Below are 56,349 nucleotides of genomic sequence, written 5' to 3' on the forward strand. Positions count from 1 at the left end.
TCGGCATCGCCGCCGACAGCGTCGACCTGGGCCGGCTGGACGCGCGGCCGCTGTTCGCCGACCGGCTCGTGGTGGCGGTGCCGCGCGGGCACCCGCTCGACGGGTCGGCCGAGGTCGCGTTCGCCGACTGCGTGGCACACCCGTTCGCCGGCACCGTCGAGGTCGACTCGATGGCCGAGATGCTGCTCAGCCACTCGCACGCGCTCGGCGCGCGACCGCACTACCGCGCCCGGCTGCCGGACGCTGCCGCCGTCCGGGCCGCGGTCGCGGCGGGGGTGGGGATCGCCGTCGAGTCCGCCGCCGCGCCGCATCCCGACCCCGCCCGGATCACCCGCATCCCGCTCTCGGACCCCTGGGCGACGCGCACCGCGATGCTGGTCACCCGCCCCGGCCACCGGCCCAGCGAGCCGACGACGCGCCTGATCACGCACCTGCTCGCACACGCACGCGCGTAGGTTGGCTGAGGTGTGGCGCTCGGAACGGCTGGCGGCGGCGGTCGCCCGCATCGAGGCGGAGCTCGACTCGGCGTGGGCGGAGCTGCGCGCCGAGCTGCCCGGCACCGACGCCGAGCTGGCCGACCTCGTCCTGCAGGACACGAGCGAGCACCCGTGGCGGCTGGTCGACGCGGCGCTCGCCCGCTCGACGTGCACCGCGTGCGGTGGGCAACTGGGTGCCGGTCCGCGCGGCTGCGCGCCGTGCGACCTGGCCGACGGGTTCCGCTTCGCCGCCGTCGAGGTCGACCGGCCGGGGGTCCCGCGCGGCAACGAGCACGCGATCCGGGTCTCGTCCGCGGTGGCGCGCACCCGCGACCGCTACACGCCGCGCGCCCGCGTGGGCTACGAGCTGCTGCTGCCCGACCTGGTCGACGGCGCCCTGCCGACGACGCCCGAGGCGCAGGCGGTCAAGGCGCTGATCAACAGGCTGACCCCGGAGCAGTGCGACCAGGTGCGGACGATCGACGAGGTGAAGCGGCTGGCGTCCCCATGAGCGGGCCATGGGTCCCGCTCGACGTGCTGCGCCACCGCACGACGGCGAAGTGGCGCGCCCACCCGCCGGACGTGCTGCCGCTGTTCGTCGCCGAGATGGACACGTGGCTCGCCGAGCCGGTGGTCCGCGCCGTCACGGACGCGCTGGCGCTCGGCGACTGCGGCTACCCGAACGGCAGCGCGTACGCGGAGGCGCTGGCCGGGTTCGCGGCGAAGCGGTGGGGCTGGACGCCGTCCGTCGAGCACATGCGCGTCGTGCCGGACGTGATGGCGGGGCTCGCCGAGTCGCTGCGCGCCGTCACCGGGCCCGGTGACCCGATCGTCGTGAACGATCCGGTGTACCCGCCGTTCTACGAGATGGTCCGGCACCTCGGGCGCACCGTCGTCGAGGTGCCGCTGACGCCGGAGCACCGCCTCGACCTCGACGCGCTCGTGGCCGCGTTCGCCGAACTGGACGGCCGGGTCGCGTTCCTGCTGTGCAACCCGCAGAACCCCACCGGCACCGTGCACACCCGTGCCGAGCTGGCCGCGGTGGCGGAGCTCGCCGCCGCCCACGGCGTGCGCGTGGTGGCCGACGAGGTCCACGCCCCGCTGGTCACCGGCTCGTACACGCCCTACCTCACCGTCACGGGTGCCGGGATCGCGCTGCACTCCGCGTCGAAGGGCTGGAACCTGGCGGGGTTGAAGGCGGCGCTCGCGGTCGCCGGCGTCGACGCGACCGATGAGCTGGCCGCCCTGCCCAGCGCGGTGCTCGCCGGCGCGAGCCACATCGCCGTGCTGGCGCACGTCGCCGCACTGACCGACGGCGTCGGCTGGCTCGATGACCTGATGGTCGCGCTGGAGCGCAACCGCGCGCTGCTCGCCGAGCTGGTCGCCGCGCACCTGCCCGGGGTGGTGTACCGGCCGGCGCCGGCCACCTACCTGGCCTGGCTGGACTGCCGGGCCGCCGGTCTGCCCGACGACCCGGCCGCCATGTTCCTCGACCGTGCCCGGGTGGCGCTGGTGCCCGGGCCGGCGTTCGGCACGCGCGGCGTGGGCCACGCCCGGCTCAACCTGGCGACGTCGCCGGAGATCCTCACGGAGGCGGTGCACCGCATGGCCGCAGCCCTCGCCTGATCGACGTCACACAGCGCTGGGCCCGTTCACACACGTCCGAACGTGTGTGAACGGGCCCGACGGTGTGTGAGGTCAGCTCAGCAGGGGGTCGCGGGGGAGGCCGAGGATCCGCTCGGCCACCTGGTTCCGCGCGATCTCCGACGTGCCGCCGGCGATCGTGATGCAGCGCGCCCACAGGTAGCTCTGGCTGACGATCAGGTTCTGCCCGGTCACCGCGGCCGCGCCGGCCAGGCTCATGCCCAGCCGCGTGATCCGCTGGGCGTGCTCGCTGGAGAACAGCTTCGACAGGTTGCCCTCCGGCCCCGGCTCGATCCCGCCGACCGCGCGGGCGGCCTGGCGGAGCAGCAGCAACCGCATGGTCAGCTCGTCGGCGATCAACTTTCCCGCCTCCTGACGCGCGCCCGCGTCGTCGGCGGCCAGGGGGAGCAGGTCCTTCGCCCGGAACGGCAGCTGGGTCGACCCGCCGCCGATCGACACCCGCTCGTTGCCCAGCGTGGCCCGTGCGATCCGCCAGCCCTGCCCGATCTCGCCGACGACGTCGGCGTCGGGCACGAACACGTCGTCGAAGAAGACCTCGTTGAACGTGGAGTCGCCGGTGAGCTGCCGCAGCGGCCGCACGGTGACGCCGTCGGCCGTCATGTCGATCGCCATCATCGTGATGCCCGAGTGCTTCGAGCCGGACGAGTCGGTGCGGATCGTCGCGAAGCCCCACTGGCACTCGTGGGCGCGGGTGGTCCACACCTTCTGCCCGGTGACGCGCCAGCCGCCGTCGACCTTCACGCCGCGGGTGGAGATCGCGGCCGCGTCGGAGCCGGCGCCCGGCTCGGAGAACAGCTGGCACCACTGCAGCTCGCCGCGCAGCGTGCGCTCCACCCAGCGCTCGCGCTGCTCGTCGCTGCCGTACTGGTTGATCGTGAGGATGTTCCAGCCGGTGATGCCCAGGTTCGGCGGCGTGATCCGCGCCGCGGCCAGCTCCTGCTCGATGACGAGCTGCTCGGTCGCCGACGCGCCGCGGCCCCACGGCGGCGGCCAGTGCGGCACCAGGTACCCGGACTCGACGAACGCGTCGCGCTGCGCCTGCTGGTCCTTGCCGGCCAGACCCTCGATGAACGCGCGCACCTCCGCGCGGTGGGTCTCGGCCTCCGCCGGCAGGTCCAGGTCGGGCCCGCGCTTCGCCCCGGACTCGACGAGCCGCGCGACGTCCAGGGCGGCATCGCCGGTGCGTCGCACCCACGCCTCCAGCGTGAGCGCACGGCGCAGGAAGAGGTGCGCGTCGTGCTCCCAGGTGAAGCCGATGCCGCCGTGCAGCTGGATGCTCTGCTCGGCGTTGCGGACCGCGGCCGGCACCGCCTCGACGGCCGCGATCGCGGCGGCCAGCTCGGCGCCCGGGTCGTCCTGCGGCGCCCGCGCAGCGTCCCAGGCCGCGGCGGTGGCCAGCTCGGCGTCGAGCAGCATGTTCGCGGCGTGGTGCTTCACCGCCTGGAACGTGCCGATGGTGCGGCCGAACTGGGTGCGCTCCTTCGCGTACGCGACGGCCAGGTCGAGGCAGGCGGACGCGATGCCCGCGGCCTCCGCAGCACCGAGGACACGGGCGAGCCGACGCGCATGCGCCGCCGCACCGGTCAGGCGGGCGAGCGCGGCGTCGACGGGTGCGCTGACCCGCGCGCTGCGCCGGGTCGGATCGAGCCCGTCCGGCACCGTGCGCTCGACCGCGGTGTCATCGCTGCCGGCGTCGAACACCAGCACGTCCTCGCCGACGACGAGCAGCACGAGGTCGGCGAGCCCGCCGCCGAGCACCAGCTCGTCGGTGACGGTGCCGTCGGCCTCGGTCCCGCGCAGGCCGACCCCGGCCACCCGGGAGCCGTCGACGAGGCCGGGCAGCAGCTCGCGGCGCTGCTCGTCGGTGCCGGCCGCGGTGACGATCGCCGAGGCGAGCACGGTCGGCAGGAACGGCCCGGGCGCGACGACCCGGCCCAGCTCGTCGAGCACGACGGCGAGCTCGGGCAACCCGGCGCCCTCGCCGCCGAACTCCTCCGGCACGGCCAGCCCGAGCCAGCCCAGCCCCGCGAGCTTCCCCCAGTCGGCGGGCCGCGTCTCGGCCGGGAGCTCGCCGCTCGCCGACGGCAGCAACGCCCGCGCCGCAGCCAGCTTCCCGTCGAGGAAGGAGCGGGCGACCTCGCCCAGCTCGCGGTGGTCGTCGGTGATCGCGATCGGCATCTATTCGCCCTTCCAGACCGGCGCGCGCTTCTCCGCGAACGCGGTGGCTCCCTCGCGGGCATCGGCCGACGTCATGACCGGGCCCACGATCTCCCCCTGGCGCTTCCAGCGTTCGGCCGCCGGCCAGTCGGGGGACTCCTGCACGATCTTCTTCGTCGCGGCGACGGCGAGCGGGCCGCTCTGCGCGACCAGCCGGGCCAGCTCCAGCGCGGCGTCCAGGGCGCCGCCCGGCTCGGTGATGCGGTTGAGCAGGCCCCAACCGTGCGCCTGCTCGGCGGTGAAGAACTCGCCGGTCAGCGCGTACTCCATGGCGATGTTGCGGGGGATGCGCTCGGGCAGGCGGAACAGCCCGCCGGCCGCGGCCACCAGTGAGCGCTTCGCCTCCGGCAGCCCGAACTTCGCCTCCCGGGAGGCGACGATCATGTCGCAGGCCAGCGCGATCTCGCAGCCGCCTGCCAGCGCGTAGCCCTCGACGGCGGCGATGATCGGTTTCTCCGGGCCGCGCGTGGTGATCCCGGCCAGCCCGCGGTCGCCGATCACGGGCGTCTCGCCGCGGAGGAACGCCTTGAGGTCCATCCCCGAGCTGAACGTGCCGCCGGCACCGGTGAGCACGCCGACGGTGATCGCGCGATCGCCGTCGAGCTCGTCCAGCGCATCGGCCAGACCCTGCGCGAGCGCACCGTTGACGGCGTTGCGCGCCTCCGGCCGGTTGAGCGTGATCACCAGGACCCCGCCCTCGCGGGTGGTCAGGACCTCGTCGGCCATGGGGCGCACCTCCGCACGGTGTGATGCCGCTCGCTTCCCTGCAAGCGGCATCTGCAGCCTATCCTGAAACAGGCAGCGCTGACTGCTATTGATCCGGACGAGGGAGTTCGCATGCGGGGCGCAGTGATCGTGGAGGCCGTCCGTACGCCGGTCGGCAAGCGCAACGGCGGCCTGTCGGGGGTGCACCCGGCCGACCTGTCGGCGCACGTCCTCACCGCACTGGCCGCCCGGTCGGGCATCGACCCGGCCGTCGTCGACGACGTGATCTGGGGCTGCGTCAGCCAGGTCGGCGAGCAGACGTTCGACATCGCCCGCACCGCCGTGCTCACCGCAGGCTGGCCCGAGACCGTCACCGGCGTGACCATCGACCGCCAGTGCGGCTCCAGCCAGCAGTCCATCGCCTTCGCCGCGGCAGGCCTGATCGCGGGGCAGTACGACGTGGTGGTGGCAGGCGGCGTCGAGTCGATGTCGCGGGTGCCGATGGGCTCGTCGGTCGGTGAGGGCGGCAACCCGATGCCCGACAGCTTCCGCGCGAAGTACGGCCGCCCCAACCAGGGCGTCGGCGCCGAGATGGTCGCCGAGCGCTGGGGCTTCACCCGCACGCAGCTCGACGAGTACTCCGTCGCCTCGCAGGAGAAGGCGGCCGCCGCGCGCGCCGAGGGCCGCTTCGCCGCGCAGATCGCGCCGGTCACGCTGCCCGACGGCACCGTCGTCGAGCACGACGAGGGCATCCGGCCGTCCACCGTCGAGGGGCTGGCCAAGCTCAAGACCGTCTTCAAGGAGGACGGGGTCATCCACGCCGGCAACTCGTCGCAGATCAGCGACGGTTCCGCCGCCCTGCTCATGACCACCTCGGAGAAGGCTGCGCAGCTCGGCCTCACCCCGATCGCCCGCGTGCACACCACGGTGCTCGCCGGCGCCGACCCCGTCATCATGCTGACGGCGCCGATCCCGGCCACGCAGAAGGTGCTGGCGAAGAGCGGACTCTCCCTCGACGAGATCGGCGCGTTCGAGGTCAACGAGGCCTTCGCGCCCGTCCCGCTGGCGTGGCTCGCCGACATCGGCGCCGACCCGAAGGCCCTCAACCCCAACGGCGGCGCCATCGCGCTGGGCCACCCGCTTGGCGGCTCCGGCGCCCGCATCGCCACCACGCTCCTGCACCACATGCGCGACAACGGCATCCGCTACGGGCTGCAGACCATGTGCGAGGGCGGTGGCCAGGCCAACGCCACCATCTTCGAGCTGCTCTAGTACGACAGCGGAACTTCGTGATCGTGCAGCGGGCGACCTACCACTCACGCACACGCTGATGTGCTCACGCACACGTCCCAACATGTGCGTGAGCACCCGAAGGTATGCGTGAGCGGCGGGGTCCTGCGCCGCCGGCACCCGCGCTACTGCACCCAGCTCGCACTGATCACGATCGGCTGTCGTACTAAGCCGGGACGCGCGCGCCCTCCAGCACGCGCATGAACGCGCGCGACCACTCGGGCAGGTCCGGCCAGCCACGGCACGAGACCATCGCGCCGTCGACGACGTCGGGTGCGTCGACGAACGTGGCGCCGGCCTGCTCGACATCGGTCTTCAGCGGCGGGAAGGCCGCGGTGGTGCGGCCGCGCAGCAGGCCGAGGGCGGCCGGCACCTGCGGTCCGTGGCAGATCGTGCCCACCGGGAGGTCGTGCGCGAAGAAGTGCCGCACGATGCGGGCGACATCGGGGTCGGTGCGGATGTACTCCGGCGCCCGGCCACCGGGGATGACCAGCGCGTCGAACTCGGCGGGCTGCACGTCGGCGAACGCGAGGTCGACGGGCAGCAGGTGCCCGGGCTTCTCGGTGTAGGCGTCGCAGTCCGGTTCGAAGTCGTGGACCACGAGCTTCACCGCCCGCGTCGTAGGAGCGGCGACGACGGCGTCGTGGCCACCTTCCCGCAGGCGGAAGACGGGATACATGGAGTCCAGCTCCTCCGCCGCGTCCCCCGCCAAGATCAGCACCCGAGCCATCGCCCACCCCTCCGCGCACCTGGATCGACCCGATCCGACAGTACGCAGAACGCAGCCGCTGTGGCCAGCATCACCCGGCCACAGCGGCTGCAGGGGTTGGTCAGTTGCCTCCGCCGCCGAACGGTCCGCCCTGTCCGAACGGGTTGCCGGTGCCGCCGGGGAGCTGGCCCCCGTTGGCCGTGGTGGCGGCGCGGTCGGGCTGGCTGCCCAACGTCACGGTGACGGTCTTGGTCTGCCCACCACTGGTGACGGTGAGCGGGACCTGCGCACCCGGCGCGTAGGAGCCGATGCGGGCGACGAGGTCGGTGAAGTCCTCGACCTTCGTGTCGCCGACCTTCGTGACCACGTCGCCGGCGACGATCCCGGCCGCGGCGGCCGGCGAGCCGGGCTGGACGACGTCGAGCCGGGCGCCGGGGCTCGCCACGGCCGGCGACGCGGGCGCGGTGTTGCCCTGCACACCGAGCAGCGGCTTGGTCGCGGTGCCGCTCTGCATGATCTCGTCGGCGACGCGCTTGGCCTGGTCGACGGGGATCGCGAAGCCCAGACCGGTGGAGTTGTCGCCGGCGATCGCGGAGTTGATGCCGATGACCTGGCCGTCGAGGTTGACCAGCGGGCCGCCGGAGTTGCCGTGGTTGATCGGCGCGTCGGTCTGCAGCCCGTTGTAGACGACGCTCGGTCCGCCGTTCTCGCCCTGCGTGGCGACGGTGCGGTTGAACGCGCTGATGATGCCCGTGGTGACGGTGCCGGTGAGACCTTGCGGCGACCCGATCGCCACCACCGGCTGGCCGACCTGCAGCGAGCTGGACTGGCCGAGCGTGGCCGGGGTGAGGTTCTGCGCATCAGCGATCTTGATGACGGCCAGGTCGTAGCTGGGCGAGGTTCCCACGACCTTCGCCTGGTGCTCGCTGCCGTCCGCGAGGGTGACCACGATCTGCCCGGTCGACCCGGCGACCACGTGGTTGTTGGTGAGCACGTTGCCGTCGGGGGTGAGGATGACGCCGCTGCCCTCGCCGACGCCCTGCGCCAGCCGCACCTGGATGTCGACGGTGCTCGGCATGGCCTTCGCCGCCGCGGCGCCGACCGAGCCGGGCACCAGGTTCGCCGAGTTCGACGAGGCGGGCTGCTGCGTGAGGCCGACCGCGGAGCCGTGGTTGCCGACCAGCGCGTAGGCGCCGCCGAACCCGGCCGCCCCGCCGACGACGCCGGCGAGCACGGCCGCGGTGATCACCGTGCCGAGGCCGCGCTTGCGCGGCGGCTGCTGGTGCTGCGCCTGGCCGGGGTCCTGCCCGAACGGCGGCGGGAGCTGCGCGGTGGGGTAGCCGGCGCCGTGCCCGTTCGACGGCGGACCGGCGGGGGACCAGGCCGGGCCGGCGGCGGGGGGAGCCGCCGGCCCGGGGTTCTGGGGCGGGGCCCACGGGGAGCCCTGCGTCGGAGACCCGGAGTGGGTCTGGTGCTGCTGCGCGCCGACCATCGCGTGCTGCGTGGTGGAGCGTTCGGAACCGACCTCGGAAACGTTACGGGAGCCGTCGGCCGGGATGCCTGCGCCCCGGTCGGCCTCCCTCTGCTCGTCGCTCATGCCACCTACGGTCCGCCGGTTGTCTGGGAAGGAGCTGAGGAGGTGCTGGGAATCAGCTGCCATTCGCAGGATCGGTCTACCCCGACGCCGCAGACTCTATGCGGTGCTCCGATCACGGAGTGCGGAGAGGGCCTTGCGCACGTCCCCGCCGGCGTCGCGCAGCGCGTCCGCCGCAGCCTCCTCGGAGGCGCCGCTGATCGTGACGATCATGCGCTGGGCGCGGCGGCGCAGCTTCTCGTTGGTCGCGAGCACGTCGACCATCCACGGCCCGTAGGTGCGTCCGATGCGGACCATCGCAGCGGTGGAGAGCGCGTTCAACGCGATCTTCTGGCTGGTCCCGGCGGTGAGCCGGGTGGAGCCGGCGATCACCTCCGGCCCGGTCAGCAGCTCGACGGCGACGTCGGCGCGGGCCGCGGCAGCGCTCCCCGGGTTGTTGACGATCGCGATCGTGGCTGCTCCTGCGGCGCGCGCGGCGTCCAGCGCGCCCAGCACGTACGGCGTGCGGCCCGACGCCGTGATTCCCACGATCGTGTCGTCCGGTCCGGGAGTTTCGGCGCGCAGGTCGGCGGCGCCGGCGACGTCGTCGTCCTCGGCGCCCTCCACCGCGCGTCCCGCCGCCTGCGGACCGCCGGCGAGGATCGCGGTGACGAGCCCCGGCGGCACCCCGAACGTCGGGACGCACTCGGCGGCGTCCAGCGCGGCGAGCCGGCCCGGCGTGCCGGCGCCCACGTAGAGCACCCGGCCGCCGGCGCGCAGTCCGCGCTCCACGACCTCGACGGCCGCCGCGAGTTGCGCCGACGCGGCGGCGAGCACGGCGGGCACCCGCGCCTCCGCCTCGAGCAGCACGTCGACGATCGCCGCTGGCGGGCGGTCGTTCAGGTGCTCCAGCCCGGGCCGGGCCCCTTCGGTCCCCAGCCGGTCGAGCTCGTTCACACTTCCTCCTTCGACGTCAAGCACCGCGCAGCGGCCTCGGCGTGCACCCGACCGGACCCCCACAAGCGCACCACGGGCGGTTCCGGCGACCAGCGGGGGTCCGGCACCCCCGGCACGACGACGACGGCGTCCGGGCGCCGTGCCCGCATCGCCGCCAGCTCGGGCGATGGCCGCTCGGCCACCACGACCAGCCCGTGGCCGTCGGCGCGCGCCCCGAGAGTGGCCGCGAGCCAGTTCCGCCCGGGGCCGGCGGCCATCCCGGCCCCGGACGTGAGGTCGAGGACGTGTGGCCCCCCACCGACCCGCACGTCCCCGACCACGTCCAGCACCCGTCGCGCCACGGCGGCGCCGACGGTCACCGCGCCGGGATCGGCCCCGGCCCGGCCCACCGGCAGCTCCGCCACGCGGTCGCCGGCCTCCTCGACCCGCCGCCGGTCCAGCGTGCCGTCGACGAGCGCCGCGAGCACCGCGTCGCGCACCTCGCGATAGCCCGCCTCGTCGTCGTACGGGTCGGGGAAGGCGGGGTTGCCCGTGCAGAGCAGGTCCACCCCGGCGGCCAGCGCGGCCACCCCGCCCGGCCCGCGCCCGACGCCGCGGGCGATCGCGTGCATGTCCAGCGCGTCGCTGACGATCACACCGGTGAAGCCCAGCTCGCGGCGCAGCAGGTCCAGCACGGCCGGGCTCATCGTGGCCGGCTGCCCGTCCAGCGCCGGGAAGCGGACGTGCGCCGTGAGCACGGCCGCCACTCCCGCCTCGACGGCCGCCGCGAACGGCGGCAGGTCGCGTTCCTGCAGCGTGGCGAGGTCGTCGGCGACGGTGGGCAGGCCGACGTGCGAGTCGACGGTCGTCGAGCCGTGGCCGGGCCAGTGCTTCGCGCACGCCGCCGCGCCGGCTGCCTGCACCCCGCGCACGAACGCGGCCGTGTGCCGCGCGACCAGCGCGGGCTCGTCCCCGAACGCGCGCACGCCGATCACCGGGTTGTCCGGGGCGTTCACGTCGGCGACGGGCGCGAGCACCAGCCCGACGCCGGCGGCCCGGGCCCGCGCGCCGATCCCGGCGCCCACCGCCTCCGTGACGGCGATGTCGTCGAGCCGGCCCAGCGCCGCCGCCGACGGGAACGGCGACCCGGTGGCGTGGTCGAGCCGGGTGACCGAGCCGCCCTCCTCGTCGGAGGCCACGAGCAGGCCGCGGTCGGCGAGCGCCCCGGTGGCCGGCACGTTCGGCGCGAACACGCACACGCCGGCCAGCCCGCGGTCGGCGGCGCGAGCCAGCCAGTCCGGCACCTGGGCGCCGGAGAAGCCGGGCAGCAGCACCCGCTCGGCGAGCCGCACCAGCGCGGGGTCGGTCATCCCTTCACGGCCCCGGCCACGAGCCCGTCGGTGAGCCGCTTCTGCGCGAACACGAAGAACACCAGCACCGGGATCGTGATCACCGTGGACGCGGCCATCACCGAGCCCCAGTCGGTGAGGTGCTGGCCGAAGAAGTTCCGCAGACCCACGGCGACGGTGTAGTTGCGGTCGTCGGTCATGAACGTCAGCGCGAACACGAACTCGTTCCAGGCCGTGATGAAGGAGAACACGCTCGTCGCCACCAGACCGGGCGCCACCAGCGGGAACAGCACCGACCAGAACATCCGCCACCACGAGCAGCCGTCGAGGTAGGCGGCCTCCTCCAGCTCGGCCGGCACGGCCGCGACGAACCCGCGCAGCGTCCAGATCGCGAACGGCAGCGAGAACGCCAGGTAGACCACGATCAGCCCGACCAGGCTGTTGAGCAGCCCCAGCCCCTTGGCCTGGATGAACAGCGGGATCACCAGCGCCTCGAGCGGCACCATCTGCACGATCAGCACCACCACCAGCACCGAGGTGCGGAGGCGGAACCGGAACCGCGCCACCGCCACCGCGGCCAGCAGCGCGAGCAGCCCGCTGACCAGCACGGTGCCCGCCGCCACGACCACCGAGTTGACGAGGTAGCGGCCGAACTCGCCGTCGCGGAACAGGCCGACGAAGTTGCCGAACGTGAACTGCTCCGGCCACACCGAGCGCGAGCCCGAGTTCGCCCGCCCGTTCACCGCGGTGGAGACCATCATCCACACCGGCAGCAGCGTGAAGGCCAGCACCGCGACGACGCCGACGCCCTTGCCGAAGGACCGCACCGTCACAGCTCCTCCTCCTTGAACAGCAGCCGGAGGTAGGCCAGCGTGATCACCAGCAGCAGCACCGTCAGCAGCACGGCGACCGTGGCACCGGTGCCGAACTTGTTCTGCGCGAACGACTCCGTGTACGACCAGGTGCCGAGGTTGAGCACCCCGCGGTTCACCCCGTTGCCGCCCGGCATCAGGTAGATCTGCGTGAACACCTTGAAGTCCCAGATCGTCGACAGCACCGTGACCACGGCGAACACCGGACGCAGCATCGGGAACGTGACCGAGCGGAAGCGCCGCCACGCGCTCGCGCCGTCCATGATCGCGGCCTCGGTGAGCTCCTTCGGCACCGTCATCAGGCCGGCGAGCACGGTCAGCGCCACGAAGGGGAAGCCGTGGTGCACCACGTTCGCCGCGGCGATGGCGTAGAACGCGATCCGGTCGGCGAACGGGTTGGCCGTCGACGCGTCGAGGAGGCCGAGCCAGTCCAGGAACTGCAGCGCCGGCCCGTCGGGCGGGGTGAACAGGAAGATCCACACGTAGGTGCCGGTGACGGCCGGCACCGCCCACGCGACCATGATCGCGGTGGTGACCAGGCCGCGGACCAGCGGTGACAGCCGCGCCAGCAGCATCGCCACCAGCGTCCCGACGAGGACGGTGAGCGCGACCGCGACGACCGCGAACACCACGGTGTTGGGCAGCACCACCCGCCACAGGTCGGCGTTGCCGAGGATCGAGACGTAGTTGTCGACGCCGTTCCAGCGGGTGGTGCCGCGGTTCAGCTCGCGCAGCCCGTAGTTCTGGAACGACAGCAGCGCGACCTGCACCATCGGCCACAGCAGCAGCGCCGCCAGCACGGCGAGCGCGGGAGCGAGCAGCAGCCACGGCCGCCACGCCCGCCGGCTGGACGCCCGAACGGGTCGGGACGGGGGTTCGCCCTCGTCCCGACCCGTGCGGGTCTTCTCGGCGGTAACCGTCACGAGCCGCTGAAGAGCTGGTTCATCTCGGTGGCGGCGTCGGCGGCGGCCTGGTCGACCGACTTCTCGCCGGACAGGATCGACCGCATCATCGTCGCGACGGTCTTCTTGCCCTGGATCTTGCCGAACGCCGGCGTGACCGGCACGGCCCGGCCGGCGTCGACCGCCTGCTTCGCGAACGGTGCGACCAGCGGGTCCGTCGACGACGCCGACTGCTGCAGCAACGCCGTGGTGCCGGGGAAGTAGCCCGACTCCTTGCCCCACTTCGCGGCCAGGTCACCGGTGGCCATCATCTTGACCAGCTCCCAGGCGAGGTCCTGGTTCTTGCTCTTCTCGAACACCGAGAGCAGCGAGCCGCCCAGCACCGACGGGGCGAGCCCGCCGTCCTTGCCCGGCAGCGGGAAGGCGCCGATCTTGTCCTTCAGGTCCGGCGCGGCCTCGACGATCGCCTTCGGCGTCCAGTTGCCGGCGATGATCATCGCGGCCTGGCCCTTGCTGAACGCGTCCTTGAGGTCCGTCTCGCGCCAGGTCGCGGCCGCGGGCGTCGAGAAGCCGTTCTTGAGCGCGAGGTCGGCGTAGAACTGGATGCCGGCCTTGGACTGCGGCGAGTCGATCGCCGAGGTCCACTTGCCGCCCGCCTGGGTGGCGAGCTGGCCGCCGGCGCCCCACACGAACGGGTAGACGGCGAACTCGTTGTCGCCCGCGATCGGGAACGGCAGCATGCCCGGCTTCGCGGCCTTGATCTTCTGGCCGGCGGCGACGACCTGGTCCCACGTGGTGGGCACCTGGATGCCGAGCTCGGCGAACACGTCCTTGCGGTAGACCACCGAGCGCACGCCCGCGTACCAGGGCAGGCCGTAGAGCTTGCCGTCGAGCACGCCCGCTTCCTTCAACCCGCTGACCAGCCCGTCCGACAGACCGGCGGCGGCGACCTTGTCGGTGACGTCGAGCAGCGCGCCCGCGTCGCCGTAGTCCGCGACGTAGGTGGTGCCCAGCTCGGCGGCGTCCGGGGTGGTGCCGCCGCCGATGGCGTTGTTGAACTTCGTCTGCGCGTCGCTCCACGGCACCTGCTGCACGTCGAGGTCGGCGCCGGTCTGCTTCTTGAACGCCGCCTTGAGGTCGGCGATGTAGCCGTCGGCGTTGGGGTTGGTGCCCTTCATGATCCAAAGGCTCAGCGTGCGGCCGTTGCCGTCGGTGCCACCGCCCCCTGCGGGCGCGCCGCCACCGCCACCGCCGCACGCGGTGACGAGGAGCGCCGTGGCCGCCACCGTGGCCACGCCGAGCCGGCGCAGCCCCCTTGATCCCGCCCACAGCCGCATACGGTTCCCCTTCCAGGCAGACCAGGATTTGAGACCAGAGGTCTAGTCCGCGGCACTGTAGCCCGGGTCACGTCAGGTTGGGAAGATGTCCACCATGATCCGGTAGCGGTCACCCCGGTAGACCGAGCGCACGAACTCCGCCACCCGCCCGCCCTCGACGCGGCAGGTGCGCTCGAAGCAGAACGCGGGCGAGCCGACCGGCACACCCAGCGCGGCCGCGTCGTCGGCGCTGGTGAGCGCCGCCTCCGCCGTCTGCGTGCCGGACGCGATCCGGTGCCCGAAGCGCTGGTCGAGCAGTTCGTAGTACGAGCGGTTCTCCAGGTCCTCGCCCGTGAGACCGGGCACCAGGTCGCCGGGGACGTGCAGGTCCTCCACGGCCATCGGCTCGTCGTCGGCGAGGCGCAGGCGCCGCACGTGCAGCACGGGCGCGCCCGGCGGGATCTCCAGCAGCGCGGCGAGCATGACGCCGGCCGGGTGGCGGACCGACGAGAGCGTGCGGCTGCCCGGGCGCAGGCCGCGCGCGCGCATGTCGGCGGAGAACGAGTTCGCCGCGAGCCGGTGCGCGACCTTGGGTGCGGCGACGAACGTGCCGGCGCCCTGGCGGCGGACCAGCACCGACTCCGCGACGAGCGCGTCCACGGCCCGGCGCAGCGTCATGCGCGCGACGCCGAGCTCGCGGGCGAGGTCGCGCTCCGCGGGGAGCGGCTCGCCGGGAGCCATCGCCGCGACCATCTCGTCGAGCCGGCTGCGCAGCCTGCGCTGCTTGTCCGTCTCGGTTGCCGGGACACTCATGGGCCATTGGTATACCAGGTTGCGCCAGATGCAGTCGTCAGGGTTACCCTGACATCGTGGACGAATGGACGGATCTCGCCCTGTCGGTCGACGTCACCTCCGCCGGTCAGGCCGTCCTCATGGCGGCCTTGGCGGAGGCGGAACGGCAGGCCGACGCCCTGCTCGGCCGGTGGCCGGCACCGGGCAGCATCGAGTGGCACGCCGAGGAGGGCACCGACATCCCGCTCCGCCGCGAACGCGCGTGGCAACTGCTGCAGCTCCGCATCGGCCTGGCCGCGGGGCTGGACGTGTTCCCGACGGTGCTCGGCCTGCGCCGGCACGGCGCGACCTGGGAGGAGATCGCCGCAGCCGCCGGCGTGACCAGGCAGAGCGCGCACGAGCGGTGGGCCGGGCGCGTTGCGGATCTGATGGGGCTGGGGCACGCGTAGGGGTGGCGGCGATGGGTGGCTGGGGGTGCGTGGCTGGGGGTGCGTGGCTGGGGGTGCGTGGCTGGGGGTGCGTGGCTGGGGGTGCGTGGCTGGGGGTGCGTGGCTGGCTGGCTCGGCTCGGCGCCGCATGTTCGGTGATCAAGGGCAAACTGTTGCTGTTCGATCTTGGTCGGCGACAATCTGCCCTTGATCACCGCAACCTGGTGGCGGCTGGGCCAAGGCCTCGCGCAGCAAGGCCCGATCCTCCGGCCCCCGCTGGACGACCAGGTCCTGCGTGGCGCGGTGTCGATCATGGGCAGAACGTCGTCTGTCGATCTTGGGTAGCGACGTTTTGCCCATGATCAACGGGGCGGGCCGCTCGGCGTCCCGGCCCTGACGCCCTGGCGCCGCTGGGCGGTGATCAAGGGCAGAGTGTCGCTGTTCGATCTTGGTCGGCGACATTTTGCCCTTGATCACCGCAACCTGGTGGCGGTCGCCGGGTCCGGGCCCCGCGGCGCGACTGCCGGCCCGGCCCGGCTCCTCCGGCCGCCGGCGATCGCTGCGCTCGAACGTTGCGAGGGTGGTCCGGTCCCGCGCGGTGTGGGGTCGATCATGGGCAAACCGTCGTCTGTCGATCTTGGACAGCAACGTTCTGCCCATGATCAACGCGGCTGGCCGGCCGGCTCGGCTCCCGGGATGGCCCGGCCTCGCCCCGGCACCGCTTGTTCGGTGATCAAGGGCGAACTGCTGCTGTTCGATCTTGGTCGGCGACAGTTTGCCCTTGATCACCGCAAGCGGGGCGGTCGCTGAACGCCCAGGCCCCCGCGGCCGTCGCCGCAACTGAGACCCCGGGCGAACCGGGTCCCTCCTCCGCCGCAGCCGGCCGGTTCAGCCCACCAGCTCCATGATCGTCGCGTTGGCCGTGCCACCACCCTCGCACATGGTCTGCAGGCCGTAGCGGATGCCGTTCTCGCGCATGTGGTGGAGCAGGCGGGTCAGGAGGATGGTGCCGCTCGCGCCCAACGGGTGGCCGACGGCGATGGCGCCGCCGAGCGGGTTGAGCCGGTCCTCGTCGGCGCCCAGCTCGGCCTGCCACGCGAGCGGGACGGGCGCGAACGCCTCGTTGACCTCGAACGCGCCGATGTCGCCGATGGCCAGGCCGGAGCGCTTGAGCACCTTCTGCGTCGCCGGGATCGGGCCGGTGAGCATGGACAGCGGGTCGGCGCCGCTGACCGCGCCGGAGTGGTACCGCGCGATCGGGGTGAGGCCCAGCTCCTTCGCCCGCTCCGGCGTGGTGACGAGCACGGCGGACGCCCCGTCGGAGATCTGCGACGCGTTGCCGGCGTGGATCACCCCGTCCTCGGTGAAGGACGGCTTGAGCGCGGCGAGGGTGTCGGGGGTGGTGCCGCGGCGCAGTCCCTCGTCGACGGCGAACCCGGGCGCCTGCGGCACGGTCACCAGCTGCCCGTCGAAAGCGCCGCGGTCGATCGCGGCCGCGGCCAGCTCGTGCGAACGGGCGGCGTACTCGTCGAGCCGCCGCCGCGAGAAGCCCCACTGCCGGGCGATCCGTTCGGCGCCGATCCCCTGGTTGAAGTCGCCGTTCGGGAACTCACCACTGGTGAGGTCGGCTGCGTAGCGCTCCCGGACGAGCGGTCCGAAGAGCGAGCCGATGTCGCGCCCGGAGCCCAGCGGCACTCGCGTCATCGTCTCCACGCCGCCCGCCACGACCAGGTCGTACTGGCCGGCCATGACCATCCCGGCAGCGAAGTCGAACGCCGACTGGCTCGACCCGCAGGCCCGGTTGATCGTCACGCCCGGCACCGTCTCCGGCCAGCCCGCGGCGAGCACGGCGTAGCGCCCGATCTGTGCGGCCTGGTCGCCGACCTGGTTCACGCAGCCCCAGATCACGTCGTCGACGAGGGCGGGGTCGATGCCGGTGCGCTCGGCGAGCGCGGTGAGCACGGCCGCGGACAGGTCCACCGGATGGACCTCGGCCAGCGACCCGCGACGCTTGCCGATCGGGGTGCGCACGGCTTCCACGACGACGGCTTCCGGCATCTGACCTCCTTGGTCGACGAATACCAGTCAAGCCTGCCTGTTTTGTGAGCAGATGGCCATCCCGTCGTGTGACGGACGTGATGCAGCCGATACTGGACCGATCACGTAGACTGGGTGGAGCGAAGGGGAGTAGCTCCCAACGTCGCGGTCGACATGCTGGGCCTGCATCGGGCCCCGGCCGCGCGGCCTGCGCCACAGGCGAGCGAGACCTTCGATCCGGCAGGCGTCGGATCGAAGTCGTCCCCGACCTCGATCCGGTCCGTGATCGAGGGAAGGCGCATGACAGCGTTCGGGATCGCGTTGGCGGTCAGTTTCGGGGTCGTGTTCCTCGCGGAGCTCGGCGACAAGTCCCAGCTCATGGCGCTCACGTTCGCGGCGCGCTACCGGGCGCTCCCCGTGCTCGCCGGCATAACCATCGCGACGGCCGTCGTGCACCTGATCTCCGTGGCCGTCGGGCACGGGTTGGGCGCCGCGCTCCCCACCGACTGGATCTCCCTGGTCGCCGCACTCGCGTTCCTCGGCTTCGGCGCCTGGACGCTGCGCGGCGACGCCCTCTCCGCGGACGAGCAGGCCAAGGCCGGCCGGGCCCGCGGATCGGCCGTCGTCGCCGCCTCCGGCGCGTTCTTCCTCGCCGAGCTGGGCGACAAGACGATGCTGGCCACCATCACCCTCGCCACCCAGCACGGCTGGCTCGGCGTGTGGCTCGGCTCGACCCTCGGCATGGTCGCCGCCGACGCGCTCGCGATCGTCGCCGGCCGCCGGCTCGGCCGCCACCTGCCGGAGGAAGCGGTGCGCCGCGGGTCCGCCGCGCTGTTCGTGGTCTTCGGGCTGTGGCTCGGCGCCGAGGCCGCCGCCGGGTTCGCCGACACGACGGTCGGCGCGATCGTCGACGCGGCCCTCGACCACCACGTCGCCGGCTGGATCGCGCTCGGCATCGTGGTCGGCGCGGCCCTGCTCGTCGGGTTCGGCCGGCTCATGCTGCGGCAGCTCGGCACGGGGGAGACGCACCGCGGCGCCCCGGCGACGGTGCTGGTCCGCGTGTTGTTCACCCTGGCCGGAGTGCTCGGGTTCGCCGCGCCGCTGCTCGTGGCCGTCGACGTGCTCCAGCCCATCGCGCTCTTCGCGGAGCCCGGGATCGCCGTCGTCGGGGCCGGCCTCGCGCTGCTCGGCGTCGCGCTCCTGCTGGCCACGCAGCTCGAGCTGGTGTCGGTCCGCTCGCGCGGGCTCCCGCCGGCCACGCGGGGGCTGCACGGGCGGATCCGCCACCCCGGGCTGACCGGGCTGGTCGTCGCCACCGCCGGCACGCTCGTCATGGTGCCGACGATCGTCGCGGTGCTCGCCGCCGTCCTCGTCGTGGTGGCCGTGCAGGTGCAGGTCCGCGCGGTGCGCGAGCCGCGGCTGGCCCGGCTCTACGGCCCCTCCTACGACGAGTACGTGGCGCGCACGGGCCGGTTCCTCCCGCGAGTGGTCGGCGAGGACACGCCTCCCGGGATGCCGGACCGGGTACACCAGCGCGTGGGGTGAACCCGGGAGGAGGCGTCCATGGAGCCCGTCGAGAAGGCGCGGAAGGTGCGTGACGAGGCGATCGGGAAGGCGAAGCAGGTCGCCGGCGAGCTGGTGGGCGACGAGGAGCTGGAGTCCGAAGGCCGGACGGAGCAGAACCAGGCAGGGGCGCCGGAGTCCGAGGAGGCCGCGCAGGACGCGTAGTCCCGCGCAGCCTCCCACGGCTCAGCTGTACCAGGTGGGCTCCGGGAGCTCACCGGTCAGCAGGTGGACGCCCACCTCCCGCCGCTTGTACGCGACGGGGTCGTGCAGCGTGTGCGTGCGGACGTTGCGCCAGAACCGGTCGAAGCCCAGCTCCGCTGTCGTCGAGCGGGCGCCCGTGCCCTCCAGGATCCGGCTGGTGATCTCCAGCGCGACGTCGGTGGCCCGTGCCTTCACCGCCGCGACGCGCACCTCGTGCTCGCCGCGCTGCTGCTCGGTGACGTCGTCGGCCGCGCGGTGGATGGCGACGGCCTCGTCCGCGACCTGGTCGGCCAGCGCCTCGACGGCCCACAGCTTGCTGGCGAGGTCGCCGTACAGATCGATCACGTACGGCTCGTCGACGGCCCGCTCGTATCCGCCGTGCAGCCATGAGCGGCTCTGCGTGCGCGTGTACTCGGCGGTCGTCTCCAGGGCGCCGCGCGCGATGCCCAGGTAGAAGTTGACGAACACGAGCTGGATCGTCGGCACGTTGAGCGTGTTGTAGACCCGCGGCTGGAACGTCTTGTCGACGAACCCGGCCGCCTGCTCCCACGGCACCGCCACCTCGGCGATCGTCACGCTGCCGCTCTCGGTGAGCCGCTGGCCGATGTTGTCCCAGTCGTCGTGGAACGTGATGCCCGGCTGGGCGCTCGGCACGATCGCGAAGACGTGCGTGTCGGTCCCTTCCAGCACGCCTTCCAGCACGGTCACGTCGGAGACCTTGCTGCCCGTCGAGAAGCTCTTGCGGCCGTTGAAGACGAGGTGGTCGCCCTCGTCGCGGATGACGACGTCGCTGTCGCGCGGGTTGACCGCCCCGCCGAAGAACCACTGGTTGCGGGTGGCCTCGGTCTCGACAGCGACGATCTGCTCGGGCGTGCCGACCAGCCGGGCCGCCCAGAACCACAGGTAGTGGTAGCCGAGCAGCTGGCCGATCGAGCCGTCCGCCGCGGCCACCGCGCGGATCACGCGGTAGGCGGTGGGCCATTCCTGCCCACCCCCGCCGTGCTCGACGGGCCCGAGCAGGGTGGCCAGCCCGGACGCCTTGAGCAGGGCGACCTCGGCGGTCGGGGTGGCGGCAGCCTTGTCACGAGCGGCCGCGTCGGTGGAGAGGATCGCGGCCACCTCGTGGGCGCGGGCGATCCACTCGGCGCTGGACGTGGGTCGCGTCCAGTCGGCGGTGATGGTGTCAGGGGTGATGTCGATCGTGGTCATGTCTCTCCTCCGGATCGGTGTGGGCGGGGACGTGCGCGCAACAGGTGCACGACCCGATCCGGAGGAGGTCGACGTGGAGCCGTCTGGTGAGGGCCACGACGATCAGCGGAGCTCAGCGCGTTCCGGCCCCCACGGGTTGCTTCTCGTCGAGCTCCGCCTCCTTCTCGCGGATGATCGGCAGGACGTGCCGGCCGAAGTACTCGATCTCCTCCTGGAAGTGCAGGAAACCCAGGAGCAGCAGGTTCGCGCCGCGCCGCTTGTACTCGATCGCACGGTCGGCGATCTGCTCCGGCGTGCCGATCAGCTGGGTGCGGAAGCCGTCGTTGTACTGGACGAGGTCCTCGAACGTGGAGTCCGCCCACATGCCGCGCTTGTCGCCGGTGGACGCGCCGGCCTGCTGGACGGCGTCGTGGAAGCCCTGCACGGCCGGCTTGTTGGCCTTGGCGATGATCTCGCGCAGCGTGTCGCGGGCCTCCTTCTCGGAGTCGCGGGCGATCAGGAAGCCGTTGAGCCCGAACTTCGGCGGGGTGGCGCGGCCGGCGTCCTTCGCGTGCCCGAGCACCTCGCGGACCTGCTCGGTGAACCCGTCGTAGTCCTTGCCGTTGGAGAAGTACCAGTCGGCGTAGTGGCCGCCGTTGTACCGAGCGGCGGTGGAGTTCCCGCCCTGGAAGATCTCCGGGTGCGGGCGGTCGGGCACGTCGACGGGCTTGGGCTTCAGGTCGAAGTCGTGCAGGCGGTAGAAGTCGCCGCTGAAATTCGCGTGGTCGGACGTCCAGATCTCGCGCAACACCTGGATGAACTCGGCGGAGCGGCGGTAGCGCTCGTCGTGCTCGAGCCACGGCTCGCCGAGCGCGGTGAACTCCTGCTTGAACCAGCCGGAGACGACGTTGACGGCGACCCGTCCCTTCGACAGGTGGTCGGCCGTCGCCACCCACTTGGCGAGCACGCCCGGCTGCCACAGCCCCGGGTGCACGGCGGCGATGACCTTCAGCCTCTCGGTGGCCAGCAGCAGCGCGAGCGAGAAGCTCGTGGACTCGTGCTGGTGGTCGGCGCCGTAGGACGCCATGTAGCGCACCTGGGAGAGGGCGTAGCTGAAGCCGTTGTTCTCCGCTGTCTGCGCCAGCTTCTTGTTGTAGTCGTAGCCCCAGTCGGTGCGCTGCTCGATCGTGCTGGTGACCAGGCCACCGCTCACGTTGGGCACCCAGTAGGCGAATTCGAGCGGAGCGGGACGTGTTTCATCGGACATGGTGGTGCCTTCCCGGAATTGCTCGCGAAATGTACGGACTATTGTCTGTGCGGTCTTGACCTGCGGGAACGCAGGGACTCAGCGACAACCCGCGGAATTCACGCGCAACAGGTCGACATGACGTCGACGCGTCAGATCAGGCGCGATCACGCATTCACCGTCGCGGATCGCCACGGCAGGTGTCAACCGCGCGGGATGGATCGGCGGTCCGTTCGCGTTGCACGTCACATGACGAGCACGATCCCGGACCTGGCCCGGGAGTGGTACGCGTGGCACGAGCGGCGGGAGCAGGAGCTGGCTGCGCCGCACGGCTGGTTGAGCGTCGTCGCGCTGCACCGACTCACCGAGCGGCCCACCCGCTTCCCCGGCGTTCCCGGGCTCTGGAGCGCCACCACCGACGGGGTGGAGCTCACCGCGCACGCCGCGGAAGGACTGCTGGTGCCGACGGTGCGCGAGGCACGGCTGATCGACGCCACCGTGCACCTGCACCCGCTGGACGGGCGTCCGGGCACGATGGTCTCGGTGGATCGCCGGATCGTGGAGGTGCTGCGCCGCGGGGCCCTGCACTTCCTGCGGGTCCGCGACCCGCAGGCCCCCGCCCGCGCGGCGTTCGCCGGGGTGCCGGCCTTCCCCGTCGACGAGCGCTGGGTCGTCCCCGCCCGCTTCGAGCCGTACCCGCAGCCGCGCGTGACGACCGTCGGGGCGGTTGTCGAGGGACTCACGCACGAGCGCACGGCCGTCGGGGTGGTGCACCTGCGGATCGCGGGTGCGGAGCACGGCCTGGTCGCGTTCGCCGGGGGCGAGGACGAGCTGGTGCTGCACTTCCGCGACCGCACCTCCGGCACCAGCACGTACGGCGGCGGGCGCGAGGTCACCGTCGCTCGGTCGGCGACGACGGTCGACCTCAACCGCGCGGTCAACCTGCCCTGCGCGTTCACGGCCGGTGCGACCTGCCCGCTCCCGCCGCCGGGCAACGTGCTCGACGTCGCCGTGGAGGCGGGGGAGCAGCTGCCGGGCTGAAGGACGCGGCCGCGGGCCCGGCAGCGGGTCTGGTGGCGGTGATCAAGGCCAAAAGGTTGCTGGCGAAGATCGACTGACCACCTTTTGCCCTTGATCAGCGACGCTCGCGCCGGTTGGCCGACGCGGCACGGACATCGGCGCCCGGACGGCGCGGGGCCCGTCGATCATGGGCAGAACGTCGCTGCCGAAGATCGACGAGCCGCGTTTTGCCCATGATCAACACCCTGTCATGGCCGCGCGGGGCGGCCGCGGCTGAGTCGGGGCCTCAGCCCCAGGCGCCGCCCGACATCGCCGCGGTGCGCTCGCGGAAGCCCGCGGTGCCCTCCACGATGTCGCGCTGCAGCTGGCCCTTCGTGCGGCCGGTGGCGTTGACGGTGGGGCCGATCGCGCGGGCGATCTCGCGCAGGACGGGCACCGTGAACCGGGCGTCGAGCCCGTCCAGGTAGGCCGCGACCTCGACCGAGCTGGTGCAGGCGTTGATGCGCTCGACGACCGCGGAGATGTCGATGCCGAGCGGCCGGCGGGTCGGTTCTCGCCGGGCGGCGCGATGCGCGCGGGGATCCGGGGCCGGCACGCTCTCGACGGCCGGCTCGCGGTGTTCGACGTTCTCGGCCGGCCGGTAGACCAGCCGGCCGCGCCCGGCGGCCAGGTCCTCGAGCTCCTGCTGCGAGAGGGACGCGACCAGCGCGGCGGCGCGCGCCAGCGCGTGTTCCAGCGCGGACGCGCCCACGGGCACGGCCGGGCCAGGCACCATGGCGGGGACCAAGGGTGCACTCATGGGGTGGCTCCTTCGCTCCGCTCCGGGGGGTTGAGCGGGTCGGTGGAGGGACTTATGCGGCGATGCCGTGCAACCCGTCGAGTCGGCCGGACAGCTCGGACACCATCTCGCGCAGCTCGCGCGTGGCTGCCCGGCCGGTGCCGGCGAGGATGACGGGTACGCCGTGCTCGGGCGCGGGCCCGTACACGGCCTTCGAGTCGCGCATCGTGGTCTCGAACGTCGGCACCTGACGGGCCTCGATCCGGCTGATCACGCTGCGCTGGGCCTCGATGGGGGCGCCGTCGTGGCTCTGGACCATCGTGAAGATCACGGCGGCCGGGGGCCGGTCGATCGGCTCTGCACCGGTGGCGTTGAACTCCTCGGTGAACTCGCGGATCTTCAGCCCCAGCGAGTCGATGCCGTTGGTGGACAGGTAGTCCGGCTTCGTGGGGATGAGGAGCATGGTCGCTGCGGCGACGGCGTTCTTCGCGACGAGCCCGAAGTTGGGCGCGCAGTCGATGAGCACCGTGTCGTAGTCGGCCAGGTCCTTGTGCGCGAGTCCGGCACGCAGCCGGCCGTGCAGCTGCGCGAACTTGGACGGGTCGGCCAGCAGGTCCGCCGCCAGCCGCGTCTCGACGTCGGCGATGTCGCGGTGGGCCGCGATCAGGTCGAGCTGACCCGAGCTGCGGGCCAGCTTGTCGTGGACGCGAGGCGGGGAGCTGATCAGTTCGAGCGGGCTCTCCATCTCCTGCGGAGTGCCGATGTTGTCGAACCAGTGCTTGATGGTCCGGTGGGGGAGCAGCTCGTTCGTCCACTGCGTCTGCGTGAAGAACGAGACCGACAGGCTGCCTTGTGAATCGAGATCGACCAGCAAGACCTTCTGACCTCGGGCGGCCAGCCCGGCGCCGAGGTTGGCGGTGAGCGTGGTCTTGCCCACGCCACCCTTGTGATTGATGATCGCGACGACCTGCACCGTGGTTTCCTCCTGCGTTCGCCGGGGCGAACGATGCCATACCGCCGAGTGGAGTCATCGCTGAGGGGGACTACTCCAAGTGAGTGAGTGCAGCCTCACGTTCGGCCCAGTGAATGCGCAGGTCGCAGACGATCTTCTTCTACCTGCGACGACGCGTTTCCCGGTTCTCGAGCGGCCCTGGCGAGGCCCCCGTTGCGGCCGGTGGGGCACCCGAACGGGGGTGCCCCGCCGACCGCGGACGTGGAGCGATTCTCGTGACGCAGCGTGATCGCCGTTTCCCGGTCGGGTACCCGCTCTCCGGAGCTCGTCAGGCGTCGCGCCGTCGGGCGAGCGCGATCGCCGCGACGAGGACGGCGACGGCCACCCCCGCGGCGTAGCCCAGCCCGAGCCACGGCTCGAGCATGAGGCGTTCGGTGAAGGGTGATCGGCTCGGGTCCGGCTCGACGATCCCGACCTCGAGGAAACGGCCGAGGTCGGAGATCGGCAACCACGGCGCGATGTACTGCCCGACGCCCGGAAGCGACTGCAGCACCGACTCGGCCACAAGCATCCAGCCCAGCAGCGCCGCGATCGCGCCTGCGCCGTGGCGGAGCAGGACGCCGACCGCGACCGCGAGCACGGCCAGCACCGCGTCCACGAGGCCGATGCCGGCGACCGTCCGCCACGGACCGGCTCCGACCAGGGCCAGGTCGGCCGTCGGCGCGAGCAGGCACGCGGCGCCCCACGCCGCGAAGGCCCCCACCAGCCCGGCGACGCCCGCGACGACCCCGACCGCGACGGCCTTCGCCACCAGCGGCCGGACCCGGTCCGGCGCGGCGAGGAACGTCGTCCGCATCGTCCCGCTGCGGTGCTCGCCCGTGGCCGCGAGCGCTGCCGCCACCAGCAGCGGGATCGCCGCCACCAGGCCGATCCTGCTCAGCGCCGGCCACGCAGAGCCCCACTCGGGCACGTAGCTCGCCGCGACGACGGCCGCGAGGCCGGCGTGCAGGACCACCGCGACCGCCGCGCACCACCACACCGAGCGCGTCGAGAGGAGCTTGATGCGCTCGGCCGCGAGCAGGCGGCCGAACCGCGGACCGGACGCCGGTACGGCCGACGCGACGTCCGGCTCGACCTCCACCACCGCCGTCACGACGCCACCTCCTTGGCCACGAACTGCGCCGTGCCGCCCGTCAGCTCCATGAACGCCTCCTCCAACGACGGCTGCCGCGCCGTCAGCTCGTGCAGCACCAGCTGGTGCTGCGCCGCGATCTCGCCCACCGCTGCGGGCGCCACGCCCGGTACCTCCACGGCCTGCTCGCCGGGCAGCTCCCGCACCGTCAGGCCCGCGGCCCGCACGGCCGCGCTGAGCGCCGCGGGGTCGGCCGCCTGCACCCGCACGGATCCGGCCGAGCCACCCAGCACGTCCGCCGTCGAGCCCTGCGCCACCACGCGCCCGCTCCCGAGCACGACGAGCTCGGTGGCCGTCTGCGCCATCTCCGCGAGCAGGTGACTGGACACCAGCACCGTGCGCCCCTGGGCGGCGAGCCGCTGCAGGAGCCCGCGCATCCAGGCGATGCCGGCCGGGTCCAGGCCGTTCACCGGCTCGTCGAGCACCAGCACCTCGGGATCGCCGAGCAGCGCGCCGGCCAGCCCGAGCCGCTGGCGCATGCCCAGCGAGAACGTTCTGACCGGTTTGCGCGCCACCGCGGTGAGGCCGACCAGGTCCAGCACCTCCTCCGGTCGGCCCTTCGGCAGCCCGGCGGCCGCGGCCACCCAGCGCAGGTGCGACCGGGCCGAGCGGTTCTGATGCACCCAGCCCGCGTCCAGCAGCGCCCCGACGACGCGCATCGGGTCCCGCAGCTGGGTGTAGGCCCGGCCGCCGATGCGGGCGGTGCCGGCGGTCGGCCCGTCCAGACCGAGGATCATGCGCATCGTCGTGGACTTGCCCGACCCGTTGGGGCCGAGGAAACCGGTCACGGCGCCGGACCGGATGGTCGCGGTGACGTCGTCGACGGCGAGCGTTCTGCCGAAGCGCTTGGTCAGCCCCGCGAGTTCGATGGTGGTCACTTCGTCACCTCCTGGGTGGTCGAGCAGCGGGTGCCCGGGGCGGGCAGGGTGAGATCGACGAGGTAGGCGACCGCGACGGAGTCGACGCAGGACCAGCCCTCGAAGACCGCGCCGTGCTGCGTGCCCTCGACGGTCAGCAGCCGCGCCTGCAGCGCGTCCGCGAGCGCGACGCCCGCGGTGTACGGGGTGGCCGGGTCCCCGGTCGTGGAGACGACCAGCACGGTCGGCAGGCCGGCCGCGTGCGGGACGTGCCGGTTGCTCGTCGGCGGTGCCGGCCACAGCTCGCAGGGCCCCAACGCGCCCACGACGGGCGTGCCCGGATCGGCGAACGGCGCCGCCGCACGGGCCCGCGCGGCGAGGTCCGCCGCCGCGGCGCGGTCGGTGTCCCGGTCGTCGTCGGCGCAGCGGACGATCGTCAGCACGTCCGTCGGGAGCTCGTAGTACTGGTCGGCGATGGCGAGCAGCCGCGCACCGGAGCCGGTGCGCAGCTCGGCCAGCCCGGCGGTGAGGGCCGGCCAGCGCGACGGGGCGTAGAGCGACGCGATCACCGCCGTGATCGTGTCGCCGTAGGAGAGCGTGCGACCGTCCCCGGCGGGGACGGGTGCGTGCAGCAGCGGCCGCGACAGGGCCTGGAACGCTGCCGTCGCCGCCGCCGGATCGGTGCCGAGCGGGCAGGTGGCGGCCTTGGCGCAGTCCGCCGCGTACACCTCGAACGCGTGCTGGAACCCGGCCTGCTGGTCCACCGCTTCCGCGTCGCTGTCCTGCGCCGGGTCCACCGCCCCGTCGAGGATCATGGCGCGCACGTTGCCGGGGAACAGCTCGGCGTAGGTCGAGCCCAGGAACGTGCCGTAGGAATAGCCCAGGTAGGTCAGCTTGCGGTCGCCCAGCGCGGCGCGCAGCACGTCGAGGTCCCTGGCGACGTCGCGGGTCCCCGAGTTCGCCAGCACGTCCACGCCGCCGGAGCGCTGGACGCACTTGGCGACGAAGTCCCGCACCTCCTGCTCCGCCGCCTCGACGCCCTCGGCGGACCTGTCGGTCTCGGCGCGGTCGGCCCGTTCCTCCTCGCGCGTGCGGCAGCCCAGCTTGGGGGTGCTCGCCCCGATGCCGCGCGGGTCGAACCCGACGACGTCGAACGGGCCGTCACCCAGCCCGCGGCTCATGGCGGCCGCCGCCTGCGTGCCCGAACCCCCCGGGCCGCCGGGGTTCAGCACCAGCGACCCGATCCGGCGCGGGTCGTCGGTCCGGTGGCGCAGGACGGCGATCTGCGCGGTGCGCCCGCCGGGCGCCGCGTAGTCGAGCGGGACCTCCAGCCGCGCGCACTGCAGCGACCCGTCGGCGTAGAGGGGCGCATCCTCGGGCGTCGGGGCGAACGAGTCGCACGGGCCCCAGGCGAGCTGCTGGGCGTAGAAGCGTTCGAGGCCGGGCGGTACCGGCGCGGGAGATGTCGGTGGCGCCGCCGCTCCGCAGGCGGCGACGGCGACGGCGCCGGTGGCGGCACAGAGTGCCGCGACCGCCCGCCGCGTCGATGCTCTGGTCATGATCGTGTTCCCCTCCCGGCGCCCCACGGCACCAGTGGTCAGAGGGTCGCGACGGGCCCGGACGCCCGGACATCGCCGCGAAGTGACAGTTGCCTTACCCGGAGGTCAGGCCGTTACTTCGACCCCTCCGTCTGCGCCGAGCACCGCGTGCCCTCTGCCGGCAGCTCGAGGGTGACGAGGTACTGGGAGCCGATGGCGTTGATGCAGGCCGAGCCCTTGAGGAAGGCCGCGTGCTGGACGCCCTCGTAGGTGAGCAACCGGGCGTCGAGCTCGTCCGCGAGCGCGACCCCGGCGGCGTACGGGGTGGCCGGGTCGACCGTCGTCGAGATGACCAGCACGGTCGGCAGTCCGTCGACGTCCGGGACGTGCCGCTCACCCGACGGCGGGGCCGGCCACAGGTCGCACAACCCGAGTGCGGCGACACCGGGCGGCGTGCCGGGATCGGCGAAGGGGTGTGCCTTCAGCATCCGCTCGTCGCGCGCGGCCACCGCGGCCCGGTCGGTGAACCGGTCGTTGTCCGCGCAGTTGACGGCGAGCATCGCCTCCTGGTCGGGCACCTGACCGGCGATCGCGCGCAGGCGCTCGCCCGTGCCCGCCTTCAGCTCGGTCAGCCCTGCAGTGAGCGCGGGCCAGCCCGACGGGTCGTAGAGCGAGCCCGTCGCCGCGGTGACGGCGCTCTCGTAGGACAACGTGTGACCCGGCCCGGCCGGGACGGGCTTCGTGAGCAACGGCCTGGTCAGCTTCTGGAACACGGCGGTGGCGTCGGCCGGGTCCGTCCCGAGCGGGCAGCTGGCGGCCTTGGCGCAGTCCGCCGCGTACGCGTCGAACGCCGCCTGCTGGCCCGCGGCCTGGGCCACGTCCTGGTCCGCGGTGGACTGGGCGGGGTCGATGGCGCCGTCGAGGACCATGGCGCGCACCTTCGTGGGGAACATCTCGGCGTACGTCGAGCCGATGCTCGTGCCGTACGAGAAGCCGAGGTAGGTGAGTTGGCGGTCGCCCAGTACGGCCCGCAGCACGTCGAGGTCGCGGGCGACGTCGCGGGTGCCGGCGTTGGCGAGGACGTCGACCCCGCCGGAGCGCTGGGCGCACAGCTCCCCGAACGCGCGCTCCTGCTCCTCGATCTGCGCCACGGTGGTGGCCTTCGCCGCGGCCGCGCCCCCGGTGGAGCCGGCGAGCGCGGCCTCCTCGGCGGCGGTCAGGCAGTCCAGCTTGGGGGTGCTCGCCCCGACGCCGCGCGGATCGAAGCCGACGACGTCGAAGGGGAAGTGGGCGAGCACGGTGCTCAGACCGGCCGCGAGCTCGACGCCCGACCCGCCCGGCCCGCCCGGGTTCACCACCAGCGACCCGATCCGCGCGGGGTTGTCGGTGACGTGGCGCAGGACCGCGACCTGGGCGGTGCGGCCGTTGGGTGCCCGGTAGTCGAGCGGCACCTCCAGGCGCGCGCACTGCAGCGCCGGGTTCGCGTACAGCTTCTGCTCGTCGGGGTTCGTGGCGAGACCGTCACAGCCACCCCAGGCGAGCGTCTGGCTGTAGTAGCGGTCGAGGCCCGGCGGCGACAGCCCGATGGCGGCCGGCGCACCGACCGCCATGGGGGCACAGGCGGTGAGTGCGCCGCTCAGCGCTGCGGCGCACAGCGCCGCGATCACCTGACCCATCCGTCGGGCGGATGTCTGCTCCATGATCGTGATCCCTCCCCGGCACCACGTGGTGCCCAGTCATCGAGGGTCGCGACGGGGGTTGCGCACGGTAATCAGCCCGACGGTGAGAATTGCCTTACCTGCAGGCCAGGACGACCGGTCGGGTCATCCGTACGGACGCACCGCGGCCCCCGTCATGGCTCGACGGGGGCCGCGGCCGGTCGTTCAGCGGGAGATCGGTTCCTCCCTCTCCTCGGCATCGGCGGGCAGGGGACCGCGGCGGGCCCGCAGCGCCCGGATCGTCGGCACCACGAGCACCGCCAGCATCACGACGTACACCGTGATCGCGAACGGGGTGGAGACGAGCGTCAGGGGGTCGCCGTCGGCGATCTGCAGCGCCCGCCGCAGCTGCAGCTCCGCGTCCGACCCGAGGATCACCCCGAGCACGGCCGGCAGCACCGGCAGCCCGTAGCGGCGCATGCCGAACCCGACCGCGCCGATCACGAGCAGCACGACCAGGTCGAACGGCTGCCCGCTCACCGCGTACGCCCCGATGCTCGCGAAGAACAGGATCCCCGCGTACAGGTACGGCCGCGGGATCCGCAGCAGCTTCGCCCACACCGGCGCCAGCGGCAGGTTGAGCACCAGCAGCAGCACCAGCCCGATGAACAGGCTCGCGATCAGCGTCCACACCAGCTGCGACTCGCGCTGGAACAGCAGCGGGCCCGGCTGGATCCCGAACTGCTGGAACGCGGCCAGCATCACCGCGGCCGTCGCCGTCGTCGGCAGGCCGATCGTCAGCATCGCCGTCATCGTGCCGGCCGACGACGCCGAGGAGGCCGACTCCGGGCCCGCGACGCCCTCGATGGCACCCGTCCCGAACTCCTCGCGGCGCTTCGAGAGCCGCCGCTCCAGCACGTACGACAGGAACGTCGGGATCTCCGCGCCACCGGCCGGGATGGCCCCGAACGGGAAGCCGATGAGCGGCCCGCGGAGCCACGGCTTCCACGTCCGCGCGAGATCGGCGCGGCCGAGCCACGGCTGCCCCACCGGGATCACCTGCTGGGCCTCGCGGCGCAGGTGCGCCGCCACCCACAGCGCCTCGCCGACGGCGAAGATGCCCACCGCGACGATGACGACGTCGATGCCGTCGGCGAGCTGCGGGATGCCGAACGTGAGCCGCTGCGAGCCCGTCAACGGGTCGAGCCCGACCAGCCCGATCGCCAGCCCGATCGCCAGCGACGCGAACCCGCGCACCCGCGAGTTGCCCAGCACCGACGTGACCGCGACGAACGCCAGCACCATCACCGCGACGTAGTCCGGCGCCCCGATGTTCACCGCCAGTGCCGCCACGACCGGCGCCAGCAGCACCAGCAGGATCGTGCCGATCAGGCCGCCGCAGAAGTGCCCGATCGCGGCCGCCGCCAGCGCCTGTGGGCCGCGCCCCGATCTGGCCATCGGGTTGCCCTCGATCGCCGCCACCACGGCGGCGCTCTCGCCGGGCGTGTTGAGCAGGATCGACGTCGTCGAGCCGCCGAACATGCCGCCGAAGTAGATGCCGGCGAACATGATGAACGCGCCGGTCGGGTCGAACGCGTACGTCACCGGCAGGAGCAGCGCCAGCGCCATCGCCGGGCCGATGCCCGGCAGCACGCCGATCGCGGTGCCCAGCAGCACCCCGACGGCCGCGAACAGCAGGTTGCCGGGGGTCAGCGCGTGGCCGAAGCCGTCGAGCAGGTGGGTGAGGGTGTCCATCACGAGCCCCCGAACATTCCCATGAGGGGGCCGCCGGGCAGGTCGACGCCCAGCAGCCCGTCGAACACGATCCACGTCGCGAGCGAGACGCCGGCGGCGATCAGCGGGTCGCGGGGGACCGCGCGCGAGCCCAGCGTGTACGTCGCGCCCCAGAACAGGCCCATGCCCGCGATCGGCCAGCCGACCAGCGGGATCAGCACCGCCGTCGCGAGGACGACCCCGGCCAGCAGGCCGACCGTGCGCTTGTCGGCGGGGTGCGCGAGGTCGATGTCGTCACCGGCCTCGGCCTCACCCTTGCCCCCGCGCAGCACGTCGATCGTCAACAGCACGGACAGCAGCACGAGCAGCCCGCCGACCAGCAGCGGCACCGCGTGCGGGCCGAGCGGGTCCGACGACGACGTGCCGCCGCGCGTCTCCAGCACCGTGTTGACCAGCACGAGCAGCCCGACGGCGCCGAGCAGGGCGGACACGCCCAGCTCGGAGTGCTCCTTCCACCACGCCCGCGTGGTGTCCTGCGCCGGCGCGGTGCGCTGTGCCGATGATTCACTCGCATGCTCGTTCACGGCGCGAGCCCCAGGTCGCGCAGGACCCCGGCCACCCGCGTGTTCTCCGACGTCAGGAACGCGCGGAACTCCTCAGCCGGCAGGAACGCGTCGGTCCAGCGGTTGCGCTGCAGCGCCTCCCGCCACTCCGGGGTCTGGTGCAGGGCGGTGAACGCCGCGACGAGCTCGTCGCGTCCCCGCTGGTCGAGCCCTGGCGGGGCGACGATGCCGCGCCAGTTGGCGAACTCCAGATCCACGCCGGCCTCCTTCAGGGTCGGGGCGTCCACTCCGGGGGTGCGCTGGCTGGCGGTCACGGCGAGCACGCGCAGCTCGCCGGCGGCGATCTGGTCCGCGAACTCGGAGAGCCCCGACACGCCGAACGCGACCTTGTTGCCGAGCACGGCGGCGAGCAGCTCGCCGCCGCCGTCGTAGGGGATGTAGTTGACCTTCTTCGGGTCGAGGCCTGCGGCCTGCGCCATCAGCATCGGCGCGAGGTGGTCGGGCCCGCCGGCCGACGATCCGCCGCCCACCGGCACCTTGCCCGGATCGGCCTTCCAGTCCCTGATCAGCGAGCCGATGTCGCGGTACGGCGAGTTCTTGCCGACCACGACGATCTCGGTCTCCTGGGTGAGCCGGGCGATCGGCGTGACGTCGGCCAGCGTCGACGGCGACTTGTTCGTGTAGACGCTGCCGACCACGCCCAGGCCCATCGACATGACGAGCCGGTCGTTGCCGCTCTCGTTGACGGTGCGCCCCAGGCCGACCGTGCCGCCGGCGCCGGGCAGGTTGAACACCTCGATCGCGCCCGAGGTGCCCGAGTCCTCCATGGCCTTCGCCGCCGTCCGGGCGGTGATGTCGTACCCGCCGCCGGGCGCGTTGGGCACGAGGAACCGCAGGCCGCGCAGCTGCGTGCCGTCCCCTCCGCCCGTCGCGGCGCCGATCAGCGGTGGCACCAGCAGCAGCGCGGCGAGCGCTGCGAGCACCGGTGCGATCACGCGTGTGCGCATGTGCCCCTCCCCGTCGAGGTGATGCGCGTCATCGTGGGGCAGCGGCGACCGGGTGTCTCGCTAAGCGGCACAACGGTCGTTGTGGTCGTTTAGGTCACGGCGCGCTTGAGCTCAACCCGTGTTCAGGTTCGAGGATGCCGGCATGGCTGACTACACGCTGCCCGACCTCCCGTACGACTACGGCGCTCTGGCGCCGCACATCGCGCCGGAGATCATGGAGCTGCACCACTCCAAGCACCACAACACCTACGTCACCGCGCTCAACGACACGTTGGAGAAGCTCGCCGCGGCCCGGGAGAAGGGCGACTTCGGCGCCATCGTCGGGTTGGAGAAGACGCTGTCGTTCAACCTGGGTGGCCACATCAACCACTCGATCTTCTGGAAGAACCTCTCCCCCGACGGCGGCGGCAAGCCCACCGGTGAGCTGGCCGCGGCCATCGACGACCAGTTCGGGTCGTTCGACGCGTTCCAGGGGCAGTTCACCGCGGCCGCGACCACGATCCAGGGATCGGGGTGGGCGATCCTGGGCAAGGACCCGATCGCGAACAAGCTGCTGATCTTCCAGCTGTTCGACCAGCAGGCCAACGTCCCGGTCGGGATCACCCCGGTCGTCATGCTCGACATGTGGGAGCACGCGTTCTACCTGCAGTACAAGAACGTCAAGCCCGACTACGTCAAGGCCTGGTGGAACGTCGTCAACTGGGCCGACGCGCAAGCGCGCTTCGAGGCGTGACCACGGCCGTCCGGCTGACGGAAGCGTTCCGGGGGCAGCCGGCGGGACTGGCCGTCGTCACCGCGGCCGGGCCCGTCGGGCTGACCGCCTCGTCCGTCGCGTCGCTGGCGCTCGACCCGCCGGCAGTCGCGTTCTCGCTGAAGCGGGCGAGCTCCACCGCCGCCGCCGTGCTCGCCGCCGAGACGGCGCTGGTGCACCTGCTCGACGCGGACGACGTCGCCCTCGCCGAGCGGTTCGCGGCACCCGGCGACCGCTTCGCCGCGGTGCGCTGGGCGCCGCTGCCGACGGGGGAACCGCGGCTGCTCGACACCGGGCTGGCGCTGCGCTGCCAGGTCCTCTCGACCGTGGACGTCGGGGCGTCGGTGCTGATCGCCGCCCAGGTCGTCGAGGTGCTGGGGGAGCGGCGCGGCGCGCACCTCGTCCACGTCGACCGGACGCATCGGGTGCTCGCTTGAGCCGGGCGCTGGTTCGGCTCGGCCGGGGTGGTGCGGTGATCAAGGGCAAAATGTCGCTTGTCGATCTTCGCGGACGACGTTTTGCCCTTGATCGACGCCGGTTGTCTCGGGCACGGGACGGCGGTCGCGTGCGGCTCAGACCGTGTAGAAGAGCTCGAACCGCTCGCCGTCGAGGACGATGAAGTTGACCTCGACGGGGCGCTTGTCGGTCATGGCCACGCGGGTGATTCGGAACACCGGGGCTCCTGTCGGCACGTCCATCCGGTCGGATTCCGGGGCCGCGGCGCGTCCGACCCGGACCGCCACCTCGAAGCGCAGCGGCGAGTGCCCCGCCTCCTCCAGCCGCGCGTAGATGCCGCCGGGCCCGGTGTCGGTCTCCTCGATCCGGGTGCCGAGGGTGAGCGTTCGCGGCAGGTAGCTGGTCGCGAGCTGGACCGGGACGTCGTCGGCGAACATCCGGCGGTCGCGCACGAGCACCTCGGCCCCTTCGTCGAGGCCGAGAGCTGCGGCGACGGCCGCGCTCGCGGGTTCGACGCGGATCTCCGTCTCGGACCGCGGCTCCCACTCGCCCGCATGGGCGTCGGACAGGAAGGCGCCGCGGCCGGCGTCGCGCTCGTCGGCGCTGAGCCGGCTGCGGGTGCTGCGCAGGATCGGCGGGCGCTCCCGCACGAAGTGGCCCGACCCGGTGCGGCTGCGGATGAGGCCTTCGGACCGCAGCGCGCTCAGCGCGTTGGCGACCGTCTGGCTGGCGACCCCGTACTGCTGGATGAGCTGGGCCTGGGTGGGCAGCTGCTCGCCCGGGCGGACGTCGCCGCGTTCGATGGCCCCACGGAGGTCGGCGGCGATGTCGCGCCAGGTGGTTCGGCCGTCGGACATGGGCGCCACCGTACCTACGCGCAGCAATGACCCTCGGTGCGGCAGCGGGCCACAGCTTGTCATCAATCTAGATAGATGGCAAGCTGTGGGATCTATCTAGATGAAAGGTCGCTCGATGGGGGATCGGTTCCAGGTTCAGGCGCGGCTGATGCGTCGCCGCAACGGCACGGTGGTCCACGACGAGACGCGGTTCGTCGAGACCGGCACGGTGGAGGACGCCCAGGCCGTGGCCAGGCGCTGGACCGGCGAAGGGCTCACCACCTGGGTCTACGCGCTCGACCGGGTCGCCGGGCGCACGGTCTACCGCGCGATCGAGGACCCGGCGCCCGGAGTCGGCCCCTGATCGACCTCACACAGCGCACGGCCACCTCACACAGGTTGCAACCTGTGTGCCGTGGCCACGCGCTGTGTGACGTCCGGCGGACGCCCGCGCAACCTGGCCAACTCCCGTACCGCGGTGACACAGTGCCGCGGTGACCCGGTCGCTCGCCCGCCAGTTCCTCGTCTGGCAGCTGGCCGTCGTCCTGCTGCTGCTCGCGGCGGTGGCGGGGTTCGCGGCGGTGCGGTCGGACGCCGAGTTCCGTGACGTGCAGGGGCGGCGGATGCTGTCGGTCGCGGAGGACGTGGCGGCGGTGCCGACGGTGCGGCTCAGCCTGTCCACGGACCTCTACGGCCCGCTGCCGGGCGTGGTGGTGGGGGCGCGCAACATCTCCGGCGCCGACGACGTGCTGGTCGTGGACCGTGACGGAGTGATCCGCGCGTCGGTCGACCCGACGCTGGTCGGCACGCGGTTCGCCGCGGGGGAGTCGACGGCGGCGGCCGGCCGGTCGTGGGTCGGGGATCCCGACGGCCGCACCGTGGACGCGCAGGTCCCCGTGCTCGACGTCGGGCAGCAGATCCTCGGCGTCGTCGCCGCCCGCATCCGGGCGCCGTCGCTGCTGGAGGGGCTGGTCGCGGCACCGGGGCCCGCGGTCACGTTGCTGCTCGTCGCGCTGGTGCTCGGCGTGGGCGGGTCGTTGCTGCTGGCCCGCCGGGTGCGCCGGCAGACGCTCGGGCTGGAGCCCGCCGAGATCGTCGAGCTGGTGCAGCGGCGCGAGGCCATGCTGCTCGGTGTGAAGGAGGGTGTGGTCGGCATGGACGGCGACCACCGGATCACGCTGCTGAACGACGCGGCCCGCGACCTGCTCGGCATCTCGTCGACGGGCGTGCGGGTCGACGACCTCGGGCTGGACGACCGCCTGCGCGACGTGCTGCTCGGCTCGGTGACCGGCGAGGACCAGCTGGTGCTGCGGGAGGGCAAGGTGCTCGTGCTCAACCGGATGCCGGTGGTCGTGCACGGCGCCCAGGTCGGTGCCGTGGTCACGTTGCGCGACCGCACCGAGCTGGCCGCGCTGGAGGGCCGGCTGGACGCGTCCCGGCACGTCACCGACACCCTGCGCGCGCAGGCCCACGAGTTCGCCAACCGGCTGCACACCATCGCCGGGCTCACCGAGCTGGGCGAACACGACGAGGTGCGCCGGTTCGTCGCAGGAATCGTCGCCGGTGGGGACGCGTGGCGGCGCGAGGTCACCGGGTCGGTCGGCGACCCGGCCGCGGCCGCCCTGCTGGTGGCCAAGGCGAGCCTGGCCACCGAACGCGGGGTCGTGCTGCGCCTGGCGCCCGGCGCGCGGCTGGAGGCCGGGGACGACCCGGCGCTGTCCGCCGACCTGGTCACGGTGCTGGGCAACCTCGTCGACAACGCGCTCGACGCCGTCGCCGCCGAACCGGCGCCACGTTGGGTCGAGGTGGGGGTGGACGGCACAGCGACCGGGCCGGTGACGGTCGTCGTCCGCGACTCCGGGCCGGGGGTCGCGCCCGAGCTCGCCGACGAGGTGTTCCGGCACGGGTTCTCCACCAAGACCGCCGAGCAGGGCGAGCGGGGGCTCGGGCTCGCGCTCGTGCGGCAGGTGTGCCTGCGCCGCGGCGGAACGGTCGCGGTCAGCGGCTCGACGTTCACCGCCGTCCTGCCGCTGCTGGTGCGTGCCTGATGCGCGTGCTCGTCGTCGACGACGACTTCATGGTCGCCCGGGTGCACTCCGGCTACGTCTCGCGCATCGACGGCTGCGAGGTCGTCGGCGTGGCGCACACCGGCGCGGCCGCGCTGGCCGCGGTGCGCGAGCTGCGCCCCGACCTGGTGCTGCTGGACGTGTACCTGCCCGACATGTCCGGCCTGGACGTGCTCCGCGCGCTGCGCAGCGGCGCGCCCGACGACCCGTCGGTCCTGATGATCACGGCCGCCGACGATGCGCCCACGGTGGCGGGGGCGCTGCACGGCGGGGCGGCGCACTACCTGGTCAAGCCGTTCGACTCGCAGGCCCTCGCCGGGCACATCGCCCGGATCGGCGCGGTGCGCGCCACGCTCGCCACCCTCGGGAACGCCGGCCAGGCCGAGATCGACGCCGTCTTCGGTGGCCGCGCCGCGCCCGCGACCCGCCTCCCGAAGGGGTTGACCCCGGAGACGGCCGAGCTGGTCGCGCGGGCCCTGCGCGAGAGCGCGGGCGACCTGTCGGCGAGCGAGTGCGCCGAGCTGACGGAGCTGTCGCGGGTCAGCGCGCGACGCTACCTGGAGCACTTCGTGGCCAGCGGCACCGCGACCGTCCGCCTGCGCTACGGGGGCACCGGCCGCCCGGAACGCCGCTACCGGGCGCGCTGAAGCACCCGGGGTATGCGTCGAGAACGACGTTACGGTGATCAACAAGCCTTGTTGATCACCGTAAGTTCGTTCTCGACGCGTACCCCCGGGTGATTCAGGCCCGGGTCGGGGTGCGCTGCTGGGTCTGCGTCAGGATCGCCGCGGCCAGTGGGGGGATCACCGTGCGGTTGATCGCGTGCCCCATACCGGGGATCCGCACCAAGCGGGCGGCGCCGAGCGCGCGGACGAGTGCGCCGTGGTTCGGCGGCGGGAACGCGGGGTCCTCCGGCGCTTCGATCACCAGCACCGGGACGTCGACGGAGGCCAGCTCGGCACCGCGGTCGAGCCCGTCGGCGATCATGCGGGCGTGCGCGGTGGGCGCCTCGACGCGGCCGGTGTGGGCGATGATCCGCTCCTCCCTGGCCCGGAACTCGGCCGGGTCGAACGGGGTGCCGGTGCCGTTGAGCACCCGCCAGTGCTCGACCCGCCACGCCAGCTCGCCCTCGGCGTCGCGGGGGTCGTCCAGCTCGCCCCACATCCGCAGCAGTGCCTCGGACGGGCCGGGGAGCGGCTCGGCGCCGGGGGTCGCCATCGGGCCGGTGCAGAACAGGGTCGCCGTGAGGAGCCGGTCGGCGTGGTCGAGCAGCAGCAGTTGGACGAGGAACCCACCCATGCTCATGCCGACGACGTGGGACTGCGGAACGTCGAACGCGTCGAGGACGGCGACGGCGTCGGCGGCCAGGTCGGCGGGGCCGTAGTCGGGCTCGTCCTCCGACCAGGTGCTGCGGCCGGTGTCGCGGTGGTCGTAGCGGATCACCGGGTGGTGCTCGGCCAGCGCGGCGACGAGCTCGTCGGGCCAGGCGAGGCCGCTGGCGTTGGCGCCCATGACCAGCAGGATCGGGGCGCCGGCGACGGGCCCGGTGGCAGGGACGTACTCCGCCCACAGAGAGACACCGGGTGCTGCATCGACGAAGCGCTCCACGCGCTCAGCCTGCCGGTCCGTGGCCGTCGCGTCCACGGCGGGGGTGGTGACCAGTGCCACCGATGACGGACACGCGCCCGGACCCGCCCGGCCCTGCGGGCTGCAGGGCCGGGCGCCGGGGAGTCCGCGGAGGGACTTACTTGAGGGCGTCGAGCAGCGCCTGGCGCTGGCGGTCGCCCAGGCCGGCCGCACGGCGGGACGCGTCGATGCCGGTGGCCTCGAGCAGCGCCGAGACCTTGGCGGGCCCGTAGCCGGGGAGGCTCTTCAGCAGGTCGGCGACCTTGGTCTTGCCGACGATCTGGTCGGACTTGGCGCGCTTGAGAACGCCGGGGATCGTCTCCTTGCCCGACGCGATGGCGTCGCGCAGCTCCTTGCGTGCGGTGCGGGCGGCCGCGGCCTTCTTGAGGGCCTCGGCGCGCTGCTCGGGGGTGAGCGTGGGCAGTGCCATGTCGGTTCCTTTCCTTCTCTGTTCAGCACCCGGAACGGGTGTCTGCGCAGGTCAACTTCACCGCAAGCGTGGCAGAAGGCGTCGGAGGCGCGCGGAGAGGGCCCAGGAAACGGGGTCGGGAGGGTCTCTCGGCGGTCACGGCGAGATCTCCGTGTGGACACATCACCCCGATCGTGGAGGTGCTGACGTTCGGTGATAATCGCAGGTCAAAGCTAGTGCGACGGCCGAGGTGTGGCAACTGGTGATTGACACGTCACCCGCCGTCGCAGCGGCGTGGCTCGGAGCAGTCCGCCGCATGGTCATGATCGAGATCGGGCGCGGTCCGGACGACGGCCGCCCCGGCGTGTCGGACGGCGACACGCCGGGGCGGGGTGCGGGCGCCTGCTGGTCGAACGCGGTCGCAGAGGTGCGACTGGATCGATGCGGAGGCGCCGTCCGGCCGGGTCCGCGGGCGGGGTTCCGACCTGCCCGCGGGTGTGTCGATCAAGGGCAGAATGTCGTTCTGGATCGATCGAGGAACGACGTTCTGCCCTTGATCAACGGTGCGCTCAGGCCTTCGACAGGCTGGGCGACTCCGGTGCCTGCGACTCGCGCGTGTGGTCGTCGTCGAGCATGGTCGCCTCGTCGAACGGGTCCTGGCCGGAGAGCACCCGCTCGGCCTTCGCGCGGTCGAACTCACCCACCCAGTTGCCGATCAGCACCGTCGCGACGGCGTTGCCGGCGAAGTTGGTGAGCGCGCGTGCCTCCGACATGAACCGGTCGATGCCGGCGATGATCGCCACCCCGTCGACCAGGTCGGGGCGGTGCGACGACAGCCCGCCGGAGAGGGTGGCCAGCCCGGCGCCCGAGACCCCGGCCGCGCCCTTCGACGCGATGATCATGAACAGGAGCAGGCCGATCTGCTCACCCAGCGCCAGCGGCTTGCCCAGGGCGTCGGCGATGAAGATCGACGCCATGGTCAGGTAGATCGCGGTGCCGTCGAGGTTGAACGAGTAGCCGGTCGGCACCGTGATGCCCACGACCGGCCGGGAAATGCCGACGTGCTCCATCTTCGCGATGAGCCGCGGCAGCGCCGACTCCGACGACGAGGTGGAGACGATGAGCAGGAACTCACGGGCCAGGTAGCGCAGCAGCGCGAAGATCGACAGCCCGGTGAAGAGCCGCAGAACCAGTCCGAGCACGACGAAGATGAAGATCACGCAGGTCAGGTAGAACCCGAGCATGAGCTTGGCGAGCTCGATCAGCGCCGCACCCTTCGTGGCCCCCACGACCGCCGCGATGGCGCCGAACGCGCCGATCGGAGCCACCCACATGATCATCGCGAGCACCCGGAACACGAGCTTCTCGATGTACTTGATGCCGCGCAGGATCGGCTCGCCGGTCGGGCCGAGCGCCTGCACGGCGAAACCGACCAGCAGCGCGACGAACAGCGTGGAGAGCACGCTGTTGCCGACCAGCGGCGAGAACAGCGTCGTCGGGATGATGCCCAGCAGGAACTCGGTCGTGCCCTGCTGCTCCGCGGCCGGCGGTTTCCCACTGATCGCTGCGAGGTTCAGCCCGGTGCCCGGGTCCAGGATGTTGCCGACGACCAGGCCGATGATCAGCGCGAACGTCGACATGATCAGGAAGTAGCCGATGGCCAGGCCGCCGACCTTGCCGACCTTCGCCGCCTGCCGGATCGAGCCGATGCCCAGCACGACGGTGCAGAAGATGATCGGGCTGATCATCATCTTGATCAGGTTGACGAACGCGTCGCCCAGTGGCTTGAGATTCTTGCCCAGGTCCGGGAACAGGAAGCCCACCGCGATGCCGAGCAGCACCGCGACGATGACGGCCAAGTACAGGAAGTGGGTGCGGTCGCGCTTGCGGGGCGGTGTGTCGGTGCCGGACCCGGCACCCGATGCTGCGCCTGGTTCTGTGGATGCCACGGTGCTCCCCAGTCCGTCGGAGTTTGCGTCGTCGGCGGTCGGCCGACGACTATGCGCGACAGCATGCGGGGAGGTGTGATGGCAGCCACGGTTTCGTTCATTGCGTTCGCTCGAACGTGGAGCCTTGCCCGCCGGTTGTTCGTCCTCCAGGCCGCTGTCGTGGCGATCGTTCTCGCGGGCGTCACGGTAGCCGCCTATTACCAGTTCGACGAGGCCAACGACGACGCGGCGGCACGGGAGATGCTGGGGATCGCGCACACCCTCGCGGCCGATCCCGCGGTGGCGGCCGCGCTCGCCACGCCGCGGCCGTCCGATGCGCTGCAGCCGCTGGCCGAGGACGTGCGCAGGCGCACCGGCACCGACTTCGTCGTCGTCATGACGCCGGACGGAATCCGCTACAGCCACCCCACCCCGTCCGAGATCGGCCGGCACTTCCTGGGCACCATCGAGCCCGCCGCGGCCGGCGAGTCGATCACCGAGACCTACACCGGCACGCTGGGCCCGTCGGTGCGGGCCGTCGTACCGGTCCGGGTGGGCGGGAGGGTGGTCGCGCTGGTGTCGGTTGGGCGCACCATCACCGCGGTCTCCGCGACGCTGGCCGCGTCGCTGTCGCTGGTGCTCGCCGTCGCGGCGATCGCGCTGGTGGTGGCCGCGATCGGCGCCTGGCTGATCAGCCGCTGGCTGCGCCGCACCACCCACGACCTGGGGCCGGCCGAGCTGTCGCGCATGTACTCCTACTACGACGCGGTGCTGCACTCGGTCCGCGAGGGCATGCTGCTGCTCGACGCGGCCGGGCGGGTGCAGCTGGTCAACGACGAGGCCCGGCGGCTGCTGGGCCTGACCGGGGACGTCGCCGGCCGGCCCGTCGCCGAGGTCGTCACGTCCGGGCTGGGCGCGGCGCTCGCCGCCCGCACCGTCGGCGCCGACGAGATCCACCTGACCGCCGACCACATCGTCGTCGTCAACCAGCAGCCGGCCGTGCAGCGCGGCCGCGACCTCGGCACCGTCGTGACCTTGCGCGACCACACCGAGCTGCGCGCCCTCACGAGCGAGCTGCAGACCATCCAGGGCTTCGCCGACTCGCTCAACGCGCAGGCGCACGAGGCGGCCAACCAGCTGCACACCGTCATCTCGCTCATCGAGCTGGGCCGCGCCGACGAGGCGCTCGCCTACGCCGAGGAGGAGCTGGAGATCGCCCAGCAGCTCACCGACGCCGTCCTGGCGGCGGTGGAGGTGCCGGAGCTCGCCGCGCTGGTCGTGGGGAAGGCCGCGCAGGCCGCCGAACGGGGCGTGGAGCTCACCGTCGCCGACGGCGCGCACGTCCCGGCGGGGGTCGCCGATCCGCGCGACCTCGTCACGATCACGGGCAACCTGCTCGACAACGCCATCGACGCCGCCCTCGACGGCCCGCCGCCCCGTCGGGTCGGGCTGGACGCCGGGGTCACCGACGGCGAGCTGGTGCTGCGCGTGCGCGACTCCGGCCCGGGCATCGATCCGGCCGTGGCCGACCGGGTGTTCGTCCGCGGCGTCTCGACGAAGGCGACCACTCCCGGCCTCGGCCGCGGTCTGGGGCTCGCGCTGGTGGCGCAGGCCGCGCACCGGCACGGCGGCCGCGCCGAGGCCAGCACCGACGCCGCGGGCGCGGTGTTCACCGTCCGCCTGCCCGTGCCCGACCAGGTGCCCGCGTGATCCGCACGCTCGTCGTCGAGGACGACCCGCTCGCCCGCGAGGCGCACGTCGCCTACGTCGGCCGGGTGCCCGGGTTCAAGGTGGTCGGCGCGGCCGGCACCGGCACGGAGGCGCTGCGCCTGCTCGCGGCCACCCCCGTCGACCTCGTGCTGCTGGACGTGCACCTGCCCGACACCAACGGGCTGGAGATCCTGCGCCGCATGCGCGCCGAGGGCCGCACCGCCGACGTGATCATGGTGACGCGGGCACGCGACGTGGAGGTGGTGCGCGCCGCCGTCGCCTTCGGGGCCACCCAGTACCTGGTCAAGCCGTTCACGTTCAACGCGGTGGCGGCGAAGCTCGCGAGCCACCGCACCTACGTCCAACGGCTGGAGGCCGAGCCCGTGCTCGCCCAGGGCGACGTCGACGGCCTGTTCGAGGCGCTGCGCACCCCCGGCCCGGACCCTGGCCTGCCGCGCGGGGTGGGCCGCGAGTCGCTCGAGGCCGTCGCCGGCGTGCTGGAGGCGGCGGGGGAGGATGCCGGACGCACCGCCGTCGAGGTGGCCGAGCAGCTCGGCGCCTCCCGCGTCACGGCCCGGCGCTACCTCGAGCACCTCGTCGAGATCGGCATGGCGACCCGCCGCTCCCGCTACGGCGCCCAGGGCCGCCCGCAGGTGGAGTACGCGTGGCGGCCCGGAGGCGCCCGCTCCTGACCGGGCCGTCAGGTCGACAAGACGTCCGCCGCGCGGGAGTCGATTTGACTTGTCCGGGCAAGTTCGGCCGGGCAGCTGGTCCATGCGCTGTTCGGCGCAGGAGGTCCAACAGGGTGGGGTGGATTCGACGGGCGCCGGGCGATGCCTCCGTGGACCGCGAGGCCGGGACTCGATTGTTGGTGCTTACGGGTGATGACGCGCCATCCGCCGGCGGCATCGCACCTGTTTTTGAGAGCGTACAGGCCTTGGCTCCGCAGGCTGTGTGTCACCGACGGTGGGAGCCGATGCTATCAAAAGGAAACTCGCCGAGTTCAAATGGAGGGGTTGTGAAGCCTCGGATCCGTGCGCGAGCTGCGGTTGTTGCGATCGTGATCGCCTTGGCGTCGGTCGCCGGCGCGACAAACGCTAACGCTGTCGAACCGTCACAAGTGGAATCGATTGGCTACGGAATCCGTCCGACGGCGCTGGACGGCGTTTGTGGATCCCTCCTGACCGCGGGCACGAGCTTGGGCTCGCTCGGTCGGACTGTCGCCGCTCGCGGTGCCGGTTGGGTCGGGGCGATCGTGTCCGCCCGTTGCCTGCTTGCGGATGTCAACGAGTACTCCAAGCAGTTCCACGCGACCCCCGAGGGGATCGCCTTCGTCAGGGAGCTCAAGAACAGGTACGGCGCGTACACGTTCGAGGATTTCATGGCTGAGTTCGATTGCACCTTCGTGGAAAGCGGGCGCGGACCGGCGGATTCGGTTGACTCGGCTCGCCGCCGGGGATACTGGAACTGTGACAACGGTCGTGATTGAGCGTCAAGGGCTGATGGACACGAGCGCAAGGTTCTTGGTGATGTATCGGATCGCAAGACGTGTCAGCCTGGGGAGCTGGCGCGTCCGGCTAAACGTCGGTCGCCCCGGCTGATCCACTGCTGTAAACCGCATCCGGGCAAGCGCCCCGGAGCGCTCAGCCGCAGGCGTCGGCCAGCGACACCGGCGAGGTCTGCGGCGCCTCCGTGGTGGAGGGTGCCGTGGGGGCCGTGGCGGAGCGGGACGCGCGCGGCTTCGCCGTCGACTTCGCCTCGTCGAGCGACGGCAGGGGCTGCCCGCTGATCGCGCGCTGCACGACCTCCCGCATGAAGTCGACGTCCACGCGCGCGGTGGAGAACTTCCCGTCCGGCCGGCTCGGGTCGACCAGGCTCGGGTCGAACGCGATGCTCTCCAGCTTCACCGTCGGCTGCCCGGCCAGCGCGACCAGCGACGGCAGCACCTCCTGCGGGATGTTCGTCGCCACGCTGTTGGTGGTGGCGCTGGCGACGGCCTGGAAGTTGGTGAGCATCTGCGCCGGGCTCTTCTGGGTCAGCAGCTTCTGCAGCAGGCAGCGCTGCCGGCCCATGCGCGTGTAGTCGGTGCTGTCGGTGCGCGACCGCGCGTACGCCAGCGCGTCCTCGCCGTTGAGCAACTGCGGGCCGGCCGGGATGTAGCGGTCCGGCTTGACGTGCGTGCCGTCGGGCTGGATGCCGCCGACGGGGATCGGGTTCGGACCGGTGTCGACCTGCAGGCCGCCGAGCGCGTCGACGATGGCGGCGAAGCCGGCCATGTTGACCTCGACGTAGTAGTCGAGCTGCAGGCCCAGCATGTAGCTGACGGTCTCGTGCAGCAGGTTGAGCCCCGGGTCGGCCGTCGGCGTGGTCGGTGCGTCGGCGTGGTGGTCGCGGCCCCACGCGTACACGGCGTTGAGCAGGTAGTCGCCCGACAGCGGGTTCGACGCGTCGTGGAAGCCGTCGGGGAACTTCTTCGCCATGGGCGTGCCGGGCGGGAACTGGACGTGCCCGAGGTTGCGCGGTAGCCCGAAGATCGTGGTACGGCCCGTGCGGGTGTCGATGCTCGCCACCATCATCGAGTCGGTGCGCGCGCCCTCCCGGTCCGGCCCGGCGTCGCTGCCGACCAGCAGCACGTTCAGCCGCGGCTTCGCGATCGCCTCGGCCGCCGACGTACCGCCCTTGTCACCGGCGAACAGGGTGTCGAGGAAGTTGCGCTGAGCGTTGGCGAGGTTCGCCGCGTACCCGAACGGCGCGGCCACGACCAGGCACAGCGCTGCGGTGACGAGCACGCCGACGGCCTGCGGGCCGGCGGCCAGCGAGCGCGGGCGGGCGATCAGGTACGTGCGGACGATCACCGCGATCCACGCGACCGCGGCGGCGACGATGCCGACGCCGATCACGATCAGCACCCGCGCGGAGAGCAGGTTCGACAGCAGTGTGGTGCGGCTGGCGGTGGTGGCGAGCAGGACCATCGCCAGCACCAGCAGCGCGAACACGCCCACGATCAGCGTGCCGGTGCGCCGCCTGCCGAGCATGAGGTGCCCCGAGCCGGGCACCACCGTGGCGGCGGCCGTGGCGAGGAGAGCGCTCTTCAGGGTGCGCTGCTTGGTCGGGCGGCCGTGGCGCTTCGGTGTGGGCCGGCGGGTGGCGGCCGGGGAGACGACGCGGGCGGTCGGCGGCGACTCGTCGTCGGTGCCGTCGACCGTCGCCACCATCTCGGTGCGGACGTCGGGGGCGTCGGCGCGCCCCTTCACCGTCGGCACCATCTCGGTGCGGGTGTCGGGCGCCTCGGTGCGGGGCGCCGGGGTGCGCGTGACGGGGCGCGTGGCCGGCTCGACCCGGACCGGCGCGGCCCGACCGGGCGGCGGCGGGCCGCCCGATCGGCCGGCGGGCCGGCTCTCGGACGTGCGCGGATCGGGGCGGCGGGGCGGCGGCGGGCCGACCGGCCGGGTCGCCGGCTCGGCACCCGGCGGCACCGCCGGCGGGGCCGGGCGGCGCGGCGGATCCGCGGGCCGGCCCGGCTGGTCCGGGCGGCGGCGCAACGGGCCGGCGAGCCGCTCGTCGGGACCCCGGTCGGAACCGCGTGCCGCCATCGACGGCGGCGTGCCGTTCCGGGTCGCCCGCGGATCGTGGCGGCCGCGCTCGCTGCGTCGCGGCCACGGGTCGGGCTCCCGCACGCCGGTGTCGGGGCGGCGCGGGGGCCGCGCGGCGTCGTCGTCCACCCCGCTCACCTCCTGCGCCTCCGAGTGCCGATCCCTGCGCGACTCGCCGTCGAGACCGGCGGGATCCTACGCGCGGTGATCACGGTCACCTTCGGCGCCGTCACGTGCTCGCCCGCGGCACGGTCGCACGTACCCCGGTGAGCTCGGCCGACCCGTCGAACAGCTGCTTGGCCACCGCGCGGTCGTGCGCGGCCGCGGCCGCACCGACCGGACGCGGCGCGCCGCGCATCTCACCCGGGCCGCCGGGACCGACGAAGGTGCCGCCGGGCACGTCCTCGACGGTGGCGGCGAAGAGCGCGGGCAGCGCGCCGTCCTCCGCGGACTGCGCGAACACCCGGTTGCCCAGCGCCATCAGCGAGTCCAGCACCGACTCGGTGTGCGACTGCAGGTTCGTGGCCGCGTACCCGGGGTGCGCGGCGAGCGAGCGCAGCCGCGAACCGGCGGCGACGAACCGGCGCTCCAGCTCGAACGCGAACATCAGGTTCGCGAGCTTCGACTGCGCGTACGCCGGCCACGCGAGGTAACGGCGACGCTCCCAGTTCAGGTCGTCGAGCCGGATCCGGCCGAACCGGTGCATGAAGCTCGTGAGCGTGACCACGCGGTCGGTGATGCGGTCGAGCAGCAGCCCGGTCAGCGCGAAGTGGCCGAGGTGGTTCGTGCCGAACTGCATCTCGAACCCGTCCACCGTGCGCCGGAACGGCACGGCCATCACCCCGGCGTTGTTGACGAGCACGTCGACCGGGCCGTCGATGCCCTCGGCGAACGCGCGCACCGAGGCCAGATCGGCCAGGTCCAACGCACGCACCTGAACCGAGCCGGCGATCCCCGCCGCCGCGGCTGCGCCCTTGTCGACGTCGCGACAGGCGAGCACGACCTCGGCACCCGCGGCGGCGAGCCGGGTGGCCGTCACCAGGCCGAGCCCGCTGTTCGCGCCCGTGACGACGACCCGGCGACCGGTCTGGTCGGGGATCTGCGCAGCGCTCCATGCGGACGGGTTCACGCCACTGACGATACGGACCGATCCTGAGAGGTCTCCGCCGGACACGGCCCCTGTCCGGGACGTCCGGATCGCCCGGCAGACTTGGGCACGTGCCCTCTCCCGCCGCCGTCGTGCTCGCAGGCGGCAGCGGAACGCGCGTCGGCGCCGCGGGGAACAAGGTGTACCTGCCGCTGCGCGACCGCCCGATGATCGCCTGGTCGGTGGCGGCGTTCACGGCGCTCCCCGAGTTCGGCACCGTCGTGCTCGTCGTCCGCGACGGGGAGCAGGCGCTCGCGCGGGACGCGGTCGGGTCCGGGCCGGTGATCGTGGCGGGTGGGGCGAACCGGCAGGAGTCCGAGCTCGCCGCGCTGCGCGCGCTGGCTCCCGCCGTGCGAGCGGGGGAGATCGACGTCGTGCTCGTCCACGACGGGGCCCGGCCGCTCGTCGACGCCGCGCTGGTGCGCGAGGTGCTGCGGGTCGCCCGTACCGACGGTGGCGCGGTGCCCGGGCTGCCCCGCCCCGGCCTCGCCGTCGCCGGGGAGGACGGCACCCTCGCCGGACCCGCGGACGGCCTCGTCGCCGTCCAGACGCCGCAGGGGTTCCGCGCCCGCCCGCTCCTCGACGCCTACACGGCCGCGGCGGCCGACGGGTTCGCCGGCACCGACACCGCCGCGTGCGTCGCGCGGTACGCGCCGGACGTCCCGATCCGGTGGGTACCCGGCAGCCCGCACAACATCAAGGTCACGTATGCCCACGACCTGACCGTCGCCGAACGCCTCCTCGATTAGGCTGGCGCCCCTGTGGACCGGGGGGTCGAAGGTGAGCGTGGACGTCGGTGCGCGGCCCGGACGGGTCGAACAGCAGCCGGAACCGGGGCGGTCCTGGACGGCGACGCTGCGGGAGCGGTGGCAGGAGCTCGCCCGCGGTGAGGCGACACCGGACCGGCTGCGGCGCGCCTGCGCCGTCCTCGTGCTCGGCTGCCTCGTGGCGGGTGTCGTCAGCCTGGTCTCGGGCATCAACCGGACGCGCGCCGTCGCCGACGGCGGAGAGCGGATCGGTGGCATCGTCGCCGACGCCGCCCAGATCTACCGCTCCCTCGCCGACGCCGACGCGATGGCCACCAGCGGGTTCGTGTCCGGCGGGCAGGGGCCGGCGGCCGCGCGCGCCCGCTACGACGCCGACGTCGCCCGCGCGTCCGCCCGCCTGATCGACGCCGCCGGCAAGCTCCCGGCCGGCGACCCGGCGGCCGCGCCCGTCGCCACGTTGGCCGAGAAGCTGCCCGTCTACACATCGCTCGTGGAGACTGCCCGCGTCTACAACCGGCAGAACCTCCCGCTCGGCCAGTCCTACCTCTCCACCGCCTCCAAGCTGATGGCCACGGAGATGCTGCCGGCCGCGGCGAAGCTGCGCAGCCTGCAGACCGGCGCGCTGGGCGACGCCTTCTCGGTCGGCGGCGGCATCCCGTGGGCACCGCTGGTGACGCTCCTCGCCGCGATCATCGCCGTCGTCGACGTGTCGATGCGGGAGAGCCGGCGCACCAACCGCGCGGTCAGCCCCGGCCTGGCCGTCGCCGGCGGGGCGCTCGCGCTGGCCCTGATCTGGTGGGTCGCCGCGTCCGTGATCGCCGGTGCCGGGCTGGGTGCGGCGAACCGGCACGCCACCGTCGCGTCCGCGCTGGACGACGCCAGCACCGCCGTCCTGCAGGCCCGCAGCAACGAGAGCTTGGTGCTCGTGGCGCGCAACAGCGGCGGCGGGAGCGACAGCGTCTACGTCGACCAGATGAACAAGGTCCTCGGCCCCGACGGCAACGGCGGGCTCCTCGCCGCCGCGGCAGCCGACGCCGACCCGGCGGCCACGGCCGGCATCGACGGGATCCGCACGGCCGCGAAGGACTGGCAGGCCGCGCACGCCAACGTCCGCAAGCTCGACGACAGCGGCGACTACCGGGCCGCCGTCGACTCGGCGATCGGCACCGACCCGGCCAGCTCCGGCACCCGGTTCGACCGGCTCGACGCAGCCCTCACCCAGGCCGTCGACGCCGAGCGGGCCGCGTTCGCCAGTGCTGCCCGCACCGCGGAGACCGCGCTGTTCGGGCTCGCTGGCGGGCCTGCCGTACTCGCGCTCGTCGCGGCGGCAGGCGCCGTCGCCGGGCTGGGCCGCCGGATCGGGGAGTACCGATGACCGACCTCGACCACCGCCGGGTCAATGCCCGCCGCCCGCTGCTCGTCGTCGCAGTGGGCGCCGTGCTGGCGCTGATCAGCCTGCTGTTGCCGGCGCTCGGGCAGGGCGGAGAGGCCGCTGCGCCGCCTCCGCCGCCGCCCCCCGCACCCGCCGCCGCGCCGGCCGCGCCGTGCACCCCGGTGGAGAGCCTGCGCCCGGCCGGCCCGCTGCCGCCGCCCAACCAGATGCCGGACGGCTCCACGATGGCCCGCATCCACGACCGCGGCCGGCTCGTCGCCGCCGTCGACCAGGGCAAGTTCCGCGTCGGCTTCCGCAACCCGGCCAACGGCAACCTCGAAGGCAGCGACATCGACGTCGTGCGCTCCATCGCCGAGGCGATCTTCGGCGACCCCGACAGGGTGCGCTACGTCGTCACCAGCATCGCCGACCGCACCACCGTCCTCGAGAAGAACCAGGTCGACATCGTCGTCAACACCTTCTCCGTCACCTGCGCGCGGCAGAAGACGATCGCGTTCTCCACGCCGTACCAGACGGTGACGCAGCGGCTGCTCGTGCAGCGCAACAGCGGGATCCGCAGCGTCGACGACCTCAAGGGCAAGACCGTCTGCACGTCGGCGGGCTCGGTGCCCGAGCAGGAGCTCAAGAAGTACCCCGGCGTCACCGTGCAGGGGGTGGCCAGCACCCCCGACTGCATCGTCGGCCTGCAGACCGGTCGGGTCGCGGCCATCTCCAACGACGACGTCATCCTCGCCGGACTGGCCGCGCAGGACCCGCAGACCGAGGTGATCAGCGACAGCCGCCTCCCCAGCTCGCGCTCCGCCGTCGGCATCCCGATCGGCAACGAGGACATGGTCCGGTTCGTCAACGCCGTGCTGGAGAAGTCCATCGCCGACGGCTCCCTCGCCGCGAGCAACACCCGCTGGCTGGGCGACCTCCTCAACCCCCTCCCCCCACCCCCCGCCCCGGTGTACCGCGACTGAGGCCCCGCCCCCCCGCGAGTTGCCCGGTTCGGGACGGCGAGTTGCCTGGATCGGGACGGCGAGTTGCCCGGTTCGGGACGGCGAGTTGCCCGGTTCGGGACGGCGAGTTGCCCGGGGCGGTACCGCGAGTTGTCCCCAACTCGTCAGTACATCCACAGGTTTTCATGATCGTTCCCACGCCGCCCCGATGCGCGTCACGGTCGGTACATGGACACACCTTCCGGCCTGCACGGTGCCCACCGCCGCGGCGAGGCGCTCGCTGCTCTGGGCGATCGCCGATTGCGCACCGCGATCAAGTCAGGCGTACTCCGACCGCTCTGGACGAACGTCGTCGTCGACGGGTCTCGATTCCTGGACCCCCTGACCCGGGGTGCGGCGGCGCTCCTCGTCGCCGGCGACGACGCGGCGCTGTCCGGTCCGACTGCCGCGTGGCTGCACGGATGCCGAGCCGTCGAGGACGCGGCCGTGCACATCACCGTCCGCCCTGGGCGCACGTTGAAGCAACGGCCAGGGCTCGTCGTCCACCACCGCGGGATGTTCTCCCGCGACGTGGTGGACGTACTCGGACTCCGCGTGCTGGCGCTGGACCGCGTCCTGTCAGATCTGTTGTGCTCGGTCCGCGCGCAGGACGGCCTCGCGCTGGCCGACGAAGCCCTGCGGAACGCCGGAGCCGAACCGGAGCAGCTGCGCTCGGCGATCGCCACGCAGATCGGCAGCCGTCTCGACCCGCGGGGCACCGTGCGGGCTGCGCTCCTCCTCGATCTTGCGTCGCCCCGGTCCCGATCACCTGCCGAGAGTTGGCTTCGATGGGGGCTTGTGGATGCCGGCTTCCCGATCCCGGAGGTCAACTGGCCGGTGACGGGGCCCGACGGGACGGTCCACTACCTCGTCGACCTGGCGTGGCCGTCGCTGCGGATCGCCGTGGAGCACGACGGGTATGCGGCCCACGTCGGACGCGAGGAGGCGGACCGGCTCCGCGAGATCGATCTGTGCAAGCGTGGATGGATCGTCATCCGATCGAGGGCAGCCGACCTCGGCGACCTCGGTCGGCTGCTTCGCGAGCTGAGGGCAGCCTTCGCGGCGCGTGGATACACGTGGTGATCGCAGGAACCCGCCGTACGGGTCGGGGCGACTCGCGGTCCTGAACGGGGCAACTCGCGGTCCCGACCCGGGCAACTCGCGGTCCTGATCGGGGCAACTCGCGGTCCCGATCTGGACAACTCGCGGTCCCGGTCCGGGCAACTCGCGGTGCCGATCCGGGCCTCAGTCGCGGTGGACCGTGATGATGGTCCAGGCGCCGATCTTGATGCGGTCGCCGTCGGCGAGGCGGCGGGGGGTGTTGGGGGTGAGGAGGGGGTTGCCGTCGCCGACGGTGGTGCCGTTGGTGGAGTCGAGGTCGACGACCTGCCACCCGGTGTCCGGTGCCGGGACGAGCATCGCGTGCACGGTGGAGACGCCGGGATCGAGCGGCGGGCCGGTCAGGTCGATCTCGGGTTCGACGCCGCGCTGCCGGCTGCGTCGCCCGATCGTCAGCTGCCGTCCGACGAGCGGGAAGCGGCGTTCGGGGCAGAACTGGGGGAACGCGAGGCCGGCCGCGTCGGGACCGTTGCGGGCGCGGACCTCCTCGAACCAGGCGCGGTCCGCGGAGACGACGGCCGTCCAGGTCTCCTGGGGCGGCGCGGCCGGTGCCGGGGTCGGGACGGCCACCCCGCCTTCGGGGACGGGTTGGGTCGCGTCGTGCCCGCACTCCTCGCAGAACCGCCCGTAGCGCACGGCACCGCACGCCGCGCACTCCTCAGCTGCGGGCGGAGCCGGGGCGGCGGGCTTCGGCGGGGCGGGGGTCGGTGCGCCGAGCGCGGCCCCGCAGTTGTCGCAGAAGTCGGTGGCGCGACTGGCGGCGCCGCACTCGGAGCAGGCGGCCATGCCGTCACGCCCCTTCCGGGCGGACCCGCACGGTCTTGGTGGATCGGGTGTCGAGCGTCATCTCGTCGGCCTCGCTGACCCCGGCCCGCAGCCGGACGGTGCCGCTGGGTGCGTCGACGACGTCGACGACGCGGGCGAGGAGCCGCGCGGTGCCCTCGTTGCCGAGCTCGTCGGCCAGTTGGGCGGCGCGGCCGAGCCGCGCGGTGGCGCGGGCCTCGTCGCCGGCCTTGCGCGCGGCGAGCCCTTCCTGGATGGCCTCGGCCAGTTCGGCCTGCCCGGTGTGGACGGCGACGCTGCGGTTGATGCGCGTGGAGAGCGCCGGGTCGTCGGTCCACTCGACGACGACCATGCCCCCGCCGAGCTGCTCGTCCGAGCCGGCCCGCACCAGCGTGACCCGCGCGGCCAGCTTCTTCTGCTGCACGCCGCCGGGGGCGACGTCGACACTCACGTGGTAGTCGCGGCTCTCCTCACCCCACGCGCCGAGCGGGTAGTCGCCGACGAGCTCCGAGACGTCCGTGCGCCGACCGGTGAGGTCCTCCACCGACGGCGTGACCTGCTTGACGAACCGCACCGCCCCGCCGCGCGGCACCCACAGCCGCAGCGCCACCTCGGAGACGGTCTTGCCCATCGACGTGTTCATGATCGCGGCGAAGTCGTCGGCGAGGTCGTCGGGATCGGCGACGATGTCGACGGTGCCGAGCAGCGCCGAGGAGATCCGCCGCAGCTCGGAGACCTTCCAGTCGGTGCCGACGCCGCGGCAGTCGCACACGAACGCCCCGGTGACGGACTCGAGCGCGCGCGTGAACACGCGGTCGGTCTCGCCGTTCTGCCCGTCGGTCAAGAGGATCGCGTGCTTCACCGCCGCCGACGAGCTCGCCGCGATCTGTCCGGACAGCACCAGCCACGATCCGATGCCGGTGCCGCCGTTGGCGCGCATCGTCGCGATCGCCCGTGCTGCGGCGGCACGCGTCTCGGTGTCGGCGACGGCGGTGCCCTGCGCCGGGTAGACCTGCGTGGCGGTCTGGGTGCCGGCGATGATCGCGAACGTGACGCCGTCGCGCAGCACCCCCACGGCCGCCGACGCGGCCTGCTGCGCGGCCCGGATCTTGTGCCCGGACATCGACGACGAGCAGTCGACGACGATGATCTCCAGCGCCGACGTGGGTGCCGCACTGCCGGCCGGCGGCCCGGTCACGGTGACGACGGCGTCCACCTGTGTGGCGCCCTCGGCCAGGTACGGGTTCAGGTCGACGTCGACGGTGAACCCGGATTCCTCTGCAGCGGTCACTGCTCGCCCCCTCCATGCCCGACACCGTTGCGTACGGGGCTGGTCTCCGCGGTGCTGTTCTCGACGCCGCTGTCCGTTCCCGGCACGACCGGCAGCGCGACCACGGTGATGTTGTCGCGGCCCCCGCTGTCCAGCGCGTACTGCGTGAGCTCGGTGGCCATCTCGTACGGGGTCGCGCCGGCCGCGAACGCGGCGCTGGCGAGGTCGGCCGCCTCCGGGAGGTAGTTCCACAGCCCGTCGCTGCACAGCAGCAGCACCCCGGGCCCGGCTGGCCGCAGCTGGGTGACGCTCGGGGCATCGCTGGCGTCGGCACCCATCCAGCGGGTGATCGCGTGGGCGCGCGGGTCGGCGGCCGCGGTGGCCTCGTCCAGCTCGCCCAGCGCCACGATCTCGACGGCCCACGAGTGATCGGTGGTGAGCACGGTGCTGCGCTCCTCGCCGCCGGGCGCGGTGAGCCAGTACGCGCGGCTGTCGCCCACCCACGCCACCGTGATGTCCGCGAACTCGGTCCCTTCGACCAGTGCCGCCACCAGCGTGCACGACGGCGCGCCGCGGCCGGAGTCGTAGGGCAGCCCGGCGATGGCCTGCGCGGCCGCCGACACCGCGGTCTGGATGTGCGCGGTGGCGGTGACGTCGGGGTTCCGCTCGGTGAGCAGCACGTCGAGCGCGCTCGCGGTGGCCGCCCGTGACGCCAGCTGCGGCCGGTCCACGCTGGACACCCCGTCGCAGACCACGGCGGCCAGGACAGCCGGTGCGCTGGTGGTGGCCGCCCGGATCCCGAGCGCCATCGCGTCCTCGTTGCGGGCGTGCAGCAGGCCCCGGTCGCTGACGCCGGCGATGGTGCCGAGGTCGATGTCGATGTGGTCGGTGCCGTCGTCGCGCAGTGCGCCGCAGTCGGGGCAGTACTGGTCGCCCGGCTCGTCGGGGTCGAGCGCGTCGACCTCGCGGCCGCAGGAGCGGCACACCGTCGACGCGGCGCCCACGTGGTCGGCGGTCGCGCCGCGGAGGACCCGCAGCCCACCTCCGCAGTTCTCGCAGAACTGGTCGCTCGGGCCCACCTGTTCCCCGCAGTGCGGGCAGGTCTGGGTCACGTCCGTCGTCACCTCTGTAGTCACGTGAAGGTCCTCGGTCGGACCGCGTTGGCCTTGTCGACGAGCGCGATCCGCTCCGCCCGGTCGGACGTGAGCCGCGCCGACGTGCGCAGGCACCGCTCCAGCCCGGCCCGGAGATCGGGTTCGTGCCAGTCGCAGCCCAGGAACCTCGGCCCACCGTTCGGGTGCAGCGCGACGGCCGCGTCGAGCAGGGTGGCGCGCACCCGGTTGGCGGTGGCCGGGTCGAGCTCGAGCCGCTCCACCCGGGCCGCGCCCTTGCGCAGCTCCGCCTCGCCGCCCCCGCCGGCCAGCCCGGCCTCGACGGCGGCGAGCTGCGCCGTGACGTAGGTCGCCGACGTCTCGGGGATGGCGTCGAGCGCTGCGGTGGCGCCGTCGCGGTCGCCGGCGCGGAGCGCCACCCGGGCCCGGCCGAACGCGGCGTCGGCGATGCCCGGGTCGGGGCGCGCGATCAGGGTGTAGAACGGGCCCGCGAGATCGTCGCGGCCGGCGCACTCGGCCGCTGCGGCGAGTGCGAGCTTCGGGGCGATCTCCCCGGGCAGCGTGGAGTACACGGTGTCGAACTCGGCGCAGGCCGCGTCGGCGTCACCCTCCACCAGCGCGGCGACCCCGCGGTACCAGTCGAGCCGCCAGTCGTCGGGCTCCTCGGCGGCGAGCCGGTCGAGCACGTCGTGCGCGGCGTCGTGGTCGCCCTCGTCGAGGTGGGCGCGGACGAGCCGCAGCCGCAGCTCGGTGCTCGGCGACGCCGCGGCCTCGACGATCCGCAGCACCTCCGCGCGGTCGACGTCGGCCGACGCCACCAGCGCCGCAGCCGGGTCGTCGCCCTCGGCCAGCGGGATGGGCAGGGTGGCCGCCACCCGTGCCGGGTCGGGCCGGCCCGGCCCCTGCTCACCGGCCAGCAGGGTGGCGGCGTACGTGCCACGGGGCAGCCCGAACACGGTGGAGACGCCGGGGCGCGGCTGCCCGTCGTCGGTGGAGAGCACCTCGCGCAGGACGCCGGCGAGCTGGTCGTGCATCTCGTCGGCGGACTCGAACCGGCGCAGCGGATCGGGATCGGTCGCGCGGCGCAGCAGCCGGTGGAACGACTCGTGCCTGATCAGGACCGGATGATCGGCCGGCAGCTCCGCCGGCTTGCCGCCCCGCGTCGGGGTCATGCCGAGCGCCAGCACGGCCAGCGAGCGGCCCACCGTGTGGATGTCGGACTGGACCGACGGGCCGTCCTTCGTGATCTCCGGCGCCTGGTAGCCGTTGGTGCCGAACACCGCCGAGTACATGTCGTCCGCGCGGATCACCGCGCCGAGGTCGATCAGCTTCACCTGCCGCTCGAACTGGATCACGTTGTCGGGCTTGAAATCGCAGTAGACCAGCCCCAGCCCGTGCAGGTAGCCCAGCGCCGGCAGCATCTCCAGCGCGTACGCGATGGCCTGGCCGATGGGCAGCGGCGCGTAGCTGCCGTCGGGGCGGCGCCGCGCCTGCAGCAGCTGCTTGAGCGACTCGCCGCCCACGTACTCCATGACGATGTAGCCGACGGGCTGGCCGTTCTCGTCGGGGTGCTGGACGAAGTTGAAGATCGAGACGATGTTCGGGTGGCTGACCTGGGCGAGGAACTTCTTCTCCG

At 73.1% G+C, this 56,349-nt stretch carries 53 protein-coding genes (2 of these 53 running past the window's edge); 21 read left to right on the plus strand and 32 right to left on the minus strand.

Going from position 1 to position 56,349, the window contains the following annotated elements:
* The 3 genes in view from ACQEVB_RS17200 to ACQEVB_RS17210 are tightly spaced (at most 10 nt apart) and all read left to right on the plus strand, a layout consistent with a single transcriptional unit that may run on beyond the window.
* On the plus strand, window positions 1-455 hold the 3' portion of the coding sequence (locus tag ACQEVB_RS17200; RefSeq protein ID WP_432971986.1) for a LysR family transcriptional regulator. 424 nt of this gene lie to the left of the window's left edge; only the last 455 of its 879 coding nucleotides appear in the window; its start codon lies off the left edge, out of view; its stop codon occupies window positions 453-455.
* Between the two features lie 10 nt (window positions 456-465).
* Window positions 466-987: a hypothetical protein gene (locus tag ACQEVB_RS17205; protein WP_432971989.1), complete on the plus strand. Its 522-nt coding sequence runs from the start codon at window positions 466-468 to the stop codon at window positions 985-987.
* Complete coding sequence (locus tag ACQEVB_RS17210; RefSeq protein ID WP_432971992.1) at window positions 984-2,102, plus strand: MalY/PatB family protein; 1,119 nt, start codon at window positions 984-986, stop codon at window positions 2,100-2,102. Before ACQEVB_RS17205 ends, ACQEVB_RS17210 begins: the two co-directional genes overlap by 4 nt.
* 72 nt (window positions 2,103-2,174) lie before the next feature.
* On the opposite strand, the gene ACQEVB_RS17215 is transcribed toward ACQEVB_RS17210, so the two are convergent.
* Both ACQEVB_RS17215 and ACQEVB_RS17220 read right to left on the minus strand, forming a co-directional pair.
* Window positions 2,175-4,319 (minus strand): acyl-CoA dehydrogenase, encoded by a 2,145-nt coding sequence (locus tag ACQEVB_RS17215; RefSeq protein ID WP_432971995.1) that lies wholly within the window; start codon window positions 4,317-4,319, stop codon window positions 2,175-2,177.
* Window positions 4,320-5,084, minus strand: coding sequence for a crotonase/enoyl-CoA hydratase family protein (locus tag ACQEVB_RS17220; protein WP_432971998.1), 765 nt, complete (start codon window positions 5,082-5,084; stop codon window positions 4,320-4,322).
* A 111-nt stretch (window positions 5,085-5,195) separates the two neighbouring features.
* Between ACQEVB_RS17220 and ACQEVB_RS17225 the strand changes: the two genes are divergently transcribed.
* A complete protein-coding gene (locus ACQEVB_RS17225) occupies window positions 5,196-6,335 on the plus strand; it encodes a thiolase family protein (protein ID WP_432972001.1) in 1,140 nt (379 codons plus the stop codon).
* Window positions 6,336-6,519: 184 nt separating this feature from the next.
* Here the strand turns inward: ACQEVB_RS17225 and ACQEVB_RS17230 are convergent, their stop codons facing one another.
* From ACQEVB_RS17230 to ACQEVB_RS17265, 8 genes are all read right to left on the minus strand, one after another.
* A complete protein-coding gene (locus tag ACQEVB_RS17230) occupies window positions 6,520-7,083 on the minus strand; it encodes a DJ-1/PfpI family protein (protein ID WP_432972004.1) in 564 nt (187 codons plus the stop codon).
* 100 nt (window positions 7,084-7,183) lie between these two features.
* The gene (locus tag ACQEVB_RS17235; RefSeq protein ID WP_432972007.1) at window positions 7,184-8,659 is read right to left on the minus strand and encodes a S1C family serine protease; all 1,476 of its coding nucleotides are present in this window, start codon (window positions 8,657-8,659) and stop codon (window positions 7,184-7,186) included.
* 96 nt (window positions 8,660-8,755) lie between these two features.
* A complete protein-coding gene (locus ACQEVB_RS17240; RefSeq protein ID WP_432972010.1) occupies window positions 8,756-9,592 on the minus strand; it encodes an N-acetylmuramic acid 6-phosphate etherase in 837 nt (278 codons plus the stop codon).
* A complete protein-coding gene (locus ACQEVB_RS17245) occupies window positions 9,589-10,941 on the minus strand; it encodes a glycoside hydrolase family 3 N-terminal domain-containing protein (protein ID WP_432972013.1) in 1,353 nt (450 codons plus the stop codon). The genes ACQEVB_RS17240 and ACQEVB_RS17245 overlap by 4 nt, the downstream gene beginning before the upstream one ends.
* Window positions 10,938-11,753: a carbohydrate ABC transporter permease gene (locus ACQEVB_RS17250; RefSeq protein ID WP_432972016.1), complete on the minus strand. Its 816-nt coding sequence runs from the start codon at window positions 11,751-11,753 to the stop codon at window positions 10,938-10,940. The genes ACQEVB_RS17245 and ACQEVB_RS17250 overlap by 4 nt, the downstream gene beginning before the upstream one ends.
* A complete protein-coding gene (locus ACQEVB_RS17255; protein ID WP_432972019.1) occupies window positions 11,750-12,715 on the minus strand; it encodes a carbohydrate ABC transporter permease in 966 nt (321 codons plus the stop codon). The genes ACQEVB_RS17250 and ACQEVB_RS17255 overlap by 4 nt, the downstream gene beginning before the upstream one ends.
* Complete coding sequence (locus tag ACQEVB_RS17260) at window positions 12,712-14,031, minus strand: sugar ABC transporter substrate-binding protein (RefSeq protein WP_432972022.1); 1,320 nt, start codon at window positions 14,029-14,031, stop codon at window positions 12,712-12,714. The genes ACQEVB_RS17255 and ACQEVB_RS17260 overlap by 4 nt, the downstream gene beginning before the upstream one ends.
* 72 nt (window positions 14,032-14,103) lie before the next feature.
* Window positions 14,104-14,823 (minus strand): GntR family transcriptional regulator, encoded by a 720-nt coding sequence (locus ACQEVB_RS17265; protein ID WP_432972025.1) that lies wholly within the window; start codon window positions 14,821-14,823, stop codon window positions 14,104-14,106.
* A 56-nt stretch (window positions 14,824-14,879) separates the two neighbouring features.
* On the opposite strand from ACQEVB_RS17265, the gene ACQEVB_RS17270 reads away from it, so the two are divergent.
* Both ACQEVB_RS17270 and ACQEVB_RS17275 read left to right on the plus strand, forming a co-directional pair.
* Window positions 14,880-15,251: a hypothetical protein gene (locus ACQEVB_RS17270; RefSeq protein WP_432972028.1), complete on the plus strand. Its 372-nt coding sequence runs from the start codon at window positions 14,880-14,882 to the stop codon at window positions 15,249-15,251.
* A gap of 411 nt (window positions 15,252-15,662) precedes the next feature.
* Complete coding sequence (locus ACQEVB_RS17275) at window positions 15,663-16,040, plus strand: hypothetical protein (protein ID WP_432972031.1); 378 nt, start codon at window positions 15,663-15,665, stop codon at window positions 16,038-16,040.
* Between the two features lie 78 nt (window positions 16,041-16,118).
* Here ACQEVB_RS17275 and ACQEVB_RS17280 read toward each other — a convergent pair whose 3' ends face one another.
* Window positions 16,119-17,288 (minus strand): thiolase family protein, encoded by a 1,170-nt coding sequence (locus tag ACQEVB_RS17280; protein WP_432972034.1) that lies wholly within the window; start codon window positions 17,286-17,288, stop codon window positions 16,119-16,121.
* Window positions 17,289-17,567: 279 nt separating this feature from the next.
* Between ACQEVB_RS17280 and ACQEVB_RS17285 the strand changes: the two genes are divergently transcribed.
* Together ACQEVB_RS17285 and ACQEVB_RS17290 are read left to right on the plus strand one after the other, a co-directional pair.
* A complete protein-coding gene (locus ACQEVB_RS17285; protein WP_432972037.1) occupies window positions 17,568-18,812 on the plus strand; it encodes a TMEM165/GDT1 family protein in 1,245 nt (414 codons plus the stop codon).
* A gap of 18 nt (window positions 18,813-18,830) precedes the next feature.
* Window positions 18,831-18,995 carry a CsbD family protein gene (locus ACQEVB_RS17290; RefSeq protein ID WP_432972040.1) on the plus strand — a complete coding sequence of 55 codons (165 nt, stop codon included), beginning with the start codon at window positions 18,831-18,833 and terminating at the stop codon, window positions 18,993-18,995.
* Between the two features lie 21 nt (window positions 18,996-19,016).
* Here the strand turns inward: ACQEVB_RS17290 and ACQEVB_RS17295 are convergent, their stop codons facing one another.
* Window positions 19,017-20,243 carry an acyl-CoA dehydrogenase family protein gene (locus ACQEVB_RS17295; protein ID WP_432972043.1) on the minus strand — a complete coding sequence of 409 codons (1,227 nt, stop codon included), beginning with the start codon at window positions 20,241-20,243 and terminating at the stop codon, window positions 19,017-19,019.
* Between the two features lie 112 nt (window positions 20,244-20,355).
* Window positions 20,356-21,489 carry a dimethylsulfone monooxygenase SfnG gene (gene sfnG / locus ACQEVB_RS17300; protein WP_432972046.1) on the minus strand — a complete coding sequence of 378 codons (1,134 nt, stop codon included), beginning with the start codon at window positions 21,487-21,489 and terminating at the stop codon, window positions 20,356-20,358.
* A gap of 228 nt (window positions 21,490-21,717) precedes the next feature.
* On the opposite strand from sfnG, the gene ACQEVB_RS17305 reads away from it, so the two are divergent.
* Complete coding sequence (locus ACQEVB_RS17305) at window positions 21,718-22,509, plus strand: DUF1684 domain-containing protein (protein WP_432972049.1); 792 nt, start codon at window positions 21,718-21,720, stop codon at window positions 22,507-22,509.
* 265 nt (window positions 22,510-22,774) lie between these two features.
* On the opposite strand, the gene ACQEVB_RS17310 is transcribed toward ACQEVB_RS17305, so the two are convergent.
* The 9 genes from ACQEVB_RS17310 to ACQEVB_RS17350 form a co-directional block, all read right to left on the minus strand.
* Window positions 22,775-23,287: a hypothetical protein gene (locus tag ACQEVB_RS17310; protein WP_432972052.1), complete on the minus strand. Its 513-nt coding sequence runs from the start codon at window positions 23,285-23,287 to the stop codon at window positions 22,775-22,777.
* A gap of 52 nt (window positions 23,288-23,339) precedes the next feature.
* Window positions 23,340-24,239, minus strand: coding sequence for a ParA family protein (locus ACQEVB_RS17315; RefSeq protein WP_432972055.1), 900 nt, complete (start codon window positions 24,237-24,239; stop codon window positions 23,340-23,342).
* A gap of 307 nt (window positions 24,240-24,546) precedes the next feature.
* The gene (locus tag ACQEVB_RS17320) at window positions 24,547-25,371 is read right to left on the minus strand and encodes a hypothetical protein (RefSeq protein WP_432972057.1); all 825 of its coding nucleotides are present in this window, start codon (window positions 25,369-25,371) and stop codon (window positions 24,547-24,549) included.
* On the minus strand, window positions 25,368-26,288 hold the full coding sequence (locus tag ACQEVB_RS17325) for an ATP-binding cassette domain-containing protein (RefSeq protein WP_432972060.1): 921 nt from the start codon (window positions 26,286-26,288) through the stop codon (window positions 25,368-25,370). Before ACQEVB_RS17325 ends, ACQEVB_RS17320 begins: the two co-directional genes overlap by 4 nt.
* The gene (locus tag ACQEVB_RS17330) at window positions 26,285-27,826 is read right to left on the minus strand and encodes an alpha/beta hydrolase (RefSeq protein ID WP_432972063.1); all 1,542 of its coding nucleotides are present in this window, start codon (window positions 27,824-27,826) and stop codon (window positions 26,285-26,287) included. The genes ACQEVB_RS17325 and ACQEVB_RS17330 overlap by 4 nt, the downstream gene beginning before the upstream one ends.
* A 113-nt stretch (window positions 27,827-27,939) precedes the next feature.
* Complete coding sequence (locus ACQEVB_RS17335) at window positions 27,940-29,505, minus strand: alpha/beta hydrolase (protein ID WP_432972066.1); 1,566 nt, start codon at window positions 29,503-29,505, stop codon at window positions 27,940-27,942.
* A gap of 183 nt (window positions 29,506-29,688) precedes the next feature.
* The gene (locus ACQEVB_RS17340) at window positions 29,689-31,218 is read right to left on the minus strand and encodes a tripartite tricarboxylate transporter permease (protein ID WP_432972069.1); all 1,530 of its coding nucleotides are present in this window, start codon (window positions 31,216-31,218) and stop codon (window positions 29,689-29,691) included.
* Window positions 31,218-31,781, minus strand: coding sequence for a tripartite tricarboxylate transporter TctB family protein (locus ACQEVB_RS17345; RefSeq protein WP_432972071.1), 564 nt, complete (start codon window positions 31,779-31,781; stop codon window positions 31,218-31,220). The genes ACQEVB_RS17340 and ACQEVB_RS17345 overlap by 1 nt, the downstream gene beginning before the upstream one ends.
* A complete protein-coding gene (locus ACQEVB_RS17350) occupies window positions 31,778-32,767 on the minus strand; it encodes a Bug family tripartite tricarboxylate transporter substrate binding protein (protein ID WP_432972074.1) in 990 nt (329 codons plus the stop codon). The genes ACQEVB_RS17345 and ACQEVB_RS17350 overlap by 4 nt, the downstream gene beginning before the upstream one ends.
* Before the next feature lie 142 nt (window positions 32,768-32,909).
* On the opposite strand from ACQEVB_RS17350, the gene ACQEVB_RS17355 reads away from it, so the two are divergent.
* Window positions 32,910-33,500: a superoxide dismutase gene (locus ACQEVB_RS17355; protein ID WP_432972077.1), complete on the plus strand. Its 591-nt coding sequence runs from the start codon at window positions 32,910-32,912 to the stop codon at window positions 33,498-33,500.
* A complete protein-coding gene (locus ACQEVB_RS17360) occupies window positions 33,497-33,955 on the plus strand; it encodes a flavin reductase family protein (protein WP_432972080.1) in 459 nt (152 codons plus the stop codon). Before ACQEVB_RS17355 ends, ACQEVB_RS17360 begins: the two co-directional genes overlap by 4 nt.
* Window positions 33,956-34,090: 135 nt before the next feature.
* On the opposite strand, the gene ACQEVB_RS17365 is transcribed toward ACQEVB_RS17360, so the two are convergent.
* Complete coding sequence (locus tag ACQEVB_RS17365) at window positions 34,091-34,831, minus strand: GntR family transcriptional regulator (RefSeq protein ID WP_432972083.1); 741 nt, start codon at window positions 34,829-34,831, stop codon at window positions 34,091-34,093.
* A gap of 115 nt (window positions 34,832-34,946) precedes the next feature.
* On the opposite strand from ACQEVB_RS17365, the gene ACQEVB_RS17370 reads away from it, so the two are divergent.
* The 3 genes from ACQEVB_RS17370 (at window position 34,947) to ACQEVB_RS17380 (ending at window position 37,523) form a co-directional block, all read left to right on the plus strand.
* The gene (locus tag ACQEVB_RS17370; protein ID WP_432972086.1) at window positions 34,947-35,174 is read left to right on the plus strand and encodes a hypothetical protein; all 228 of its coding nucleotides are present in this window, start codon (window positions 34,947-34,949) and stop codon (window positions 35,172-35,174) included.
* Window positions 35,175-35,304: 130 nt separating this feature from the next.
* A complete protein-coding gene (locus ACQEVB_RS17375; protein WP_432972089.1) occupies window positions 35,305-36,858 on the plus strand; it encodes an ATP-binding protein in 1,554 nt (517 codons plus the stop codon).
* A complete protein-coding gene (locus ACQEVB_RS17380; protein ID WP_432980420.1) occupies window positions 36,855-37,523 on the plus strand; it encodes a response regulator in 669 nt (222 codons plus the stop codon). Before ACQEVB_RS17375 ends, ACQEVB_RS17380 begins: the two co-directional genes overlap by 4 nt.
* 94 nt (window positions 37,524-37,617) lie before the next feature.
* Here ACQEVB_RS17380 and ACQEVB_RS17385 read toward each other — a convergent pair whose 3' ends face one another.
* From ACQEVB_RS17385 to ACQEVB_RS17395, 3 genes are all read right to left on the minus strand, one after another.
* On the minus strand, window positions 37,618-38,484 hold the full coding sequence (locus ACQEVB_RS17385) for an alpha/beta fold hydrolase (RefSeq protein ID WP_432972092.1): 867 nt from the start codon (window positions 38,482-38,484) through the stop codon (window positions 37,618-37,620).
* A 136-nt stretch (window positions 38,485-38,620) separates the two neighbouring features.
* Window positions 38,621-38,932, minus strand: coding sequence for an integration host factor, actinobacterial type (gene mihF, locus ACQEVB_RS17390; protein ID WP_432972095.1), 312 nt, complete (start codon window positions 38,930-38,932; stop codon window positions 38,621-38,623).
* Between the two features lie 548 nt (window positions 38,933-39,480).
* On the minus strand, window positions 39,481-40,860 hold the full coding sequence (locus tag ACQEVB_RS17395) for a cation:dicarboxylate symporter family transporter (RefSeq protein ID WP_432972098.1): 1,380 nt from the start codon (window positions 40,858-40,860) through the stop codon (window positions 39,481-39,483).
* Between the two features lie 159 nt (window positions 40,861-41,019).
* On the opposite strand from ACQEVB_RS17395, the gene ACQEVB_RS17400 reads away from it, so the two are divergent.
* The 3 genes from ACQEVB_RS17400 (at window position 41,020) to ACQEVB_RS17410 (ending at window position 44,038) form a co-directional block, all read left to right on the plus strand.
* Window positions 41,020-42,549 (plus strand): ATP-binding protein, encoded by a 1,530-nt coding sequence (locus tag ACQEVB_RS17400; protein WP_432972101.1) that lies wholly within the window; start codon window positions 41,020-41,022, stop codon window positions 42,547-42,549.
* A complete protein-coding gene (locus ACQEVB_RS17405) occupies window positions 42,546-43,241 on the plus strand; it encodes a response regulator (RefSeq protein ID WP_432972104.1) in 696 nt (231 codons plus the stop codon). The genes ACQEVB_RS17400 and ACQEVB_RS17405 overlap by 4 nt, the downstream gene beginning before the upstream one ends.
* A gap of 326 nt (window positions 43,242-43,567) precedes the next feature.
* On the plus strand, window positions 43,568-44,038 hold the full coding sequence (locus ACQEVB_RS17410; protein ID WP_432972107.1) for a hypothetical protein: 471 nt from the start codon (window positions 43,568-43,570) through the stop codon (window positions 44,036-44,038).
* Window positions 44,039-44,192: 154 nt separating this feature from the next.
* Here the strand turns inward: ACQEVB_RS17410 and ACQEVB_RS17415 are convergent, their stop codons facing one another.
* Both ACQEVB_RS17415 and ACQEVB_RS17420 read right to left on the minus strand, forming a co-directional pair.
* Entirely contained in the window at window positions 44,193-46,271 is a 2,079-nt protein-coding gene (locus tag ACQEVB_RS17415; RefSeq protein ID WP_432972110.1) for an LCP family protein, read from the minus strand.
* Window positions 46,272-46,371: 100 nt separating this feature from the next.
* Window positions 46,372-47,271: an oxidoreductase gene (locus tag ACQEVB_RS17420; protein WP_432972113.1), complete on the minus strand. Its 900-nt coding sequence runs from the start codon at window positions 47,269-47,271 to the stop codon at window positions 46,372-46,374.
* A gap of 89 nt (window positions 47,272-47,360) precedes the next feature.
* Between ACQEVB_RS17420 and ACQEVB_RS17425 the strand changes: the two genes are divergently transcribed.
* From ACQEVB_RS17425 to ACQEVB_RS17440, 4 genes are all read left to right on the plus strand, one after another.
* Complete coding sequence (locus ACQEVB_RS17425) at window positions 47,361-48,038, plus strand: IspD/TarI family cytidylyltransferase (protein WP_432972116.1); 678 nt, start codon at window positions 47,361-47,363, stop codon at window positions 48,036-48,038.
* Between the two features lie 31 nt (window positions 48,039-48,069).
* Window positions 48,070-49,431: a hypothetical protein gene (locus ACQEVB_RS17430; protein WP_432972119.1), complete on the plus strand. Its 1,362-nt coding sequence runs from the start codon at window positions 48,070-48,072 to the stop codon at window positions 49,429-49,431.
* Window positions 49,428-50,411 (plus strand): glutamate ABC transporter substrate-binding protein, encoded by a 984-nt coding sequence (locus tag ACQEVB_RS17435; protein WP_432972122.1) that lies wholly within the window; start codon window positions 49,428-49,430, stop codon window positions 50,409-50,411. The genes ACQEVB_RS17430 and ACQEVB_RS17435 overlap by 4 nt, the downstream gene beginning before the upstream one ends.
* A 207-nt stretch (window positions 50,412-50,618) precedes the next feature.
* Window positions 50,619-51,512: a DUF559 domain-containing protein gene (locus tag ACQEVB_RS17440; RefSeq protein WP_432972125.1), complete on the plus strand. Its 894-nt coding sequence runs from the start codon at window positions 50,619-50,621 to the stop codon at window positions 51,510-51,512.
* Between the two features lie 162 nt (window positions 51,513-51,674).
* Here the strand turns inward: ACQEVB_RS17440 and ACQEVB_RS17445 are convergent, their stop codons facing one another.
* The 4 genes in view from ACQEVB_RS17445 to ACQEVB_RS17460 are tightly spaced (at most 4 nt apart) and all read right to left on the minus strand, a layout consistent with a single transcriptional unit that may run on beyond the window.
* Window positions 51,675-52,334, minus strand: coding sequence for an FHA domain-containing protein (locus ACQEVB_RS17445; protein WP_432972128.1), 660 nt, complete (start codon window positions 52,332-52,334; stop codon window positions 51,675-51,677).
* A 4-nt stretch (window positions 52,335-52,338) separates the two neighbouring features.
* Window positions 52,339-53,622, minus strand: coding sequence for a VWA domain-containing protein (locus tag ACQEVB_RS17450; protein ID WP_432972131.1), 1,284 nt, complete (start codon window positions 53,620-53,622; stop codon window positions 52,339-52,341).
* The gene (locus tag ACQEVB_RS17455; protein WP_432972134.1) at window positions 53,619-54,737 is read right to left on the minus strand and encodes a PP2C family serine/threonine-protein phosphatase; all 1,119 of its coding nucleotides are present in this window, start codon (window positions 54,735-54,737) and stop codon (window positions 53,619-53,621) included. Before ACQEVB_RS17455 ends, ACQEVB_RS17450 begins: the two co-directional genes overlap by 4 nt.
* On the minus strand, window positions 54,734-56,349 hold the 3' portion of the coding sequence (locus ACQEVB_RS17460; RefSeq protein ID WP_432972137.1) for a tetratricopeptide repeat protein. It continues 892 nt past the right edge of the window; only the last 1,616 of its 2,508 coding nucleotides appear in the window; its start codon lies off the right edge, out of view — the gene reads right to left on this strand; its stop codon occupies window positions 54,734-54,736. Before ACQEVB_RS17460 ends, ACQEVB_RS17455 begins: the two co-directional genes overlap by 4 nt.

Source organism: Pseudonocardia sp. CA-107938 (assembly GCF_050936315.1).
Taxonomy (GTDB): Bacteria; Actinomycetota; Actinomycetes; order Mycobacteriales; family Pseudonocardiaceae; genus Pseudonocardia.

Excerpts from the sequence above, each read along its gene's own strand:
- ACQEVB_RS17225 (WP_432972001.1), top strand. The coding sequence starts at position 5,196 with ATGCGGGGCGCAGTGATCGTGGAGGCCGTCCGTACGCCGGTCGGCAAG.
- ACQEVB_RS17330 (WP_432972063.1), bottom strand. The coding sequence starts at position 27,826 with ATGACCAGAGCATCGACGCGGCGGGCGGTCGCGGCACTCTGTGCCGCC.
- ACQEVB_RS17230 (WP_432972004.1), bottom strand. The coding sequence starts at position 7,083 with ATGGCTCGGGTGCTGATCTTGGCGGGGGACGCGGCGGAGGAGCTGGAC.
- ACQEVB_RS17285 (WP_432972037.1), top strand. The coding sequence starts at position 17,568 with ATGACAGCGTTCGGGATCGCGTTGGCGGTCAGTTTCGGGGTCGTGTTC.
- ACQEVB_RS17305 (WP_432972049.1), top strand. The coding sequence starts at position 21,718 with ATGACGAGCACGATCCCGGACCTGGCCCGGGAGTGGTACGCGTGGCAC.
- ACQEVB_RS17215 (WP_432971995.1), bottom strand. The coding sequence starts at position 4,319 with ATGCCGATCGCGATCACCGACGACCACCGCGAGCTGGGCGAGGTCGCC.
- mihF (WP_432972095.1), bottom strand. The coding sequence starts at position 38,932 with ATGGCACTGCCCACGCTCACCCCCGAGCAGCGCGCCGAGGCCCTCAAG.
- ACQEVB_RS17370 (WP_432972086.1), top strand. The coding sequence starts at position 34,947 with ATGGGGGATCGGTTCCAGGTTCAGGCGCGGCTGATGCGTCGCCGCAAC.
- ACQEVB_RS17340 (WP_432972069.1), bottom strand. The coding sequence starts at position 31,218 with ATGGACACCCTCACCCACCTGCTCGACGGCTTCGGCCACGCGCTGACC.
- ACQEVB_RS17295 (WP_432972043.1), bottom strand. The coding sequence starts at position 20,243 with ATGACCACGATCGACATCACCCCTGACACCATCACCGCCGACTGGACG.
- ACQEVB_RS17440 (WP_432972125.1), top strand. The coding sequence starts at position 50,619 with ATGGACACACCTTCCGGCCTGCACGGTGCCCACCGCCGCGGCGAGGCG.
- ACQEVB_RS17310 (WP_432972052.1), bottom strand. The coding sequence starts at position 23,287 with ATGAGTGCACCCTTGGTCCCCGCCATGGTGCCTGGCCCGGCCGTGCCC.
- ACQEVB_RS17220 (WP_432971998.1), bottom strand. The coding sequence starts at position 5,084 with ATGGCCGACGAGGTCCTGACCACCCGCGAGGGCGGGGTCCTGGTGATC.
- ACQEVB_RS17290 (WP_432972040.1), top strand. The coding sequence starts at position 18,831 with ATGGAGCCCGTCGAGAAGGCGCGGAAGGTGCGTGACGAGGCGATCGGG.
- ACQEVB_RS17260 (WP_432972022.1), bottom strand. The coding sequence starts at position 14,031 with ATGCGGCTGTGGGCGGGATCAAGGGGGCTGCGCCGGCTCGGCGTGGCC.
- ACQEVB_RS17245 (WP_432972013.1), bottom strand. The coding sequence starts at position 10,941 with ATGACCGACCCCGCGCTGGTGCGGCTCGCCGAGCGGGTGCTGCTGCCC.
- sfnG (WP_432972046.1), bottom strand. The coding sequence starts at position 21,489 with ATGTCCGATGAAACACGTCCCGCTCCGCTCGAATTCGCCTACTGGGTG.
- ACQEVB_RS17365 (WP_432972083.1), bottom strand. The coding sequence starts at position 34,831 with ATGTCCGACGGCCGAACCACCTGGCGCGACATCGCCGCCGACCTCCGT.
- ACQEVB_RS17265 (WP_432972025.1), bottom strand. The coding sequence starts at position 14,823 with ATGAGTGTCCCGGCAACCGAGACGGACAAGCAGCGCAGGCTGCGCAGC.
- ACQEVB_RS17335 (WP_432972066.1), bottom strand. The coding sequence starts at position 29,505 with ATGGAGCAGACATCCGCCCGACGGATGGGTCAGGTGATCGCGGCGCTG.
- ACQEVB_RS17210 (WP_432971992.1), top strand. The coding sequence starts at position 984 with ATGAGCGGGCCATGGGTCCCGCTCGACGTGCTGCGCCACCGCACGACG.
- ACQEVB_RS17445 (WP_432972128.1), bottom strand. The coding sequence starts at position 52,334 with ATGGCCGCCTGCTCCGAGTGCGGCGCCGCCAGTCGCGCCACCGACTTC.
- ACQEVB_RS17350 (WP_432972074.1), bottom strand. The coding sequence starts at position 32,767 with ATGCGCACACGCGTGATCGCACCGGTGCTCGCAGCGCTCGCCGCGCTG.
- ACQEVB_RS17235 (WP_432972007.1), bottom strand. The coding sequence starts at position 8,659 with ATGAGCGACGAGCAGAGGGAGGCCGACCGGGGCGCAGGCATCCCGGCC.
- ACQEVB_RS17435 (WP_432972122.1), top strand. The coding sequence starts at position 49,428 with ATGACCGACCTCGACCACCGCCGGGTCAATGCCCGCCGCCCGCTGCTC.
- ACQEVB_RS17355 (WP_432972077.1), top strand. The coding sequence starts at position 32,910 with ATGGCTGACTACACGCTGCCCGACCTCCCGTACGACTACGGCGCTCTG.
- ACQEVB_RS17280 (WP_432972034.1), bottom strand. The coding sequence starts at position 17,288 with ATGCCGGAAGCCGTCGTCGTGGAAGCCGTGCGCACCCCGATCGGCAAG.